Genomic DNA, 57,671 nt, shown 5'->3' on the forward strand with positions numbered 1-57,671 from the left:
ACGAGGTGGATAGGTTCGAGGTGGACGCGCAGCAATGCGTGCAGCTGACGAATACTAATCGGTCGAGGGCTTATCCAACATCCCCACAAAGTGAAGCGAACGCTGACGAAGCGGATTCCTAATACTTTGCGGGGGCCCCGAGAATACTTCGAAGGGCCAAGTACACAATTACAGTTATCGTTTTCGCACCCAGTTTTCAAGGAATAAACCTTGCTTATTTGGAGCCTCAAGCGCATCAAGTTTTGTATTGCGGGGCGCAAAGGTTTTTGCTATAATAACGATTGTCACTACGGGACGTAGCTCAGCTTGGTAGAGCGCTTGGTTCGGGTCCAAGAGGTCGCATGTTCAAATCGTGTCGTCCCGACCACTTATTTTCATAGCCTACATACGTAACAGGAAGCTGATTGCAGCTTCCTGTTTTTTGTCAACGCCGCTTAAATTTTATGGTATGATTAGGGCGATTGTGACATCTTACATATAGAGATTGGTGTGGCCGCCGCAGATGGAGAGAGACTGGATTACATATAAGAAAGAGCAAGAGAAGGCCCGCGTGCTCGTCGATCGAACGCTGAAGCACCACCTGGACACGAAGCTATACCCGTTTCTGTTAACGCTTACCATTAACATTTACCGGATCGCCGAGACCGCCGAACAGGCGAGAGAAGTACAGACCCGGATTCAAACGCTGCACGACGAAGTAGAGACGCTGATGAGCGCAGACGGACACGGAGTGTGGATCGGACGCATTCAGTCCAGCAGCCGCCTGGAGCTGTTCTTCTACGTACCGGAGCCGGACGCGGCCACGGAGGCGGTGAAGCGCTGCTTGGCCGGCTACCCGGAATTCCGAACGACCGTCGCGACCCGGGAGGATGCCGCCTGGCAGCTCTACGAGTATTTGCTCCCGAGCGCGCTGGAGACGCAGCTCGCCTACAACTCGAGCGGGCTCAGCTCGCTTCTGCGGGAGGGCTATCGGATCGGGCGAAAGGACCGGGTACTTTATCATTTGCGCTTCCCGAGCCAGGATGCCCTGAAGTCGCTGTGCCGGCAAGTGGAGCCCCAAGGGTATCGGGTCGAAAATATCGATTATGATCCCAGTGCGGTCCATTACCCGCATGTCCTGCTGCTCAGCATCCAGTGTCCCTTGGATGAGGAAGCATTGGATCGCAACACGACCGTCCTGGTCGAAGCGGCGGCGCGAGCGGGCGGCAAGTATGACTGGTGGAACGTCGTGCCGAAGGCGACGCCCGTGCGCATGTGGAAGGAATGGCTGTCACGGATGAAGCTAGCCGCCTGGTTCGCCGTGTTCCTCATCCTCATCTCGGTCATAAGCCTATTCTTGTTTGATCTGTCCCCCACGAAGAGCGCGGCGGCCGTGGAGAAGCCGCTCGCGGAGAGGAAGCCTGCGCCAGGGTTCAAGCTGCAGGATGAACACGGCACGACGATTGCGTTCGGGAAGACGGGGCGCCCCACGGTAATCAATTTTTGCGATGCGATCTTCCAGCCGTGCCAGCAGGATTACATGCAAATGCAAAGCGTAGCGGCGAAGTACATAGACCGGGTCGATTTTTATACAATCCGTCGGGTTCGTGCGAATGCCCCCCTGTATACGGAGCATCCATCCGTCTACCCGATGCTGATCGACGAGAAGGGGGAGATGTACCGCAAATATCATGCGCGTACGTTCCCCATCACGTATATCGTGGACGCGGAAGGCGTCGTGTTCCGTGTGATCGGGCCGGGCCGGTCGTTGTCCCAGGAGGAGGTGCAGGATTTTCTGGAGCACAGGTTGTAGGTAGAACGGGAGCAAGTGGGCAAGACTAGGAAGGGAATGGGGAGGCCGCGGGGGATGCGGAACAAATGGGTGAATGCACCGGTGATTTACGCGCTCGGCATGTTCGCCATGATGGTGCCGAGTCAGGCGTTCAGTGCCTTTTACAGCTATTATTACGTCGAGAAGCTCGGGCTCGGGGTAGGACTCGCCACGATCGCCCGCACGATTTACTTGATCTGGGATGCGGTCAATCAGCCGCTCTTCGGTTATTTGTCCGATCGGACACGTTCGCGTTACGGAAGACGCAAGCCTTGGCTTTACACCTCAGTCCCCCTGTTCATGCTCACGTTCATCATGGTGTTCAGCGTTCCCGAGGGCTGGAGCGGCGGTATGCTGTTCAGCTGGTTTCTCATCGCACTCATCCTGTTCGAAGCGGTCGCCACCATCATCTGGGTCAATTACGGCGCCTTATTCCCGGAGCTGTTCGCCGGCAACAAACTGCGGGCGAAGGCATCGGCCGTACAGCAAGGGTTTCAGATCGTCGCTATTCTAATCGGCTCTGCGCTGACACCGATATTGTTCGATCTTATGGGCTTCAGCCTCATGTCCGTAACATATGCCTTCGTCTTTGCCCTCTGCATGCTGATCTTCCTCCGGTTCATCCAAGAGAACGAACAAGCGAGCGCGGAGCCGAGGCTCGGTTTCATGGAAGCATTTCGCGCCACGCTGAAGAACAAGTCGTTCTGGATATTCAATATCGCGAATTCATTCGCTCAGACCGTGAACGGGCTGCTCAGCTCGATGATCCCGTTCTACGCGAAGTATGTGCTGCACATTCCGGAGTCTCAGGTATCTCTGTTGTTGGCTTCGATCTTCGTGTCCGTCATTCCGCTCGTGGCGGTCTGGTATGCGATCGTTCGAAACTGGGGCGGGTTTCGCTCATGGCGCCTGTCGCTCGCGGTGTATGGCTTGACGGCAATCCCGTTATGGTTCGGTACGAACTTGGCCGGAGGCATCGTCGCGGGCATCGTCGTCGGCTTCGGATTGGCCGGGTTCCTCGTCACCCCTCCGGTCGTCAGCAGCCGGATCATCGACCGGGATACGGAAACGACCGGGCAGCGACGGGAAGGCGTGTATACGGCGGTGGGCGGGTTCATTACTCGCTCGAGCGGGCTCATCTCAGCGTTGGCCTTCTTCATTGTTGGCCGGCTGTTCGGCTACGTGAGCGGCGACGATCCGGGTCAAAACCCTGAGATGACGTTCAAGGTTTTGATCAGCGTCGTGCCGCTCTGTCTGCTCGCGATCGCGTTCGTGCTCTCGCTGTTCATGAAGAGTCCGTTCCAGAATGGAGATTCCGATGCGTAAAGGGTTAATTCTCAATTGTGACGACTTCGGTCAGAGCGCGCCGGCGAACGCCGCGATCATGCACTTGCTGGAGGAGCGCAAAGTGTCGTCCGCCACGATCATGCCCCCCGCGATCGGGTTCGAAGAAGCGGCGGATTGGTGCCGGAGGAAGCAGGTCGACAATGTCGGCCTGCATCTGACGTTCACAAGCGAGTATGAAGCGGTCCGCTTCTCCAGCCTGACCGGGCATCCGTCCCTCCACGATGCGAGCGGCCGCATGCCCATGACGGTAGAGGCGTTCGAGCGCTCGGCCGAACCGAGAGCGGTGCGCGCGGAGATCGAGGCGCAGTTCGAGGCGGTTCGGAAAGCCGGCATCCGCATCAGCCATGCCGACAACCATATGGGCAGCCTGTACGGGTTGGCGACCGGCCGCAGCTACTTGCCGCAAGCGCTTTGGGCATGCTCCCGGAGAGGGCTGCCGTTCCGCTTGTTCCGCTACATCGACAGCCGCGACCAGTTCCTCGCTTCCATCCCGGGTGCCGAACAGGCGCTCGGCAAAGTCGTGGCCCTGGCCGATACGCTCGGAGTTGCGGTGCCGGACTACCTGCTCTCGCATCCTTATCACGTCCAGGAAGGCGAGACGTACGACAGCTTCAAGCGCATGCTCATTCAGAAGCTGTACGACCTTCCGAAAGGGATATCGGAGACGTATATCCACCCGGCCGTGCCGGACCCGGCTCTGGAGGCGCAGATCCCGTCGTGGGAGAAGCGTGTGTGGGAGTACAAGCTGATGCTGGACGACGATTTTGCCTATGGCCTTAAGGACGCGGGAGTCACGTTAACCGATTATCGATACGTGACGGTTCATCGCAAGCGATCCAGAGTAAGGTCGGCGTTACAGCTCGCCAGAATGCTGTTGAAGTAGCGGCGATATGCACACCCATCCAGATGGAAACAACGAAGAGAGCAGGTCAAATCCATGACGAATTCACAACAGGCAAATCCGAAAGACCAACTGAGAGAAGAAGTGGCAACGTTCGCCGGAGGCTGCTTCTGGTGTATGGTAACTCCGTTCGAGGAGCAACCCGGTATTCTCGGGATCGTGTCAGGCTATATGGGCGGGACCGTGGCGAACCCTACATACGAACAAGTCAAGCAAGGCGCGACCGGGCACGCCGAGGTCGTCCAGATTCGCTTCCAGCCGGATGTTTTCCCGTATGAACGGCTGCTGGAGCTGTTCTGGCAGCAGATCGACCCGACGGATGCGGGCGGGCAGTTCCACGACCGCGGCTCCTCCTATCGGACGGCGATCTTCACGCACAACGAGCGGCAGCGCGAGCTCGCGGAGCAGTCGAAGCGGGAGCTGGTCGCTAGCGGCATGTTCGACAAGCCGATCGTGACGGAGATAACGGAGGCGAGCGCCTTCTATCCGGCGGAGGAGTACCATCAGAACTACCATCGGAAGAACGCCGCCCATTACAAGGAGGACCGGGCCCGGTCGGGTCGGGACGAGTTTATTCGGAAGGTTTGGGGGGAAGCCCGAAATAATAATGGTTAGCGTTCATACAGGAGGAGCGAACGGATTTCCGTTTCGCTCCTGTTGCTTTCCGTCGGCTTGAAAGCGGGGAGCCGGGTAATGCCTGAACTGGGCGACAGTACAATCCACAGTGAAATGGCATTTTACCCGGAGACCATCCTCTCGACAGCAAAAACCTGAACCGGCTCGCTTTTGCCCTTGAGGGGCTCGGTCGGCTTCTCCTCGAGCATGAAGCGATCGTCCAAGAGCCGGGCCACATCTCCGCTGATGAGGATATCCGTCTGATGCTTTCGAGTCAAAGACTCGATGCGAGCGGCCGTATTCACGATGTCGCCGATGACGGTGTATTCCAGCAAGTCCCGACTCCCTATGACTCCGGCGACGACCGGCCCGCGATGGATCCCGATGCCGATCGAGATCGGAGGCAGCCCTTGTTCGTTCAACTGTGCATTCAATTGTCCCAACGCGGCCCTCATGCTGAGAGCCGCCATCACGGCATCCAACGATTGCCATGGATTCGTGTCAGGTGCGCCGAATAACGCCATGATCCCGTCCCCGATGAATTTGCTCACATGGCCTCTGTGGACGGACAAGGTCTCGCTCATTTGACGAAAGTAGACGTTCAACATTTGAACGAGCCGTTCCGGGTCCATCGTCTCGCTGACGGCCGTGAAGTTTCGGATATCGCAAAATAACACCGTGACTTCCCTTCGCTCGGCGCGTGTGGATACACCTCGTTGGATAATGTCCTCGACGACGGTGTGCGGAGCGAACCTCGAGAACGCATTCTGCAGCTGCTCGAGCTGAATCATCGTGCCTTCCAGAGCGCTCTCCAGCTTCCGGGCACGGCGTCGGATCGTGCGAAGCCGGCGGAAGAGCGCCCCACATAGGGCTGCGCAGAGGACAAGTACGATCCAATAGAGGTACATCGGATCAGTCCTCCATCAACACGCTAAGCTTCGATAAGCAGCTGGCCAGACCGATCGTCCCGAGCGTTTCAAGCAAAGTCTCCGGTTCCAGTCCGACGCTGAACTCGCGAGTAAGTGCTTGGGCGCGGATCGGGGGTGCTTTTAGGAGATCGATGGCGAACCGGATCGTACTCAACTCCTCCGCATGGAGTACCGGTGCATGCAGGTAGGTCATCACCGCCTCAATCTGCAGACTATCCATGCCTTCCGCTAGCAGCAGCCGTTTCGCTTCCTGTTCGGTGAGTGGGCATTCCAGCGTCTTGCCCACGACGGCGAACAACAGCGCCTTTGTTCTCTTGGTCAAGTGGGGGGAGTCCCAGCAATTGCGAATCATTTCCTGCAGCATACGCTGCGCGGTGGGCAAGGAAGCGATCCGTTCCGTAAACGGGCTGAAGATCGTAATTTCGGTTGTCGACTCAGGTGACCAGTTACCTTTGCTGACCGATTTCTTGACCAGAAAAGAGATTACCGGGATAAACGGGTTTTTCCAACGGCTCGCATCCATCGTGTCAAAATCCTCGGGCGGTACGGCAAGCGGGATGGTGAATCGTTTGAGGAACGAATTGATCGAGCAGTAGAACACCAACTCCTCGACGGCTGCCTGCGTGAGGCCGGCTGCATAGAGGGCTGAGAGGTCGCTTTTTTTCGGCCGTGGGTTGAGCCGTGTCAGCTTGCGTACGAATAGAAGACCCGCTTTCTCCGGATCGCTTAGATCGACGCTGTACAGACTGTGCTCCAATTTGCGAATCTCCGCTTCCTTGTACCCGAGGAACTTCAAGTAAATGCGCGCCGATCCGTAACAGTAGCGGCACGAGTTCTCTTGTGCAATGACCAGATTCATGAGCGGGCCGAAGTCGCTGGGCCAATGCTGGATGTGGCGGTTCACGAACGCGTAGATGGCCATCACCCCCCGTGCGGTCCATGGAAGCGGATACAGATAAGCAAACATTTTGGGCACGAAGCCTAAACTCCGTTTTACTTCCTCATCCAGGCTCTTGCTCTTCATCGGCTGCAGCAGGCAATGGCTGCTCCACTCGATCGAATTGACTGAATTCATCGGTTTAATCGCTCCCAAACGAATGAATACCATAAGAGTAACACAGAAGACTTGGAAACAGAATCAGAATCAGCATTCGAGCGGAGTCAAACATTCTGCGATCTTGTACCGAACTAGCGCAATCCTAACGACACCCTATTCTGGACCCAGTATGAGATCCGGAATAGGGTGGTTTGTTTTTACTTCAGTTGTGCGACCATGATTCCATTGCCGTCAAGGTCCTTGAACTGGAAGCCCGTAACCCCGTGCCGCGTCTCGATGCCGCTGACGAGCTCCGCGCCTTTGTCGCGAACGTAGGCCATCGCAGCCTCAACATCAGGAGATTCGATGAGGAAGGCCGGGCTCACCCGGAGGTCGAGCTGCAGCCGTTCGAAACGCACGGGCTCGGTCCGGCTCAGCGTACCGGGATCGAACAACAGGTCCGCTCCGCGCTCCATCCGAATGCGGCGAAGCCCTTCCGTTCCGGGATCAGGTTCGGCTGTCGCGTCCAGGAACGTTTCGAACCAGTCGACCGAGATGCCGGCCTGGCCCGTATGGACAAGCACTCGGGCGATGCGCGGCAGCAGCGGGTGGGGCCTATCGGGGACGTAGCTGCGCTCGGCTTGGCATACCATATTGGAGGCCACGCTGAAGTGGGCGACGTTTGGGTACCGGAACAGCTCGGTCACGAAAGGATACTGCTGCTCCCGGCAAAAGGCATAGGCGGCGTCAATATCCGTCGAGTCGAACATCGTCATCGGCGGGAACCCCCACATGTTGCTGTCCAGGATCAGATCCGTGCCTTGCATGCCGAAATAGTAAATGCCTCCGCCATCATGCTTGGGCTGCAAAGGCATGTTCAGCAAGCTGCAATACCATTCGATGGAGCGTTTCAGGTTGCTGACGGGCAAAAATACGGTGGGGATAAAAGGGCGAATCGGATGCGTCATGGCGCATACCTCCTTCAAGTAGGTTCACGTAGTAGACAACCGAAGTGTGCTGAATCTATCAACGTATGAAAATTTTTTGTGTGCCTGTCCTCTGCTACAAATGACTGAGTAACCGGATTGCCTCCTGTTCGGCCTGAAGTGCCTCGGTTAGGGCGGCTGCAACGTTCGTATCCGGACTCCCGGGATGAGCGTCATCGACTCCATAGCCGAACGGGAATGAAGGATAGAGCCGGTACAGCGACCGAAGCGCCTTTTCGTAACAGAGGGAAGCTTCCAGCAATCCTTCGCGTCGCAGGGAAGTTCTGGCCCGCTCGGACAAGAGCCGTAAGTACCCGACCGCTTGCTCTCGCGCCTCGCACACGATCGCCACCTGATACGCATGGCCCAGCGGATCGAGGGTGCCCGACTCGGCGGCGGTCCGCCATAGGGCATACCCTTTCAGCCCGAACTCGAACATCGCCATGGGGGGCTCGTCCCCTCGGGCGTAGTGGCGAATCGCCTCCATGATCGCTCCATCCGTCGCGGGAGGCGACGTACGCCAGCCGATTGCGAGGGCGAACAGCTCCGGTTGCTCGTGATTCCGGCTTAGGTCCCGGTAGTCGAAGACGACCGATTGTTCGCGAAAGCCGCGATACAACAATTGCCGTTCCGCATCGTCATACCCGTAGAGCAGACCGAACTCATTAATGACGAGATTCCATACGACGACCGGCATCCCCTCGTCGATGGATTGATGAACGAGTCGGAGCAGGCGGAGGCTTCTCTCGGGATCATGCGAAGCTGACATTCTGCGTGTACTGCAGATTCGCGGCTCGCGACCTAATCGCTCCATCCCTCTCTGGGCGGTAAACGTCCAATCGAATGTGGAGATTCCGCGCCAATGACAGCCGGTCGTCACACTAAGCCGGAATGGGTCCCCCAGCAAGCCGAGCGTCTCCGTCAGCGATGCTTGGTAATCAGATGCATATTGTAAAGCTGCATGAACCGCGATGCCGAACATGGAGTACGGACGGGACCAAGCGGGGATCGAAAGTCGGCTTATGCGGGGAAGTTTGTGCCTCCGCCGATCTTTCAGATAACCCTCCAGTGCTGCCCGGAATTGCTCCTCGCCCGCCCGCGTACGGGATCGCGATATGATATTGTACAGGTTGGCCCTGCTCACCGCGAAACGTTCCACCAGCTCCTCGGTTCTGGCGTCCCCTGCGACCGCTAACAGGATCGCTCCGTCTCTGGCAGATAATGCCTGCGTAGTTCCGGATAAAAGTTGCTCGACCGTAATTTGGTGCTCTACGATGTCCTGCGGATCGGTTGAAGTCGTCCGTCCGGATGCGTGTTGGGCGGACTCATTCCATTCCGCATCCGCCGACGTTATTTCTCGGCGCTGCCGCTTCACGTGATTGAGCGCTTGTCTCCGAACGGTCATTCTCAGCCATGCGGAGAACTTGGCGGGATCCTCCAACTGGTCGAGCTTGGCTGCGACTTGCATCAGCGCCTCTTGGGCGATGTCCTCCGCAAGGTAGGAATCGCGAGCAATCGTTGAAGCCCATCGTACGGCGAGCGGGCGGTACCGGAGCAGCAGTTCGTGAAGGGCGTGTGAATCGCCCGCTCGTATGGCGGCTATTAATTCAGAATCGGATTGAAGCAATGTATGAACTCCTTATGCAGAGCATGTATAATTAGATTATATTCGGTGCGCGGTACGTTGGACAGATGATCTGCAAGCCGCACAACGATACCATGACTCCGCGTGAGGTCTTAATGGACCCACAATGTGGGACGGTCTACCAGCCCGAGCGTTCGATTAATGCCGTGATTTGGGCCAAGTGATGGCGTCCGTGCCAGGCGAATCGCTGGGTGGCGACATCCAGACTCATGGGGCCGTGTGTGGGACTCGTGAACGTTTTTTGAAATTCGCTTGTGGACAGGGAGCGAAGCAGGGCGGCGAATCGACGGTGCAAAGCATCCAAGAGCACAAGCGACAGCTCGATCGGGGCTTCATAATCGATCTGTTCCGCCCACAGATCCTCCCGATAAGTGCCTGCTAATGGCGCATCCTCTGTGAGCGCACGCCTGAAACGAATATAGGCGTTCATATCATTATCGGCCATGTGATGAATGACTTGCTGAACGGTCCACCCTCCAGGCCGATAGGGCGTAAACAGCTGGTCTCGAGATAACGGCTCTACCATTGAACGCAGGTCGGCTGGGAGCATCAGCATGTCCTCCACCCATCGAGCGCGCTGCACCGGGGTAGGATTCTGAATAGGCTCGAATAGCCCCAACGGGTAACGAATACGATCCATTTTTGCACACCTCGATCCGGTTTCCTACTTATTCTCTAGACCACGGTGGTGATCCTTCATGTTACTGAGCAACGATCTCAGGGTTCGCAAAGAGTTACAAGGTAACCGGCCGGCATGGATGGTCCAACCCCGTTTCCACTTGGCACCCCGCATCTGATATAATAGAAACAATTACGATTAAATGAAGGCGGTGCCAGGATGGACCTGATCCGGCAAGAGACGTGTGACGATACGTGCGTCGGAACCGACGCGAACCTCGAGCAGCTGAAAATGAACATGATGCCGAACGGGGCCGCGAGCGAGATGGCCGACGTCTTCAAAGCGCTGGGAGATCCGACCAGGCTGAAGCTCATCTATGCTTTGCTCGACCGCGAGTTATGTGTGCACGATTTGGCGGAGCTGCTGGAAATGGGCCAATCGGCGGTATCCCATCAGCTGCGGTACCTCCGGAATATGCGGATTGTGAAGCGGCGCAAGTCGGGGAAGACGGTGTATTATTCCTTGGACGACGATCATATCGAGCAGATCTTCAAGCTGACGCTTCAACATATGAAGCACGCGTGAATCCAAGGGCGACCCCCTGAGAAAGCCTCGCGCAAGTCTCGGGAGGAATGCCTTGCATAAACGTCGAGCCGGCCAATAGATGAAATTATTTCCGCTATTCCAGGAATCTTCAGATTTTCCTGTGAATAGAAGCAAAATTTGCAGCTAATCGATAAAACCGGGCAGAAATTCGGTGCTCTGGTATCGATAGAGGAAAATTTTCATCTATTGCCCTTTTGAAGGGCTTTGATTTTCAATCAGAGGAAAAATTTGCAGCTATTTCGATGTATCCTCACCGTAGCCCCAACAAAGTTTATGGAGGAGCGGATTCAGTCCGCAATGTGTTGGATTTCGGTTAAGCAACATTCTGGGGCGCCCCCTGAGACGAGGCGCTTCTTTTTTGTATTTACAAAACGAGGAGTCCGTCGTATATTAAGAATAATCAAATGTTTCCCTTAGGAAACATTTTGTCCTTTGGCTAATATACTTTTTTTCGGACAATATTTTTACCTTAACCAAATTTATTGCGTATGATCAAACCGTGAGCCAATTTTTGTTACGAGGAGGATGGAAAATGTCGCAAATGAGCGAGAACAAAGTATCGCGCCGGAACGTGCTGAAACTTGGAGCGGCGGGCGCCGCCGCTTTCCTGGGCAGCACCCTTCTGAATCCGGGCTCCTGGTTCCAGCGTCCCGCTCTGGCTTTGACGAAGCAGGATGTACACCAAGCGTTGGGTCATCAATTGCACGAAGGCATGAAGCACGGGTACGATCCCGGCACGGTGGTGACGGAAGGACTGAAGCGCGCGAGAGAGGCGCTGACCCAATTCGATTACGGCAAGGTGAGCCGGACAGCCGACGGGAGGACGCTCCGGGAGTACGATATCACGGCCTTCGAAGGGAGTGTGGAGATTGCCAAGGGCATTTCCTTCCCAGGGTGGTTGTACAACGGGACGATCCCCGGCCCGACGCTTCGCTGTACGGAAGGCGATCTGCTGCGGATTCGCTTCCACAATGCTTCCAGCCATCCTCATTCGATCCATTTCCACGGCATTCACCCGACCGATATGGATGGGCTCGAGGCCGTGATGCCCAGCAAATCGTTCACGTACGAGTTCGAAGCGAAGCCGGCCGGCATGCAAGTGTACCATTGCCATGTGGCACCGCTAGCCAGACATATTCATAAAGGGCTGTACGGCAACTTCATCATCGATCCCAAGAAGCCTCGAGCCGCGGCCAAAGAATTCAATATGGTGATGAACGGCTACGATCTCGATTTGGACGGGGAGAATGAAGTGTACACCGTCAACGGCTATGCGTTCGCTTATCAGCAAGAACCGATCAAGGTTAAAGCGGGGGAGCTGGTTCGGATTTATTTGAGCAATTTGACGGAATTCGACCCGATCAATTCGTTCCACCTGCACGCCAACTACTTCAACTATTACGCGACGGGAGCGGACCCGGAGGCCCGGCCTTATTTCACGGATACGATCATGCAGTGCCAAGGCGAGCGCGGCATTCTGGAGATCGTCTTCCCGACGCCGGGACGGTATATGTTCCATGCGCACCAGAGCGAGTTCGCGGAGTTAGGCTGGATGGGGTTTTTCCAAGCGGAATAAGGATCTGAGAAGGGAGGCTATGAAACAATGAGCGATTTGCAAACCCAAATCCCGCGTAACGCCGGGAACGCGCCGAGAAGGAAGCTGCTCGTCTGGGCATTGCTGCCCGCCATCCTGCTGATTGCCCTGCTGACTGCGATCGGCCTGCTGGGCACGGGGATCCGGGATGAGCCGGCCGCGCCTATCGAGATGTTGAATGTAGAGCGGATCAAATTGACCGATGACGGGTTCGAGGTAAAGGTGATGAATTCGGGTCCCCACGATGTGACGATCGCGCAAGTCGTGGTGGACGATTCATTCTGGAACGCCTCGTTCCAGCCTGGCGATACGCTGCAGCGGTTCGGATCGGCTACGATCCATATTCCATATCCTTGGGTGGCGGGCGATCCGCATGAGATCAAGCTGATTACGAGCAACGGGCTCATCTTCACGGGTGACGTCGCGGCAGCCGCCAAAACGCCGGAAGCGGAAACCGGCCGATTCCTCCAATATGCGCTCATCGGCTTCTATGTAGGTGTCATCCCGGTCGGATTAGGGCTTATGTGGTATCCGTTCATCCGGCGCTTCTCGGCGCGGGGCATGCACGCCCTGCTGGCGTTTACGGTCGGGCTGCTGTTCTTCCTGTTCGTGGATACGTTCGAGGAAGGGTTTGAGATGGCGGGCGAGGCGCCTGGAGTATTCCAGGGCACAGGGTTGGTCTGGTTCGGGGCGCTGCTTAGCTTCCTGTTCCTGATCGCGGTGGACCAGATGAATGAACGGAGGCTGCGGCACGGAGCGGACGGCCGACAAGTATCGCTCAAGCTGGCGACCGGGATCGGTCTTCACAATTTCGGAGAAGGGCTGGCGATCGGTGCCGCCTTCGCGGTGGGGGAAGCCGCATTGGGCACGTTCCTCGTCATCGGCTTCACGCTGCACAACATCACGGAAGGCGTCGGTATCGCCGCTCCGCTGGTGAAGGACCGTCCGGGTTGGAGGACGTTCGCGCTGCTCGCGGTTGTGGCGGGAGCGCCGGCGATTCTCGGCACGTGGACCGGCGGCTTCCTGTTCAACCCGGCGTTCGCCGCTTTGTTCTTCGGGGTCGGTGCGGGTGCCATTCTACAGGTCATTGTCGTCATCACCCGGATGATTCTCAAGGACTCGGCGGAAGAAGGGCGGGGGGCGGTCTCCTGGCTGAATTTCAGCGGAGTCGCGATCGGGATTCTCTGCATGTACGCCACGGCGATGCTGGTGAAATTTTGAGTACATTAGAAAGTTTAACAGCAGTGTTTACATTAAAGTCCGCGTATAAATCGCGGCTTTTTGTTTTTATGAAGCCGTACATGATACTTCGTCCGCCATCGAATCATAATTGTGTTATGATTTTCAACAGGCGATACACATCCAAACGCACAGGAGGGGGACAAGATGGAGGCAAAACCGAATCTCGTGGAAGTGGCAGCGCTCGTCGGCGATCCTTCCCGCGTCACGATGCTGCTCGAATTGTTAGGAGGCAAAGCTCTTCCGGCAAGCGTTCTGGCGCGTGCCGCGGGTATAACGCCACAAACGGCAAGCTCGCATCTGGCCAAATTGGTCGAGGGAGGCCTGCTCGTCATGGAGATGAGCGGCCGACACCGCTATTACAGGCTGGCCGGACCTGAAGTCGCATACGCGCTTGAAGCTCTCAATGCCATCGCCAAACAAAAGCCGGTTCGGTCACTCAAGGAGTACGACCAATCCAAGGTGCTGCGCTATGCCCGCACTTGCTACGACCACATCGCGGGCGAAGTCGGCGTGGGGCTGACGGATCGCCTGCTAGCGCTCCGTATGATCGAACGATCCGGTCGAGACTTTGTCGTTAGCCAGGAGGGTTATGAGCGCTTTAAGCGCTTCGGTATAGATGTAGATCAGGTGCAAAAAGGGCGGCGCCATTTTGCCAGGCAATGTCTGGATTGGAGCGAGAGGCGGCACCACATCGCCGGTGGTCTCGGCGCCGCGATTACCAATCGATTGTTTGAACTCGGATGGATTACACGTATTCCTGGCGGTCGTGCCGTACGGGTGACGGAGGCGGGTCTGAAGGGGTTGGCTGACGAGTTCGGCCTGAGATTATGATAAAGGTGTCCTCTCAGCAACGAGCAACGCATTGCATGCATCATTCGATGAAGAGCGAAGGGTTTTCCCGCTATAATGCTCGTTGAGGTGATTACTATCAAGAAGCAAACGAAACCAGTCATTCAAGTCATCCAGCCCAAAATCCTGTACTTTGGCACCCCGGTCGTCTTGCTCTCAACATGGAATGAGGATGGAACGACAAACCTCACCCCGATGTCATCTGCCTGGGCGCTGGGGAATCGCATCGTTCTCGGGCTTGGCGAAGGCGGGAAAGGGTTAGCCAACCTGCGCCGCTGCGGGGAATGCGTCGTCAATCTGCCGGATGCATCGCAATGGAGGCATGTAGAAAAGTTGGCGAGGTTGACGGGTGCGAATCCGGTGCCAAGCTACAAACAAGAGCTGTATCGATTTGAGCGCGACAAATTTTCCGCTGCCGGGTTCACACCGCTCGATTCAGATGTCGTGCAACCGCAGCGAGTGGAAGAGTGCCCTTTGCAAATCGAGGCAAAAGTCGTACATCTCCAGGAGTCGGAGGGGTTTGCCATCGTTGAGGTAGAGGCGAAAAAAGTTCATGCCCACGAAGCGATTGTGTGGAGTGAGCGGCATGTCAACCCTTCCGCGTGGAACCCGTTGATTTACAGCTTTCGCCACTACTTTGGCCTCGATCAGGAATTGGGCAAAACCTTTAAGTCAGAGACTTGAACGGAAAGCTTACTACGAAGTACCGTCCGGGACCGGACGGTCTATTTGTGTTTGGGGTCCAAAATAGCCATATTACGCCCGTTCTGGACATGTTCCATCCCGTTCGGACTCGCAATAATAAAGAGAAACAAATGGAAGGAAGGAGGTGCAGGCAATGAGCATCTATAATCGCATTCTGCTTCTGCTCGTGGCACTGCTCAGTCCGGTGCTGCTCATGAACGGTTATTCGAATCAAGTCAGCGAGGACGTCCTGGATCAGCAAATCCAATCGTCCAACTACAATCAGCTGTCCTACTTCCTGAGCCTGATCGACGCCTCGATCAACCGGTTGAAGCTGAATGCCATCGTGCTGAGCAACGATCCGAGCGTGAAGGAATTCGCAGCCATTCCGTTCCTCCGGGAGCCGCTGGAGAACCAAAAAATCCGCTCACTGCTGCAGGACAAAATTAACCTGCAAGCGCTGTCCTACGATTGGACCGACCGGATCTCCATCTATTCCGTCACGACACAGGAGGTGATCTCGACCGATCCGCAGACGAAATATGACGAAGCCTACTTGCGAAACAACGTGTCCGCGGGCTGGGTGTACAAAGGAGGCCCTCCGTTCAAGCCCGGATTTTACTCCTATGTCACGGGGCCGTTCACATCGCAGGCCGAGTTGGACCGGGCCAATCTCATCGTGGAGGTCAGCTTGTCCGAAGACAAAATCCAGACGATGCTGGACGAATTCAAGGCGAGCGGCCGGGGAGACCCATTCCTGTATTCCGGCAGCTATTCGTACATCGGGAACCGATCAAAGGACGAGACGCTCATCCGGGAGGTGATCGGCCGCCTCCTTAACCGATCAGCGGAAGACCCGCCTACGTTCACATTGCAATTGAACGGGAAGGGGTACCTGGTCAACACGATCCAGTCCAAAACAACCGGCTGGTCCTTAGTCGATTACGTTTCCCTGGAAGACGTGCTGGCTCCGATCAACCACAGCCGGACGTTGTTCCGGATCGGGCTCGCTGTTCTATGCGCGATGGCGTTCCTGACGTCCTACGGCTTGTACCGGCAAGTGCAGAGGCCGATCCGAACTCTGATTATGGCGGTGAAGCGGCTGAAGAGCGGGGATTACTCTTTTCGCTTGAAAGCGCTGCCGCAAAACGAATTCGCCTTCCTCTTCATGCAGTTCAACGAGATGACGGCCACGATCCAGGAGCTGATGGAGAAAGTAGTGGTCGAGAAGCTGCACACCCGCGAGGCGGTGATGAAGCAGCTGCAATCGCAGATCGACCCGCATTTTCTGTACAACTGCCTCGGCTTTATCGCGAATATGACGAAGCTGCGCAACGAAGACGCCGTGCTGGCGATGGCCTACAACTTGTCGGACTACTACCGCTATACGACCCGTCTGGAAAAGAAGGAGGCGACGCTCCGGGAGGAGTTGAAAATGGTGACCCACTACCTGGAAATCCAAAATTTGCGCATGAACCGCATCCGCTATGAGATCGAGATACCGGACGACATGCTGGACATGCGGGTCCCGCTGCTGCTCCTGCAGCCCATCGTCGAGAACTCCATCGTCCACGGGATTCAGAAGAAGATCGGCTCCGGGATGATCCGGATTGCCGGGAAGCAGGAAGGGATGAACGCGATCATTACGGTGGAGGATGACGGGCCGGGGCTGGACGAAGCGGGGCGGAGGCAACTGGAGCGCAAAGTCCGGGAAGCGCTGGACGAGGAGGTAGGGTGCGGCATGTGGAATGTGCACCGCCGGCTCGCTTACTTTTTCGGGGAAGGGGCGGGTTTATATTTTGAACCGTCGCCGCTCGGGGGACTGCGCACATTGCTTCAGTTTGGGAAGGTTCATCTTCATAAGGAGGGAGAGGCGATATGAACCTGCTATTGGTTGACGATGAAGTGCATTGGCTGGAAGGGTTATCGGAGACGATCCCTTGGGAGACGGTCGGCATCGAGCTTGTGTACAAGGCGCAGAACGGGGTAGAAGCGCTTCGCCTGCTGGAGCAGTACCCGATCGAGATCGTGCTGACCGATGTGCTCATGCCGGAGATGTCGGGTATTCAGCTGATAGAGCGCATTCGGCAAACGTGGAGCGGGACGAAATGCATCATCCTCTCCGGGTATGCGGAGTTCGAATACGCCCAACAGGCGCTCGCTCAGCAGGCGACCGATTATTTGCTGAAGCCGGCTCGGGATGAAGTGGTGATCGACGCGGTGAGGCGTGCGGTGAACCAATGGAAGGAGGAGTGGGAGCAAATTGCCTCGACCGAAAGGGCGGTGACGGCGCTTCGGGAGCATTTGCCCTTGCTCAAGGGCCATTTGCTGGAAGGACTTTTGACGGGAGGCGCCATGTCGCCCTCGGAATGGGAGAAGAAGAGGGACTGGTATGGATTGAGGATCGACCGAGGATCTCCCTATTGCCTGATGATGGTGCGGATGGAGGGGAGGCTCGCCGAGGTGGGCGTGAACGACCGAAGCCTCTACGATTATTCGATCTTCAATCTCGCGGATGAGATCTTCGCCCGTCACTTCTCGCTCTGGTGCTGCCGGGACAAGTACGGCTACCTCGTGTTCGTGGCAACCCCCGCGGCGGCGGAAGCAACACAGGGGCAGCCTGGCACGGCGAAGCTGCTGCTTGAGCAGTGCGCCATTCGGCTGCAGCGGAATGTCGGCTACTCGCTGAGGAGTACAATCTCCGTGCTGATGTCCGGCTGGAGCGTATTCCCTTACGGACTGGCGAGCCACTATCAAGCGGTCCTGAACACATTCCGCCAGCAGGTCGGAAGCGAGCAGGAAGCTTTTATGGGGGTGGCGGGCGAGACAGCGGCCCCGGAGGTGAAGCGTCTCATGCGCTTGTACGAGCCGCCCCGTGTCGTGCATTTGTTGGAAGCCGGCCGGTGGACGGAGCTTACGGACAAATTGAACGAAGTGTTCCGGGAGCTCGAGGAGTCGTTCGCGAACTCGCAGGAGCATGTGCTGGAGGCCGGGCACGAAATTGTCGGTGCGCTGCTGGCGTTGGCCCATAAGAACGGGCAGCGTCTCTCCGAATGGGTGAGCCGCGACTACGACAAGCTGGCGGACGGCACCGTCTACCGCTCGATTCGCGAGCTCCGGCAGTGGACCGAGACGGCGGTCGCGGCGATGCGGGCCGACATCGAGGAGGAGCGGCTGCACACGAGGTCTGGCATCGTGCAGAAGCTGCAGCGGTTCATCGAGGCGCATGTGGCGGAGGATTTGTCGCTGCAGGCGATGGCCGACCACGTCTACTTGCACCCGACCCACCTCTCGAAGCTGTATAAGGCTGAGACGGGAGAGATGCTGAGCGCTTTTCTATACCGGTACCGGATGGAGAAGGCCGCCCACTTGCTGAGCGGGAGCGAGGAGAAAATTTACCGGATCGGGGAACAAGTAGGCTATCCGAATGCCGCCTATTTCATCAAGGTGTTCAAGAAAACATTCGGCCTGACGCCTCAGGAGTACCGGGACGCGAATCCGCCAACAAAGTGATATGCGGCCAACAGGTTGCTATATATCCGGGATTGCAGGTGGGGTATAGTAGGTGCGAATCAAGCAAGAGGAACCAATTCAAACCCGTTAAGGGGAGGGGACAGCTATGACCAAAAAGATTTCGAAACCGCTTACCGTACTGATGGCCTCGATGCTGGCGATCACGGCAGCCGCGTGCAGCTCGGAGGAACCGGCTCCGTCGCCGTCCGGCTCGGCCCAGCCGGGAACGACCGACAGCATGGCGGAGGTGTTCCAGAAAGGGAAATACGACCCGCCCATCACGCTGACTACCATTAAAGAAGTGTGCAGCTGCTGGAAGTTCAAGGACGGCGAGACGATCGAGAACAACGTGCATACGCGCATGATCAAGGAGAAGCTCGGGATCGACATCAAATTCGCCTGGACGACGCCGAATACGAACAATGCGTTCTCGAACAAGCTGAGGCTGTCTCTATCCGCGAACGAGGAATTGCCGGACGTCGTCATCCTCCGGGATACGGCCGTGGCCAACCAATTGATCGATACGGGCAAATTCATCCCGGTCGACGAGCTGTTCGACAAATACGCGACCAAAGTGTACAAGGATGCGGTGAACGCCGATCCGGCCGTCTGGTATCCATACATGAGGGATGGAAAGAAATACGGACTGCCGATCTTCGATTACTCCCTGAATACCGAGAACGTGATGTGGATTCGCCAGGACTGGATGGAGAAGTTTAACCTGCAGGCGCCGAAGTCGATCGAGGATTTGGAAAACATTATGCAAGTGTTCAAGACCAAAGATCCGGACGGCAACGGGAAGGACGATACGATCCCGCTTACGCTCGGCCTGAAGCAGAACTTCAACTCCGCGGCGTTCGCCTTCGGCTGGTACGGCTCGATCATCGGCCAGTGGAACAAAAACGCGAGCGGCTCCCTGGAGTACGGCTCCATCCATCCGGGCGCCAAGCAAGGGCTCGCGAAGCTGAAGGACTGGATGGCGAAAGGGTATATCTCGAACGAGGCCGGCACAATGGACGAGACGAAGGCGGCTGAAGTATTCATCGCGGGCAAGGCAGGCATCGTCATAGGCCCGCATTACTATCCGGACTATCCGCTTCGCGACATCTACAAGAACGTGAAGGATGCCCGGTTCAAGGCTTACCAGTTCCCCAAAGGGCCTGACGGCAAAATCGGCATTCGCGGTGTCCAGAAAATCGACAACGGCGTCATGCTGATCAACAAAGCGAATAAGCATCCGGAGTCGATCCTGCTCTACTACAACTATTTCTTCGATAACTATGCAAATCCGAAGACGGGCAGCGAGTACGAGTTCGGGCTGGCCAAGGGCTATGATTGGGACGTCTTCGACGGCAAGCCGAGATCGAACGGCACGGCGCAGGGCGGGACGAACGTCTGGCCGTACACAATCACTTACACCGGTGCGCGCATCCCCGATCTGATGACGAACGCGCTCATTAAGCTGTCAAAGGGCGAAGAGCCGAGCACGCCGTTCGAGCGTACGACCAAGGAGACGCGGACGAAGGAAGAAATGGACGCAACCGTCATCGTGAAGGAGAGCAAGGATAAAGGCTACATCTACGATCAGGCATTCACCGGGGCGCCGACGAAGACGATGGAGTCCAAGTGGGATCTCCTCTCGCAGATGGAGCTGGAGACGTACAACAAGATCGTGCTCGACAAGCTGCCGCTCGATGCGTTCGACACGTATGTCCAGCAATGGAAATCTTCGGGCGGAGATAAAATTACCGAGGAAGTCAACCAGTGGTATAAAGCGTTGAAAAAATAAGCGGCGGCTGCAGCGGGGATGGAACCGGCGGGAAAGGGACCGGTCCGTCTCCCGCTAGGCTGTCGAGGAGTGAGCGCATGCACCTTCAGACGAAACTAACCGAACCTTCCTTAGTGAAGCGCCGAACCCACAAGTGGGCGAGAAGCTGGCCGCTGCATCTGATGCTGTTGCCTGCAGTCGTCCTGACGTTTATTTTCCATTACGTGCCGATGGCCGGCTTAATCATTGCGTTTCAAGACTTCAAGCCGTATTTGGGGTTCACCAAATCGCCTTGGGTCGGGCTGGAGCATTTCCGGTTTCTGTTCGTCTATCCGGATTCCAAGCGGGTCATTCTGAACACTCTCATCATATCTTCCTTTAAGATCGTGTTCCACTTGGCGGTTCCGTTCTTCTTCGCCCTGCTGCTGAACGAAATCCGCAGCTCCTTGTTCAAGCGGTTCGTGCAGACGCTCGTCTATTTGCCCCATTTCCTGTCCTGGGTCGTCTTGGGAGGCATTCTGCTCGACATGCTGTCTCCGCAGGGAGGACTCGTGAACCGGGCGCTTCAGGCGCTGGGCGTACACCCGGTCTTCTTCCTGGGCGACGAGAATTGGTTCCTGGTCACGGTCATTACAAGCGACATTTGGAAGGAATTCGGCTTCTCCACAATCGTCTTCCTCGCCGCTTTGGCCGGGATTAATCCGTCGCTCTACGAAGCGGCCGAGGTGGACGGGGCGAGCCGCTGGCAGCAGACGCTCCATGTGACGATTCCTGCGCTCTTGCCCATTACGATCGTCGTCGGGACGCTCTCGCTCGGAAACATTTTGAACGCGGGCTTCGACCAAATCTTCAATCTGTACAACCCGCTCGTGTACAGCAAGGGCGACATCATCGATACATTCGTGTACCGAATGGGGATCATCAACGGCAAGATGAGCTTTGCCACCGTCGTCAGCCTGTTCAAATCCGTCATCGGCTTCAGCCTAATCGTGCTCGCCTACCGATTGGCTTACCGTCACGCCAACTACCGCATCTTCTGAGCTAGGAGGAGGGAGCATGTACCATAAATCCGCCGCATACCGCGTCTTTTCCCTGATCAATCACGCGATGTTGGCCGTGCTGGCCCTAGTCTGCATCGCGCCGCTCGTCCATATTCTGGCCGTCTCCCTGAGCGGCAAAGCGGCCGCCAGCGCGAATCTGGTCGGCATGTGGCCGATCGATTTCACATGGCAGGCGTACGGGAAGTCCATCGCGAACCCATTCTTCCTCGATTCCTTGTGGATTGCAGTGAAGCGGACCGTGCTAGGCACCGCAGTGGGAATGACGGTCGTGACTTTGGCTGCGTATCCTTTGTCCAAGAGTGAGCTGCATTTCCGGCCGGGCGGGATATACAAATGGTATTTCGTGTTTACGATGCTGTTCAATGGGGGCATGATCGCCAACTACTTGCTGATCATGAAGCTGGGGCTCATTAACTCGCTATGGGCGCTTATCCTGCCGGGGGCCGTCTCCGTCTGGAATATGATCCTGCTGCTGAACTTCTTCCGAACGGTGCCGAAAGAACTGGAGGAGGCGTGCCTGATCGACGGAGCGGGGCATTTCCGCACGCTGTTCTATGTCTATCTGCCCATCTCGCTGCCGGCGCTAGCGACCTTGTCGCTGTTCACGATGGTCAGCCACTGGAACGCCTGGTTCGACGGCTTGATCTATATGACGAAATTCCAGCATTACCCGCTCGCCACTTTCCTGCAGACGATCATCGTTCAGCAGGACTTCGACAAAATGAACGTGAATAAAGAGGATCTCGAGAACATCTCGCAGCGGACGGTGAAGGCGGCGCAAATTTTCATCGGGGCGCTTCCGATTCTGCTCGTCTATCCGTTCCTGCAGAAATTTTTCATTAAAGGCATTGTGCTCGGCGCGATCAAGGAGTAAGGCTTTCCCGGTACTCGAGGTTCAGCCGGGCAATGTTCAGCAAGTCCCGCTTTCGACCACGCTTCGGCTCCCAGAGCCGGAGCGCTTTGTGCTGCCGGGACACTTGCTCCGCCGCGAGCGGAAGGGCACTCGCGGCGTTCGTGATGATCTCGGCCGGGCGCCATTCCGCCCACAGCCGAGCGAGCAGTGCGGCCGCGGCTTCGTCGCGGCCGGCGCCCTCCTGCAGCGGCGCCACGGCGAACCGCTGCCGCAGCGTGCCGTCCTCCAGCTGTGCGAGGAGGACGCCTGTGCGGCCGAACCAGGCGAGCGCCTCGCGCTTGCCGTTCGGCCGGTTCACCGCTTGGCGCTCGTTCATGCGGACGAGCGCCTCGATCTGTTTCTTGACCGCCAGCGCCTGTTCGAAGCGAAGCTCCTCGGCGTAGGCGGTCATCTGCTCGCGCATGTGCGCGAGGAGGGCGTCTCGGTCGGCGAGGAGCGCCTTCGCCGCTTCGAGCGCGAGCGCATGCTCGTCCGCCGTGACCCGCTGCTCGCACAGGCCGGAGCACCAGCCGTGGTAGTAGCGCAGGCAGAGCCGGTCTTCGAGCGGAGCGCAGGTCGGCAGCTTGTAGGCGGCGATGACATGCTCCAGCACGATATTGCGGTATGGGATGTTAGGGAATGGGCCAATCAGCGTCTCGCTCCTGCCGGCGGCAGCCGTTTGGGCTTGTCCTGCCGCGGCTTCGAACCGGGCGTGATCGGCGGCGACGAGACGGGGCACCGCATCACGGGTGACGGCGATATAGGGCAGTACGGAAGGGCCGCGCCGCATCGCACGGTTGTAGGCGGGCCGGTAATGCTTGATGAGCTCGCGCTCTAGCGTCAAGCTCTCGTTCTCGTTCGTGACGATCATGAGGTCGATGTCGTGTATGTACTTCACAAGACGGGCGGTCTTCGAGCGGTCCGGGTGAGGTCGGAAGTAGGAGGCGAGCCGCGCCCGCAGGTTAATCGCTTTGCCTACATACAGAACGTCGCCGTGCTCATCCAGCATGAGATAACACCCCGGCAGTTCCGGATAGCGGTTTGATTGAAAGTGGAACGGCAGCGGGCTCCCCTCCTTCGGAAACTCTTAATCTACTTCCGCTATCATAGCATAGGTGCGGAAAGAGCCGCATCACTCAAATCGCCGTCTGGGCGGTGATTGTGGTATAATGATGCATGTCGCAAAACTATAGTTATTTTGGCACCAATTTTCATTATAGCAACTGTTGAGTCTGTGTTATGTTCGCAATGTGTCGTATATTTAAAGTAAAGGGTGAACCGAATGATTCGAGTGGGAAAGATTAGCTATTGGCATGTGCATGCAGACGATTATACGCGCCAAGTGATCGCCAATCCGGCGACCGAGCTCGCCGCGATTTGGGACGAGGATCCGGAGCGCGGCCGGAAGAAGGCCGAGCAGTACGGAGTTCCCTACTATGAATCGCTGGATGATATGTTGGCGAACGCCGGCATCGACGCCGTAGTGGTGGACGCGCCTACGAACCGGCATCGTGAAGTGATGCTGAAGGCGGCGAATGCCGGCAAACATATTTTCACGGAAAAAGTAGTGGCCGCTACGTTCGCCGAGGTTCGCGACATTCTGGACGCCGTACGCGAGGCAGGGGTGAAGCTGGCCGTTTCGCTGCCACGGCTGTACCATGGCTATACGCAAGCGATCCAGAGCGTGCTGGAGCAAAACTTACTGGGCCGGCTGACGCTAGTTCGCGCGCGGTTGTCGCATGGCGGCGCGGTCGCCAATTGGCTGCCGGCTCATTTCTTCTCGCTGGAGCAATGCCGCGGCGGCGCGCTGATCGACCTCGGCTGCCATCCGATGTACTTGGTACGCCGCTTCCTCGGCGCTCCCGATGCGGTGCACGCCACTTATGGCTACGTGACTGGCCGTGAAGTGGAGGACAATGCGGTAGCGGTCCTGCAATATCCGGAGGGCGCGATCGGGATCGTCGAAGCCGGCTTCGTGAACCCGCATTCGCCATTCTCGATCGAGATTCACGGCACGGAGGGCAGCTTGCTATACGGCTTCCCGGACGCTACGCTTCAAGTGCGAAGCTCTAAGAGCGGTGATGGCTGGTTCACGGTGGACATTCCGGAACAATTGCCGATGGCGTTCGATCAATGGGTCGGTCACGTGACCGATGGGACGGAAGCGACGGATAACGTGAATATGGCGGTCGAGCTGACCCGCTTGATGGAAGCCGCGAACCGCTCGGTTGCGGAAGGCCGTCCGGTGAAGCTGAACGAACTGGCTTAACCCGCTGGCGGACTTGAGTATAGAAGATTGCCGATCATGGGGCCCCGCATAATACCCGGAGTGATCAGCAGAGCGTTGCTTCATTTGGTGGGGAAGTCTAGGCATCAGGAGGGATGAACGGTGGCTGCGGAGAGAGAGCGGACGGGCAGCGATGAGCTGCGGGTCGAGCGCCTGGCTGGAATTGCCGGAGGTGCACGAAGCTCGGGCGGGGCTGGAAGAGCCGAAAAGTCGAGAGAAGTTGGGATAGCGGGCAGCTCGGAAAAGTCGGGTAAGCCTGGCAAGCCGGGTAAGCACGGCAAGTACGGCAAGCCGGGAAAGTCCGCTTCCCAACCGTTTCCGTTCGCTCGCATGCTGACGAATCCGTACGCGCTCGATCGGCTGGACATCCGCTTCCGCTGGGGCGATTACGGCGTTCGCGTTCTTCGCTGCCACTTGGCGGCTTTTTCTCCGGGCCACGTCATCCCGTCCCATAAACATTCGGAATTCGAGTTTCATTTTATCGCCAAGGGCAAAGGGAACGTTACGATGGGCGGCCAGACGTATGAGCTGCTCGAAGGTCAGTTTTACGTCACCGGTCCCGATGTGATCCATGCCCAGGAGTCCGACCCCGACGATCCGATGCACGAGCTGTGCCTTCATATCGAGTTCATCCCTCTGCCGCCTAGGCAGGATGATCCTGAGGCCGATTGGGGACGGCCGTTGGAATGCCGGGAAGCCGCCGCCTGCATCGGCATGCTCCGGCAGTTTCCACTCACGACCGTGTGGGATACGTATCATGCGATGGGGGCGTTCCTCGACGCGTACCGGACTTGGGAGGAGGAGCCCCCGGGGTATCATACGCAGCTCCGGCAGGCTATTATCCAGATCCTGCTTCGATCGACGCGCGTCTTCGCCGACCCGGTCGCCGTCATCCCCGAGCGCGATATGAACGGCCACCGGTATGAGCTCGCGACCCAGTACATCCGGGACAATGAGAGCCGGCCGATTACGCTGTCCGAAGTGGCGGAACGGGTCAATGTCAGCTCCCGCCAGCTCCAGCGGATTTTCCAGAGCGAGGGCGGCATTCCGTTCCGGGACTATGTAGAGCACGTGCGGCTGTCCGCGGTGTGCGCCGATCTGCTGCATACGAACCGCTCGATCGAAGAAATCGCGCTGCTGCACGGCTATGCCACGCCCACCTATTTGTTCCCCGTGTTCAAGCACAAATTCGGCGTGACGCCCGCCGTCTACCGACGAATGAACGTGGGCAGCGGCGTAGTCTCCGATACCTTTTAATAGAAGGAAGGATTGTATCCGTGAGCGAAAAGTTGAAAATCGGCATTATTGGCAGCGGCGGCATCGCCCGTGCGCATGTGGCGGCCTACCGCAAACTCCCTTTCGTGGACATCGTCGCCGTGGCCGATGTGATTCCAGGCCGGGCCCGGCAATTCGTGGAGGATCAAGGGCTGGTTGGAGCCGCAGCGTTCGAGTCCCATGTGGAGCTGCTCCAGGAACAGTTGGACGGGGTTAGCATCTGTACCCCGAACGTATCCCACCATCGGACTACGATCGACTCGCTCCGTGCCGGCAAGCCGGTGCTGCTGGAGAAGCCGATGTCGGTCACGCTGCAGGAAGCGCAGGAGATGGTCGAGGCGGCCCGCGAGTCGGACCGGATGCTTACGATCGGCTTCCAGCCTCGCTATGATCCGAATATGAAACGGCTGCAAAGCATCGTGCAGTCCGGCCGCCTAGGCAACGTGTACTATGTCGAGACGGGCGGCGGACGCCGGCGGGGGATGCCGGGCGGCACGTTCATCAGCAAGGTGTTGGCCGGAGCCGGCGCGATGGCGGATATCGGCTGCTATTCGCTCGATATGGCACTTAACACGCTCGGGTATCCGCGACCGCTCACTGTGTCGGCGTACACGTCCAACCATTTCGGGCGCAATCCGCTGTACCATCCGGAGGCGTCCCGCTTCGAGGTCGAGGACTTCGGCGTAGCGCTCGTCCGGTTCGAGAACGATCTCGTCCTGCAATTCAAAATCTCCTGGGCGATGCATATGGACACGCTCGGCGCGACGATGTTCCTCGGCAGCGAGGCGGGCCTGAAGGTGACTCCGTTCGGTACCGGGCCATGGTCCGGCGTCTGGGACGGCAAGATCGGCGCGATGACGCTGTTCCACGATGAGTTCGGCGGCCATACGCAGACAGAAGTCCCGCTGATCCAGCACTCGCTGAACTTGTTCGACGAGAAGGTGCGCGACTTCGCCGAAGCGGTGCGCGACGGTCGTCCGGCCCCGATCCCGGGCGAGCAGATCTTGATCCAGCAGGCGATCATCGACGGCGTGCTTCGTTCGGCGGAATCCCGGCGCGAGGTGTCGGTGGAGCTGCCGCATACGGTGGCGATTTCTTGAAAATGGATTGGATGAGGGGGGCCTAAGGGTCCTCCTTTTTTGTTGAAGTAGACAGCTATTAAGCGCACTCCGACCTTCCGTCCCCGACAGGGAAATTTAGTGAACACGTCCCTGCATTCTGGTCCCGAGTGTTGCTCCAAAGTCGAAAATCTACTCTCACAGTCCTGCCGACCCGCCCGAGTGCCGCTCCAAATAGGCTTATTTCCGACCACCGTGCCCGATCGGACCAGTAACTACCTGCTAGAGGGAAAAGTGGCCGAAAGAGCGGGAGGATCTCAGATTGTTAAGATAAGCATGCGGGGAGAGCTTCGTGTAGTTCGATTTTGCCGACTTGGGAGACGCAAGCGAAGCGTTCATGGGAAGCAGTTCGATTTTGCCTATTTAGAAAGCATTCTGACGGGGGTAGGGCTCCAATAAGGAGCTCCAATTCGACAAAATCGAATTAAGAACTCGATCAGAGTCAAGCTGCCCTCGTGAAATTAGGCTAAATGGAACTACAGCTCGCCATAAGCCAAAGTTCAACCGGAATTCGAAGATTTACAGCAACCGATGAAACTATACTTTCTCGGGCAGCCTGAGAGGATAGTGCAATTGTGAGGTAGGTTTTCCTTCTCCTCAGGGCCCCCGAGTTCATCAGGCATCCGCCCCTTTACGCCTCCTTAACTTCCGATCCCGGATTCGCCCGTCCGATAGGCGCAGGCCGGAGGTCCTCCCGCGGCGCCGACTCTGAAGCGCTCTTTTTCCGCCATCGTGGCCCGTCTCCTTCCAAATGCATGCCCAAACCGGGACTATCGGACAACTCAGCCGACTGTCATAGATGCTAAAAGCATGAATTTCATATGAAAGCGCTCTCTTGCTGTAGTGCAAGGATACTATCTTGCAATAATTAATGCCTTTGTACTATACCAACGAAAAACTAGGGGCCTTATAGTTAGTGTCATCCGGGTCGAAGCAAATAATTGCAGCGATTTCGAGTTTATCCGACACGGATTTCTTTTCTTGTTCACGACGAATGCCCAGGCATGTACATTATCGATCAGGAAAAGTGAGTGGAACCGATGAAGGTTTTTGCAGAAGAGATCCGGACCCACGAGTTTGTCCGGAAAGTCGGAATTACGTCGCAGGAAGTGCAGAAGTTCCATGAACGCTCGTTCCAAAACGGGGTCCAGCGGGACTCCATGCGGGTCCGGTTCCGGGTTCAGGGGAAAATGATGGAGCGGCTGCTGGCGAAAAACCAGTCCCTGGTCGACGTCATCCAGAAGCAAGGCTTGCTGAAGGCGAATGCGTTCTACTTCCCGAATCTGCTCTTGGTCACCGACAGCAACGGGGTGGTCCTGCATATGAGCGGGGACGAGGATTCGATCCAGAATGCGGCGCGCATTAACAATATCGGGATCGGCTCGGCGATGTCGCTCACGAGCGCGGGGACGAATGCCGTCTCGGCGGCGATCGAGCTGCAGCGTCCGGTCTGGGTCCATGGAGAGGACCACTACCTCGACACCTTGCAGGATTGGGTGACGATGTGCGTGCCGATCCACAATTCGGAGGGCCATCCCGTAGGCTACTTGGCTCTATGCGCTCTCCAGGATGTGTCGGCGCCGTTCCTGTACCCATGCATCGAGTCGATCGCCCTTAGCATGGAGTACGAGCTGCGCAAGACCGAGCTGCAGAGCAAAACGTGGTTCGTCGAGGAAATTCTCGAGGAGCGGCTGAAGACGTTCAAGCTGACCATTCGCGAGAAGGAAATCGCCATGTACTGGCTGCTCGACTACGATTACAAGCAGATCGGCAAAGTGCTCGGGATCAGCGAGAACACAGTACGGGTGTATGTCACGAAGATCAACAGCAAGCTGAAGGTGAATTCCAAGGCGTCCCTCATCCTGCGGGTACTGGGCGCTATCTAGACATTCGATGCGGGGGAGAACGGCCTCATCCGCGCGGCATTTGTGCTGCGGGATGGGGCCGTTTTGTTGTTCGGGCGGGCTTTTCAGGGCTTAGGCCCAGAGTGGTAGGAATGAGCCCCAAAGGCCGCCTATGCAGGAGAAGTACTCCATGTGCATTAGGCGGATAGGAATAATGTGCGTGTATGATTTGCGCTGTAGAATTTTGCGGTTATTCTGGAGGCACCCACCGAGAAAGGCGGGAATATGTCGAGTTTTGAGGGATGGTTAGCGTATGAGACAGAGGCGTAAGAGCGTCATCCTGGGCCCGATCAAATGGATCGTCCTGTTGGGCGCGGTTGGAACGGTTACCGTAACCGGCCTGTCGGCGGCAGGAATGATCGAATGGAAAGCCGACGCGAACTTGGACCGGTTGATGTTTTGGAAGTCCGCATCCCCCAATCAAGCCGCGGCGCCTGTCGGCACTTCGACCAAACCGGCAGCGACCGCTTCTATAGCGCCTACAGCGACGCCTATGCCGCAGACCGCGGCGGCTACGCCTGCTGAGACACCTAAGGCCTCGCCTACGCCGACCCAGTCGGCAGCACCGACGCCCACTCCGGTGAAGCCGGTCACGTCCGCCACCGTGCAAGTCGTATCACAAGCGGCGAGCCTGCTTCCGGTAAACGCGAACGAGAAGGGTTGGTTGGAGCTTGTCGGGCAGGTCAAGCTCGATCCGGGGAAGCTCTTCTCCTTCAACGCATGGCTCGCCGAAGCTTCGAAAGGGAAGACGCTGGAGAAAAAAGCGGACGAGCTGTCCCATGTCGCCTCCTTGCTGTATGAAGCGGCCGTGCGAGCCGGGATGAAGGTAGGCGAACGGAATCCTCACCAGGACCTCCCCGCTTATGCGGCAGCAGGCTTCGATGTGGAGATTGTGCCGGACAAGAAAGATTTGACCCTCTACAATGCCCTGGAGTTTCCGGTAACGGTAGGCGTGATGTATAACGGAGAATCGCCGATCCTCACCATGAATGGGGCGCCGACAGGGAACTGGAAAGCCCCCAAGATTACGGTCAACACGGAGGCATTCGCGCCGGAGCGTGTCATCCTAACCGACTTCACCTTGATTGGCAGAGGGGAAGTCAGACGGAGCGAAGGCTCGCTCGGGACGCTGGCGAAGGTGTACGCGGACTGGAAAAACGATGGGAAGACGGAGCAGTTGTCCAAAGATTTCTACGCACCGCGTCCGGTTGTAGTTGCTCGGGGCCCTAGCGCGGATGAGTTGAAATAAGCAACGAAGCAACGAGAACCAAGTTCGAACTAAACCCACTAACACAAGGAAGGAGGACCTCGTATGCGGATAGGCGAGCTGTTCGTGATGAACGGCCTGATTACGGAGGAGCAGCTGGAGCAGGCGCTCAAGCAGCAGGTGCACACCCGGAAGAAGCTGGGCGAGATTCTGATCGACAAGGGGCTGATCACGGAGAGGCAGCTGGTCGAAGTGCTGGAATTCCAGCTCGGGTTCCCTGTCGTCAACATGTACGAGACGGCGCTTGATATGAACACCGTGCAGCTGATCCCGGAAGCGCTGGCCCGCAAGCATTGCGTCATCCCGATCGAACGGAAGAACGGGAAGATCAAGGTGGCCATGGTCGATCCGCTCAACTACGACGCGATCGAAGAAATCCGGATGGCGACCAACATGAGCGTGCAGCCGGTCATCGCGATCCGCTCCGAAGTCGAGCAGGCGATCACCCGTAACTACGGCTTGAAGGAATCGGTCGAGGAGCTGATGGTCGATCTCGACAAGCTGGAGATCAAGGACGAGGAGCAGGAAGCGAACGACCAAGGCTCTCCGATCGTCAAGCTCGTCAATCAGATCATTCAGTCCGCCGTCCAGCAGAAGGCGTCCGACATCCACGTCGATCCGCAGGAGAAGCAGCTCATCGTCAAGTATCGGATCGACGGCGTGCTGCGTACGGAGAAAGCGCTGCCGAAGCATATGCAGGGCGTGCTCACGGCCAGGCTCAAAATCATCTCCAAGCTGAACATCGCCGAGCGCCGGCTGCCGCAGGACGGTCGCATCCAGATGCAGGTCGACAATCGCCGTATCGACATCCGGGTCTCCACGCTGCCGACCGTGCACGGCGAGAGCATCGTCCTGCGGATTCTCGACCAATCCGCCGGGATCAAGAAGATCGCCGAGCTGGGGCTCAGCGAAGCGAACCTCGTGAAGTTCGATAAAATGATCCAGCGTCCTAACGGCATTATCCTGATCACAGGGCCTACAGGGAGCGGGAAAACGTCGACGCTCTACTCGGCGCTCGGCCAGCTGAACGGCGACGACGTGAAGATTATCACCGTCGAAGACCCGGTCGAGTACCGGATGGCTGGTGTCACGCAGGTACAGGTGAATTCGCAGATCGGACTCACCTTCGCTTCCGGTCTCCGCTCCATCCTGCGGCAAGACCCGAATATCGTCATGGTCGGGGAAGTCCGGGACGCCGAGACGGCGGAAATCGCCGTGCGGGCGTCGCTGACCGGGCACCTGGTGTTCAGCACGATCCATACGAACAGCGCGGTCAGCACGATCAGCCGGCTCGTCGATATGGGGATCGACTCGTACTTGATCGCCTCCTCGGTCTCCTGTATCGTGGCACAGCGGCTCGTACGCCGCGTCTGCCGCGAGTGCGCGCAGCAAGTGCCGGCCCGCGAGGATGAGCTGCAGCTGCTGGAGACGCACGGCCTGGCTGGAGCCGGCGCCGGCGAGTCTTGGCTCGCCCAGACGGGCACCGGCGGCAGCTTCGTTCGGCCGCCGTCCGTGAAACCGGGCGAGGGCACGATCCTGCTGACCCGCGGCAAAGGCTGCGGGACGTGCAACAAGACCGGCTACCGCGGACGGCTCGCGGTGCACGAGGTGCTCGTGGTGGACGAGCCGCTGCGACGGCTCATCGTGCAGAACCGGCCAGTGAACGAGCTCGAGCAGCATCTCGCCCAGCACGGCTTTCGGAATATGCTGCACGACGGGCTGTTGAAGGTGCGGGGCGGCCATACGACCGTCGAGGAAGTGTTGAAGGCGGTCTCGGACGAGTAATCGGCTGTGTTCTCCGACATGCGGTGCAATTGGAACTAAGTAGTGCGGGGGTGAACAAACTTGGCGAATTTTACATACGAAGCCGTGAACGAAAGCGGCAAAAAGCTGAAAGGGATGCTGAAGGCGCAAAACAAGGCGATGGCGATCTCGGAGCTTCGCGGCAGAGGGATGATCATCCGCAGCATTCAGGAGAAGAGCGCGACGGCCATGGACAAGGAAATCCATATCGGGCGCGCGGTGAAGCTGGAAGACTTCGTCATCTTCTGCCGGCAGTTCGCCACCCTGATCCGCTCCGGCATTCAGATCGACCAGTCGGTCTCGATCCTCGAGGATCAGTCGACGGCCAAATATCTGAAGGCGGCGCTTGGCGACATCTCGGAGCAAATCCGCAGCGGGCATTCGCTGTCCAAGGCGATGAGCGATCACCCGAAGGTGTTCCCCGAGATGTTCATTAATATGATCGCCTCGGGCGAGACGGGCGGGAACTTGGACGACGTGCTGGACCGGATGGCCGAGCACTACGAGAAGGAGCACAAGACGATCCAGAAGGTCAAGTCGGCGATGACGTACCCGATCATCGTACTTATCATCGCCATAGTGGTCGTCATTTTTCTACTGATCAAGATTGTGCCGACGTTCGCTGCAATGTTCATAGAGCAGGGCTCGGAATTGCCGATGATAACAAAGTTTGTTATGGGTTCGAGCGATGCGATTGTGAAATATTGGTGGATGTTTCTAGGAGGGTTCGCCGGATTAGTGGTCCTATATCGAATGTTCGCCAGCAACGATGAGGGCAAGTACTTTATCGACAGCATGAAATTCCGCTTTCCGGTGTTCGGCATCATTCTCAAGAAGTCGGCCGTAGCTCGTCTGGCCCGCACGTTGTCCTCACTTTATGTCAGCGCGGTACCGGTTTTGCAGGCGTTGGATGTCACGGAGAAAGTCGTCGGCAATCGCGTCGTCTCGAAGGTGCTGCGGGAGGCCAAGGACAGCCTGCAGCAAGGGAAAATGTTGTCGGAGCCGTTCGAGAAGAGCGGCGTGTTCCCAAGGATGGTCGTGCAGATGCTGATCGTCGGCGAAGAGACCGGACAAGTGGACAATATGCTCGCGAAGATCGCAGACTTCTATGAAGCTGATGTGGATCAAAGCGTCGATAGGCTGAAAGCCGTCATTGAGCCGCTCATGCTGCTCTTCGTCTCCGTCCTCGTCGGCATCATCGTGGCCGCCATGATGAGCCCGATGTTCAAAATGTACGATAACTACTTGTAATTATACAGAGCTATCGGATCTTCGATCTGCGCATGAAGGGGGGTGAAAACGACAAATGTCGCAACTGATATTGGCAGTGGACTCAAAAGGCTTGAACCCTGTGCAAGATCATGTACATACCAAAAATAATCGAAGAGGTGGGACTGAAATGACTGAGATGGTACTGGAAAACAATCAAATTCAAGGATTGCGTGCACGCAAGCTTTCGATTCGCGAAGTAATGAAGAACGAGAAAGGCTTGACCCTGATCGAATTGCTGGCGGTTATCGTCATCATCGCCATTATCGCGGCCATTGCGATTCCGTCGATCGGTTCGATCATGGAAAAAACGAGACTGAATGCTCACAGATCTAATGCGCATATGGTTATTGATGCTGCAAGGCTTTATGTAACAAGCGAAGGCAAGACACTTACTGCGGCTACAACTAGTCTTACTCTCTCATTAACTGATTTGCATTCTAAAGGATATCTTGAAGTGATTCCAAAAGACCCATCGAATAAACCTGAAAATTACGCTGCAGGAGCTGCTGGTGGTACTGATGGTTCCTTCGTAACTGTTGCTAAGGATGGTGAGAATTATAAGTACACAATTACGCTGAAGGGCGCTACAACTACTTATATGACCGCTATCGATGAAGCCAATATCGAGAAATCCGACTCCGTCGTCGAATAATCCAAATACCAGCGCACCACCAAGCGCGCCGCCCCAGGCGGCGCGCCCTAATTACGCTTACCCTGAGAGGAGCCGCCGGCTATGTTCGGGAAGAAAACGAGCAAGTACACATATGGCATGCAAATATCGGATACGACTGCGAAGCTGGTTGAAATTATGACCCTCCCCCAGGAAATCGTCGTGACCCAGCGCCATTCGATCGCGCTGGATAAGGGCAGTATCAAACATGGAAAATTCATGGACGAGGAATCGGTCATCGGCCGGATCGAAGCGATGGTGAAGCAGATCGGACTGCAAGGGGCGAACGTGAACGTCACGGTCCCGCTGTCCAACGTCATTCTCCGCCGATCGGTCTTCTCGTCTTTAAAAGATAAAGCACTGCGCAACCTGATCGACGTGGAGCTGCACGGCGGCCAGCAGCTGCCGTTCAAGAACCCGGTGTTCGACTTCGTCCGGATCGGCGCGCCGAAGGAACAAGCCGCCGCCGCGGCCGCCGAAGGCGTGAAAAAAGCGGCAAAGCCGTCGGCGCAGGAGGAAGTGCTCATCTTCGCCACCCCGGCGGAGGTCGTGGAGAGCTACGCGCACGTCGTGAAGAAGGCCGGGCTCACCCCGGTATCGGTCGACCTGGCGCCGCTCGCGCTGCATCGGCTGCTCGTGAGACACTCGCGGCTCACCGGTACCACCATGAAGGAACGTTTCATGCTGCTGCATGTGGAGCCGGATCACGCGGACGTCAGTATTTTCGTGAACGGGATTCCGGTCTTCTTCCGGTCCATCCAGATCAACACGAGCTTCTTCCTGGATACGGGCACCGACCAGATGGCCGCTTATGGGCGCAACCTGTCGATGGAGCTGGGACGTGTCATGAACTACTTCCAATACTCGGTCTCCACGGAGCAAGAAGACGTCCAGCTCATCTACCTCGTCGGCGATCAGGAGTGGATCGAGGCGCTGCCCGAACATCTGGAAGGCTCGTTCTCCGGCGAGATTGCCGCCTTCCCGCTGCCGGCGATCCTGCAAAATGAAGATTCCGCCTGCCACACGTTCGCCGTCCCGGTCGGGCTGGCGATGAAAGGAGCCTGATGAGCGATGAGCGCCCCCACACAGCGGCTGCTTAGCTTAGAGATCAACCTGCTGCAAATGCGGCAAGAGGAGCAAACCGCCGGCAGCCCGCTGCTGCGCAACCTGGCGATCGTCGCGCTTGTCGTGATCGTCGCCGGGATGGGCTGGATGTACTTCGACGCCAAGGCGGAGATCAAGAAGACGAATGCCGCGCTCGACAAGGTGAATGCGCAAATCAAGGAAGGCCAGGCGAAGCTCGCCAGCTCGCCGACCGCCGGCGGCGCCGCCGACTTCGCGCAGCTGCCGCAGAGCCTTAGCGCATCGCGGCCGAATCCGTCCGAGGTATTGGATAAGCTGACGGCACTCATGCCGCTCGCTTCGAACTTGACTACGCTTTCGTTCGGAGACGGCAACGCGCTGAAGGTTACTGGCAACTTCGCTTCGACGGAGGACGTCGTGTCGTTCATGCAGGCGGCCAAGTCGTCCGCCAGCTTCACATTCGTCTCCTCGAGCGGGATGACGAAGCTGCCGGCTCAGCCGGAAGACAAAAATGCCGTCGCCGGAGCCGATACACCGTTGCCGGTCATCCAAGCGACGTTCGATCTGACTTACAATGCGGATTCGGGCAAGAAAGGTTGAGGACGCGACATGAGTATTTTGAGCAGCAAACGAAATCAAATCATAGCCGCCGTCGTACTCGCGTTAGTACTCGTCTTGGCGTATCTCAACTTCGTCGCTCCGCTCAAGACTGAGCAGGCGGATAAGGAACGGCTGCTTGTACAGAAGCAGAAGGAGCTGGAAGCGCTCAAGAAGCGTACCGATGGCGGAGGCACACTCGGGGCGGAGGAGCAAGTGAGCTTGTCCCGGACGCGCAGCCGGATCCCGGAGGTGCCGGATGTGGAGGGACTGCTCCGCGACGTGCGTATGCTCGAGGTCGTGAGCAAAATGCCGCTCGCGAGTTACAACTTCGAGATCGGCAAAGCGCAGGAGCAGAGCGGCCAGGGCGGCGCACAGGCGAACGCAGCCAAGACGGGTGAGGCAGGGACCGCGACGCTGGCGGCACAGTCGCTCGTCATTCCGATCAAGCTGAATACGACTGCGAAAGGGGACTACGGGCAAATTCACCGGTTCCTGGAGGAACTGCAGAGTTCGCAGCGGCTGATGCAAGTGGAGAAGCTGAGCTTCACGGCCAAAGCGACCGCGCCGGTAAAAGTCAACGCGCCCAAGAAGGAAATTACGGTCAACGTAACGCTCGTGTCGTACTATGCGCCGGGGCTGCAAAAGTTTTTCAAAACGCCGGTTCCGGTCAACTACAGCAAGCCGGAGGGCAAGCTGAACCCGATCTACTGATGCTAATCCAGAGCTATCCATGCTGAGAATCCGAGGAGAGATGATGATGTCCACTGCGGTGCAGAACGAATCCGGAGCTTTGACCCTGAAGGATCTGCTGCGGATCTCCCACGAATCGCGCGCCTCCGACCTGCACATCAATACCGGCACGGAACCGCTCATGCGGCTGCACGGCAAGCTGATGAAGGTGATCGACTCGGTGCTCCGCCCGGAGGATACGCTCCGGATGGCGAAGGAGATTCTCACGAACGAGCAGTACGATCAGCTGATCAAGAAAGGGGAGGTCGACTTCTCCTTCGAGATCCCGGGGCTGTCCCGGTACCGGGGCAACGTGTTCAAACAGAAGCGGGCGATCAACATGGTGTTCCGCGTGCTGTCCACGACAGTGCCTTCGCTTATGACGCTCAACCTGCCCGACCTGGTCCGGGAATTCGCCTACAAGCAGCAAGGGCTCGTCCTTGTGACTGGGCCGACCGGCAGCGGGAAGTCGACGACGCTTGCCTCGATTATCGATTTCATCAACGAGACGCAGAAGAAACATATCATTACGCTGGAAGACCCGATCGAGTACATCCACCCGAGCAAAAATTGTTTGGTTGCCCAAAGAGAGATCGGCATCGATACGCTGTCGTTCTCGAATGGATTGCGGGCCGCACTGCGACAAGATCCGGACGTAATCCTGGTCGGCGAGATGCGCGACCTGGAGACGATCCGGACCGCCATCACAGCCGCCGAGACGGGCCATCTCGTCTTCGCTACATTGCACACTCCGGATGCTCCGCAGACCGTGGACAGGATTATCGACGTGTTCCCGACCGAACAGCAGCGTCAAATCCGCATCCAGCTCGCATCCGTCCTCATAAGCGTGCTCTCCCAGCGACTCGTGCCGCGGCTGGACGGCCGCGGGCGCGTCATGGCGCTGGAGATTCTCATCAATACGCCGGCCGTTGCCAACCTGATTCGCCAGGAGAAAATTTATCAGATCAAATCGGTCATCCAGACGAGCCGCCAGATCGGCATGCAGACGATGTTGTCGAGCCTGAAGCAGCTCGTGGAAGAAGGACTGATCCATCGCGACACGATCAAGGAATACGAAATGTCGATAGGAGAGGAATAACATGAGACGCAATCTGAAACGACTCGCCCTAGCTTCCGTGATGTCACTGACGATGCTGGCCCAGCCTGCGCTCGCCGCGACCGGCACCGAGACGCCATCTGCGACCAGCTCATCCGGCGTACCCAGTCCAACGAGCGGCACCAGCCTGTTCGCTTCTGTAAAGGGGCTCGATTACGAGGCACGCAACCTGCAATATGAAGCGATGAAACTATCGCCGACCGGATGGCAAGTCGGCATGGTGATCTCCAAGGAGCCATATGCGGTCGTAACGAAAGTGGACACCGAAGGCGCCAATGTGCGCATTTGGACCGGCGTTCTGGCCCGCGATTATGATGATCTGCTCGTGCTCTGGGACGATCTGCGGGTGCTGGCGTCCGGGAAGCTGGGTTACCACGCCACCGATGTAGAAGAGACGATGCGCTCGTATTTCGCTAGCCCGTCGCAAGAACCGTACCGGACAAAAGCTTACCTAGGCAAAGTGCCGTGGGCGAACATCCCGACCGATCCCGAATCAGCCCAGAAGGGTACGCCCAAGGTAACGGCCGATGGAGTGCTGAACGTATACGGCATTGCCTTCGATAATCCGGATCGCGCGGTAGCGCCTTCGACAGGTTCCGTCACGAAGTCGGCGGACATTCCCGACGTCGTACCGACGCTTAAGAAGTTCAAGGAAACTTCCGTGGCCGCTGTGCCATGGGACGCAGCTTCACACTGGGCCAAGGACGAAATTCTCGACCTGATGCGGAAATCGATCATCGAAGGCTACGAGGATCAGACGATTCGTCCGGATCGTACGCTGTCAAAAGCCGAATTCGTTACGTTGCTCGTGAAGTCGCTCGGTCTGGAGCCTTCCAAGGCTCCGGCAGCGGAGTACGCCGATCTGGGACAGCATTGGTCCCAGCCGATGATCGCAGCCGCCCAGCAGTTCGGGTTGCTGGATAAGAAGCCGGTGGAGCTGAATTTCTCCCCGGACACACCGATTACCCGCATCGAGATGGTTGTGCTTGCCAGCCGGGTGCTGAAGCAATACAACGTCGCGCTTCAGGGCTCCTCGATCACGTTTAACGACACTTCCGCCCTTACGGCAACGAACACGGCTTCGCTGCAAACGGTCATTCAATCCGGACTCGTGGGCGGCTACGAAGACGGGAGCTTCCGGCCCCAAGGCTCTTTAACCCGGGCCGAAGCGTTCAAAGTCATTTCCAGATTGATTCAGCTACTATAACGAGTGAAGGAGTGTGGGAGGATGAGCTGGTTCGACAAGCTCAAGAAACCGGGCGCGATCTTGATGGCCGGCCTGCTGGCCGCCGGATTGCTGCTGCCCGCGGGGGGGACGGGATCGATCGCCTATGCCGAGGACAACGGCTGTCTCGCCATGGTAGGGACGGGTAACATCCCGGTTACGAGCATCGAGCGCAATCAGATGGTTACGGTCAACTATACCCTGGACCCTAGCGGCACGCATACGGTTACGCAATCGCGGGATGCGATCGACGTCGCCTTCGTCACCGACGTCTCGGGCAGTATGGACTATAACATGGACAAGGGTAACAGCCGGACGCCCATTAGGATCGATATCCTAAAGGAAGCATCCAAGACGCTGACGGATAAGTTCAAGACGGTCAACATGAAAGATCGGCTCGGCCTCGTCAAGTTCAGCACCGAGGCGACGATGGTCCGGGATCTGACGACGGAATACAGTAAAATACAGAGCGACATCGATAAGCTGAAGGCCGGAGGAAGCACAAACATCGACGACGGGTTGATGAGAGCGAAGGCGATGCTGACCGCACCGGATACGAAGCCCGTCAAGATGATCATCCTGCTGACGGACGGCAAGGCGACGGCCTGGACCGACGAGAAGGACGGCAACAAAATCAAGAGCGGAGACGCAAGCTCAGCGAAGGCTGCACATGACGATGCGGATATTCTGGCTGCCGGCGGCATCGTCGTGCATACGATTGCTCTCGCGACCCCGGGCTCCGATGAAATCGATCTCGATCTGCTGAACTACATCGCCACGAAGACAGGCGGAATGGCCTATCAGGCGAGTTCCACGGCCGAGCTGGCTAAGATCTTCGACAATATCACGAAGACGATCGAAGCGCCGGCCAAGCTGTCAAACGTCGTGCTGCGGCAGCCGATTCCGGAAGGGTTCATCCTCGCGCCGGAAGGAAATGCGTCGAATGTCTCCTTCGACAGTACGAAGCGCGAAGTCGTAGTGAATATCGGGGATATTCCGTTCCCGTTCTTGTCAGACAAGATCGATCTGGCAATCAACCTTATTCCTGAGACGGCGGCAGGCGATTACCCGATGCAGGACGCCAAGGTCACCTTCAAGGACGCCTGCAGTGCGAATCAAACGTTCAACATCGACTTCGACACGACGTTGTCGGTCAGCATCCGGGTCATCGACAAGTACGGAAATGTGTATCTCGGCAACAGCAAAGGGGAAATCCAGCGGCTCCGAGCCAGCGATAAGGAAAGACAGTGGACGATCGACGAGAAGGACGCTGCGGCGACGGACATTAAATTCGAAGACCCCGACCATTCCATCGTCCAAGTGTCTTACCGCGATGGCACGAAGTCGCGATGGGATCTGAAGCCGAGCGCCCCGACCGGGTTTGTGCTCTTGGACGGCAGCGGCAACGTCATCTCCGATACCGGCTGGCATAAGGGAGCGGGCCTAATCAGCTCTTTCTCGGGCTCCGGCAACCAGCTGCCGGCCGTGACTCAATATGGCAACGAAGATTTCCGCAATAACTATCTCGCAGGCTATCAATATCAGGTCGGCGCGATGAATTGGACCGACTTCAACAGCTCGACGGGCGTAGTGCTACAGGACGGCAAGGACATTCAACTGCAGGCGCGAGCGTACACGAACTCGATCAGCGGTACACCGAGCATCCCGCTCTACAGCGCGCCTGGGCTTAGTCAAGTGTCCCTCGACAGCACCGGTCCGGTCATCAGCTGGATGAAGACGAGCAGCGATCCTTCGAAGGATGCAGACTTGACGATCACGGCCTCCGAGACGCTAAGTCCGGTTACGAGCATCCGCGTCTGGTTCGACGGCAATCCGTCGGCCGGGCTCACGGTGGATGCGTCCCGCTTGACACAAAGCGGGAATACGTACACTTATTCGTTCAAGCTCAGCCAAGTACCGGGATTCGGTACGGAAGAGTCGCGGATCGGCTGGCATCAGATCATGTACGAGGCGACTTCGGCCGGCGGCACGACCACATCGGCTCCGGATACGTTCGTCGTGAACCCCGGACCGACCGGGGAAATGACGCCTGTCGACTATACGCAATATAAAGACATCGCCGACCGTCCGGTCACTGTTAACGTCACAACGAGTCACCCGGTTACGGCCCGGTTCTCCAAGCCTGCGTTCACAGTGAAGGATAAGTATTATTTGATCTCGACGGATTCGGCCGTTCCGCCCGAGTATGCGGCATGGAAGAAGCTGCCCTCTACTCGGCTGACGGTAACGACGGAGACGGACGTCACGAAAGGCACGTATTACGTATTCCTGAAGCTGGTGGACGATCAGGGTATTGCCTCAATTAGCCCTACTCCGGTGGCCATCCAGTTCGACATGGAGCAAAATCGCTATTAGAAGAGGGATTGCCGTGAGCCGAACGCTCTCATGGAAACGTTTGAAAGCATGCTTGAACCGAATCAAAAGGCGGTCCCCGGATGAACGGGGGGTCTCGCTGGTGGAGATTCTCATCGGAGTTACAATTATGGCGATCATCAGCGTGACACTGATGGGGCATTTCACATCGGCGATGGACAAATCGGCCGAGGAGAGCCGCCGCATCATCGCAGCTAACTTAGCCCGGCTGAAGGCGGCGGAGCTCCGGGATCACTTCAAAGACGGATATGAGGCTTCCGTGAAGGCTGTGTTAGCCGACTCGCCCAAATATTCCGGCGACCTGGGCGAGCCTGCCGGCTCGCTGTTGATGCGAAATCTTCTCAACTCTACCGTAATCAACGGTACGACTTACCGGTACATGGTGCAGCTGAGTGACAGCGCCCCGCGTTGGTCCAGTACGGACCCATTCCAGATGGACTCGGACCAATATCTAGCCCAGATGCTCGTGACGGTGTATTGGATCGGGGAAGATTCCCTGGATGCGCCTCCGCCGAAATCGTCGACGACGCTGGATACTTATATCGTAAAAGGATGGTAACGCCCATGCAGCCCAACGAAAAGGGGATGACCTTGATCGAGCTGCTCGCGGCTCTGTTAATTTTCGGGATGGTCGCCTCGATTCTGTACTCCTTCATGCTGATGGGCGTCTCGATGTACAAGCGGGTGACGGTAGAAACCCAGATGCGCAACCAAGGCGATGCGTTGTACAGCCAGATCATCTCCGAGCTGAAGGACGCGATCTACGTCCAGCAGGCCGGGTCGGACAAGGTGATCCGCTACGCTAAGACGAACCCGACCACATATATCGACCTGTTCGAGATGGAGTTGGTTCCGAACGAGACCTCAGGCGGGAAGATTGAAGTGCGCAAGGCCGGCAGCGCGTCTGCCGAGAAAGTATTCGAGCTGGGCAGCCGATTCACGATTAGCGGCGGCAGCCTGAACGAAGTCAGCGACCGGCATGACCGGATCCAAGTAAGACTGACGTATACGAGGAACAATGCTTCCGAGCTCCGGGCTGTAGATAGTCCGAAGCTTGAGATTAACTCGCAAATCCCGTTGTTCCGTCACGATTAAGGAAAGAAGGAGCCCGTATGACGCCACAGGACGACTTGACTCTGCATCAGGAATCGACTGGAGAAGAAGGGTCCGCCCTTGTCATCGCGCTGCTCGCCGTTGTCATGATGACCATCCTCGGCATGGTGCTGCTGGATGTGCTGCGCGGAGGAGCGGTGCAGGCCATTTCTACGGAAGCCGGCATCCAGGCCGAGGCGATCGCGCAGAAGGGGCTCGACGACACGGTCGCGCAGATCCGCCGGGCGGTCGCCATCGGGGAAAGTCTCGGCGACGGTATAACCGGCAACGGCAAGACGAAATACCGCAATCGCATGATTCAAGTGGAACAACAGCTGTCCTCCATCCTGCCTTATCTTGACCGGCACGTCGGCACGGGCGAGTCGGATTGGAACGATGAGAACGGTGAGGTGGTGACAGCGAACCGCGGGTCGTACCGAATCGATCTGCTCGCCTATCCGGCGAATAATCCTGAAGCGCTCGGCAAGCCCGTCACGTACCCCGATTACCCGTACGTCCGCAAGTTCGACATCCGGTCACGCGGTACGATCGACGGGAATCCGGGCAAGGTCGTAACGAAGCAGATGACCGTCTATGTCAGCACGATCAATCCGGTGTTCCGCTATCCGGTTTCCTCAGGTGGTAATTTGCTGCTGAACGGCACGCCGTACATCTTGGGCGACCTTCTCGTCCGCGGTAAAAGCTTGCATGTGAGGGACGAGGCGCAATTCATCGGAAGCTCGGGCAGCCTGTTCGGCGTAGAGACCGGACTGCCTGCGCTCCGCGGGTTTATTCGGGTCCTAGGCAACGGCGATTCTCAGATCAACACGAAACGCTATAACAAGACGTCCGTTAACGGAGGCACAGAGACGAGCGAACTGCCGCTCCCGACGTTTTTCACCGAGCAATATTTCCCGTTGGAAGACCCTACCTTGGATGTGGATACAGAGATCGACGTGGACAATTACGTGCTAGACAAGCTCGACGCGGCCAAGCTGCAAGCGCGGCTGGATGCGGGCTTTGGGGAGCAAAACGTGGACCTGCCCGATCCGGAGCTGTACAATACGACGAAGACGAAGAGTATTTTGTATGACAACATGTGGGTGACTTACCAAGGCCAGGTGACGGTAAACCCTGGCGCAGGCGAACCGAACGGCGATGTGTTCATTAACAACGGCACTTTGACGCTGTACGACCCGACCCCCCGAGAGGACGACAATCCATATTTGACGCTGAAGCGAGGTTCGCTGTACGTCCGGTCGCAGGACCGCAACCTAGTAGCCGCGGACCTGAGGGGAACGCTCGAGATCGACGACGACCGGTTTGTGGCGGTGAAGGGCAACGTGACGCTAAACAACGGCTTTAAGTTCCCGCGCGGGACGATGTACATCGACGGCGATCTGAAGATCATCGGGGATATTGCGCTGCAAGGTACGGTTTACGTGAAAGGCAACGTGGAGCTGAAGGAAATGACGTCGATCAACCGGGATGAAGGAAGAACCGAACTCGTTCCGCTCATTATCGTTGCTTCCGGGGGAATCGTGCTCGGAAATAACACGAACGTAGACAGCACGAACGGCAGCAGCGATCAGGTACGGGCGTTCCTGTATTCGCAGAAGGGACTGAAGCTGTACGGCGTCATTTCCAAGCTTAATTTGCTGGGCGGCGTTCACGGTGAAACGGAGGTCGAGCTGAATGCGGTACGCGGGGAACTGGCCGCCACCGGCAGCGATATCAACGAGTACGCCGGCAGATGGACAGGGCCTGTCCCGGAAACCCAGTCGGGCTTGTCGTTCGACAAGGCGCGGCTTCAGATTTTGTACGACAAGAAGCTGTTCGATCAGCCGCCCGCCGGCATCCCGACTACGCAGCAGTTCCATGTGTTCGGGAAGGACGTCTTGTACTTGCGATAACGGTTTCATGAGGAAAATGCGTACAATCAAGCGAGGCCGGCCAGGCCAACCATTCCAGGAAGGAGGCGTCCCCCCAATGTCATTCAACATATTAGTGGTAGACGACACCAAGTTTATGCGGAAAATGCTGACCGATATATTGAAACAGTACGGGTATCAAGTGGTCGGGGAAGCGGAGAACGGTCGTCAAGCGGTGCAGCGCTATGAGGAGCTTCGTCCGGACGTGGTGCTGATGGATATTACGATGCCGGAGATGGACGGAATCGATGCGATGAAGGAAATTCGCCGCATCGACTCCGATGCGGTCGTTCTCATCTGCTCGGCGATGAGCCAGCAGGATCTGATCTCGGATGCGCTCAAGGCGGGCGCGAACGGCTATGTCATGAAGCCGTTCAAGCCCAACCGCGTGAATGAGATCATCCGCAAATACGGGTTCCGACGGCCGAACCACGATCCGACGCCCAAAGCGACAGAGGCGCCCGTGGAGGAGCGTCCGGGGCAGCCGGTGGCCGTGCCCGCGCCGGAGCCGGAGCTGGAAGCGACGGTTGCGACGGAAAGCCCGGAGCCAACGGCTGCGGCATCGGATGCGGAACCGCGGGTGGTTTCGGAGCTGGGGCAAGTGCCGGAAGAAGCGGTGGCGGAGGAGAGCGTGGAACTGCCGGCTGTAGCGCTGGAGCCGGAGTCGGAGCCGGTGCTGGAGCCGGAGGAGCATCGGCTGGAACTGTCGGAGCTGGAGTCGGAGTCGGAGGAGCAACGGCTGGAACAGTCGGTGCGGGAGGCGATGCCAGAGTCAGTAGAAGAGGCAGAGGCGGATCCGGTGGCGGAGGCAGAGGAAGTTGCTGCAGAGGAGAGTGCGGAACTCCCGGCCGTCTCGCCGGAGCTGGAGCTTGCGGCCGGGACCGATGCCGAGGAGGAGAGTCTGGAGCTGGCGGCTGTCAAGCCGGAACCAGAGTCACAGGCTGCTCTGATCGAGGAAATGTCGGTACTGGCAGCTGTTGAGACGCCGGTTGCCTTGGAACCCGAGTCGACGCAGGAGGAAGAGCTGCAAGAGCCGGCGAGCCTTGCGAGCTCGGACGAGGCGGCTGAGGCTGGCGATCTCGTCTTGCCACTATCCATCCTCGAGCAGCCGAGCGTAGCGGAGCTGAGCCTGGCTGAGCTGAACGAGCTGACGCTCGAGCTGGCGGCGGCCGAGCCGGACGAATCGGAAGCGCTTCAAGCCGATTCCGTGCCGGCCCTGGAGACGGATGCCGACCTGGATCCGGAGCCCGAGCCGGAGCTTGAGCAAGTAGCTGAGCCGGCGCTCGAACAAGCGGCTGAGCCAGTTCTCGAGCCGGAGCTTGTCGAAACGGAGCCGCAGCCGGAAAGTGCGGCGAACGAACCCAAGCCGGTTCAAGATTGGATGGAAGCCGGCAAGCGGGCTTTCAAGACGGTGGAAGGCGGCAAAATCATTAACTTATTCAGGGGGAATGGACCGATGAAGAACTTCACCAGCAGCTACATGTGCAATTGGAATGAAGAGGTTAACGGAGAAATGTCGCAATTCCTGGTCATCGCCACGGAAGCCGAGAACAAAATTTCCATCGAAGTGCTTACCAACGGCAATGAGCGGCAAACGATTCATTTGTCGATCGACGGGTTCAACCAGCTGGGCGCCTGGCTGCAGGACAAGCTCAGTAACGGCGCGCCGAGTGTGCGAGAGCTGTCGAAGCGGGAGAACTATTAATAGGTAAGGTCAAGGGGAGGCAATCGGAATGGATTGGGAAAACGGGACTTGGATCTTCACGATCCCGCTGTTCATCATCGGAGCCGTGTTCGGGTCGTTCTTCAACGTAGTCGGCCTTCGCGTACCGAAGGGCGAATCGATCGTCGCCCCTCGGTCCAGCTGCGGCAGCTGCAAGAAGCAGCTGAGCGCCGTCGATCTGCTGCCGATCCTAGGCTGGTTCATCCGGCGTGGCCGATGCCATTACTGCGGCGTCTCGCTCTCCCCGGTCTATCTGCTCGGCGAGCTGGCGGGAGGGCTGCTGTTCGCGGCGCTGCCGTTCCTGGTCTCCCCCCGGGAGCTGTGGATCGCCTACCCGCTCGTGTCCGTGCTGCTCATCTTGACGGTCAGCGACCTGAAATACATGCTGCTGCCGAACAAGATCATCTATCCGGCGATGCTGCTGTTCGTCGCACTGCGGCTCATCCTCCACCCGCTCCCGCTATGGCAATATGCCGCGGGCTTTGTGATCGGAGGCGGCGCGCTGCTGAGCGTATCGGTAGTGGCCGTTTGGATGGGGAAGCCGGCGATGGGGTTCGGCGACATCCGGCTAATGGCCCTCGTAGGCCTCGTGATGGGGCTCAAGCTGGTGCTCCTATGCGTCTTCCTGTCCGCCCTGCTCGGCAGCGTCATTGGGCTCGCCCTTATCGCCTCGGGCCGACTGGACCGGAAGTCCCCGATGCCGTACGGACCGTTTATTGCGTTCGGCTGCCTGGTCTGCTTCTTTTTCGGAGATCGATTATTGAATTGGTACGTCGACCTCATCGTTTGGTAAGTTTAAATTCAACCCCACATTATGCATCATAAGTAAAGCGAGGTCGAAGAACGATGAATTGGTTCCGTTCCCTATCGTTTAGAGCGAAACTGCAGATTGGGTCCTATGTGGTCATTACCTTTTATACGGCTGTGCTGTTGATTCTGATGCTCACCGGCGACGTGAATTTGATCTTCGGCATCAGCGCCTGTGTGGTGCTCTTCGTGGGCAGCTTCCCCTACGTAGGTTGGCTGGAGCGTATGCTGACCGAGCCGATCGACAACGTCTCCCGCATCGCCATGAACATCGCCAAGGGCGATTTCACCCAGACGGTCGAAGCTCATTCCAAGGACGCGCTCGGCGATATGGGCCGCTCGTTCAACGCGATGATCGTCAAGCTGAAGGAGCTGCTGAACGAGACGGCTTCCATCTCCAAGCATGTAGCCGACTCGAGCCGGGATATTTATTACAAAAACGAAGGCATCAATACGATGCTGGTGGAATCGACGAGCTCCGTTACGAATCTCGCTCAGGGTGCGAACGAAATATCGACCGGCGTCTTCAAAAGCTTTTCCGTGGTGAAGGACATCGAGACGAAGGTAACGGATTATGTAGGCTCGACGAAAGAAATGAACCGCCGCTGCGAGCAGACCCTGGTGTTGGTGGAGAAAGGGATGCAGGCGGTGGAGAGCCAGGCGGAGAGCGTCAAACATAACGTGATCGCGACGAGCAATGTCTCCGGGACGATCGACGAGCTAGTGAAGGAAGCGGCAGGCATCAGCCAAATCACGAGAGCGATCTCCGAGATCGCCGAACAAACGAACCTGCTGTCGCTGAACGCCTCTATCGAGGCGGCACGAGCGGGCGAGCATGGCCGCGGGTTCTCCGTCGTCGCCCAAGAGGTGCGCAAGCTGGCGGAGGAATCGTCCCGCAAGGCGAAGGAAGTGTTCCATCTCGTGCGCAACATTGAGAACGGGATCCGCCAAGCGCTGCAGAACATCCAGATTAATGAAGACATCGCCAAGCGGCAGAGCCAGTCCATCGAAGAGACAGAGAAGGTGTTCGGCGAAATGGTGGAAGCGATCCAATTCATCACGGCGCGCATGCATGAGTTTACCGGCGAGAGCCAGAAGATGCTGGAATCGGCCAAAGTGATCACCGGCACGATGGAGAACATCTCGGCGATTACCCAGCAGTCGGCGGCGGGCACGGAGCAAGTGTCGTCGTCCATGATGGAACAGACGCGATCGGTCAAAGCGGTAGTTACGCAATCCGAACAGATGCTGCGCATGGTCACTCAGCTGCAGCGGACGATTCAGATTTTCAAGCTGTGAGCTGAAGGGCCGACGAGATCCAATAGTAATGCAGGAGCAACACGCAGCCGTAGACGACGACGGACAATTGGAACAAGCGGCGGATGTAGAGCCGCCCGCCTGCTCTCGCGACAAGGAAGAAAAGCGACAAGGGGAGCACAATTTTGCAGCCATAGAAGAGCAGCATGCTGTTATCGTACACTAGACGCATCAGGGGGTTGGCCTCGTTGATGAGCTGAAGCCGCAGCCCGACATCGGTCAGGAAGGCGTCGAGCAGGCTCGCGAGGCAGACGAAGGCGATCAGCCATCGATTCATGAATAACCTCCTTCATGGGATCGGCGTGTATCTACTATTTTAGTCGATTTCTTCCTCTCTATTCAATAACATCCCTATGGGCCTTGATTCCTAAAAAAACGACACCGCTTTCCCGCTGGGAGGCGGTTAATCGGCGTGCTGCAATGCTGCGAAGTTTTCCATTGATAAATGATGTCGAAAAAGATAAAATACTAACTATCTTACATGAGGTGTTAGATGAGATTAAGATAAAGAGAAGGAGAATCGGTGGATGAATGCAGCAAGGAAGTATGTAGCGGAAGTGTTTGAGACAGTCAAGCTTCGCAATCCTGGGGAACTGGAGTTTCATCAGGCGGTACAGGAAATTCTGGAATCGCTTGTGCCGGTATTCGAGAAGCATCCGCATTACCGCGAGGCGGGGATCCTCGAGCGGATCGTGGAGCCTGAGCGCGTCATTTCGTTTCGCGTGCCGTGGGTCGACGACAACGGCAAGGTTCGCGTCAACCGTGGGTTCCGGGTGCAATTCAACAGTGCGATCGGCCCTTATAAGGGAGGACTGCGGTTTCACCCTTCGGTGAGCGCCAGCATCATCAAGTTCCTCGGCTTCGAGCAGACGTTCAAGAACTCGTTGACCGGGCAAGCGATCGGCGGAGGCAAGGGCGGTTCGGACTTCGATCCGAAGGGCAAATCCGACGGTGAAGTGATGCGCTTCACGCAAAGCTTCATGACGGAGCTGTATAAATATTTGGGGCAGGACACCGACGTGCCGGCCGGCGACATCGGGGTAGGCGGCCGCGAAATCGGCTATATGTACGGACAGTACAAACGGATCCGCGGGGCTTTCGAAGCCGGCGTGCTGACCGGCAAAGGGCTGCTGTACGGCGGCAGCTTGGCCCGGACCGAAGCGACGGGGTATGGCGTCGTGTACTTCGTGGACGAGATGCTTCGCTCGAGCGGGTTGCATATGGAAGGCAGCACGGTGATAGTCTCCGGGTCGGGCAACGTGTCGATCTACGCGATTGAGAAAGCGTCCCGCTTGGGCGCGAAGGTCGTCGCTTGCAGCGATTCCAACGGGTACGTGTACGATGCGGACGGCATCAACCTGGACACGTTGAAGCGAATCAAGGAAGTCGAGCGCGGCCGCTTGAGCGAATACGTCAGCTTCCATCCGAACGCGCAGTATAAGGAAGGCTGCTCCGGCATCTGGTCGATTCCGTGCGATATCGCGCTGCCTTGTGCCACGCAGAACGAGATCGACGAGCAGGCGGCGCGAGAGCTGGTGGCGAACGGCGTGAAGGCTGTCGCCGAGGGGGCGAACATGCCTTCGACCTTGGAAGCGATCGACGTCTTCCATCAGAACCAGGTGCTGTTCGGTCCGGCGAAGGCGGCGAACGCAGGGGGCGTGGCCGTTTCCGCGCTGGAGATGTCTCAGAACAGCATGCGGCAGTCCTGGACGTTCCACGAGGTGGACGCCAAGCTGCACGAGATCATGAAGACGATTTACCAGAACAGCATGGAGGCGGCGGCCGAATATGGCCACGAGGGCAACCTGGTGGTCGGCGCGAACATCGCCGGCTTCCTGAAAGTCGCCAACGCCATGATCGCGCAAGGCGTGGTGTAAGGAGTTTATTGCAGCCTGACCAAGAGGGGTACTTGGTCAGGCTGTTTTTTGTTGGGGGCGGCAGATAGACGGACCGATGATGGCTCGATGTGGTTCGGTGCCGTGCCCCAATCAATGGATTTAATGCTATCGCCGGTCTCGCCGACTGCAACCTCTATGCTCCATAGTAGATTGTCTACTTTCAGCCCACCGGCACTCAACCTATACGCTCAAAGATTATGTACCCTGCTGGCCAATCGCGCTCGATTCCCCCTCCAGTAACACGATTATTCCGGCTTATTCCCTTCTGTGCTCCAAAGTAGGTTTATTACTCTACAGTCCCGCCGAAGCCCGACTTCAATGCTCCAAAGTAAATTTATTACTCTACAGTCCCGCCGAAGCCCGACTTCAATGCTTCAAAGTAAATTTATTACTCTACAGTCCCGCCGAGGCCCGATTTCAGTGCTCCAAAGTAGATTTATTACTCTACAGTCCCGCTGAGGCCCGACTTCAGTGCTCCAAAGTACATTTTTTACTCTACAGCCCCCGAGGCCCGACTTCAGTGCTCCAAAGTAGATTTATTACTCTACAGTCCCGCCGAAGCCCGACTTCAGTGCTCCAAAGTAGATTTTTTACTCTACAGTCCCGCCGAAGCCCGACTTCAGTGCTCCAAAGTAGATTTTTTACTCTACAGTCCCGCCACCCACTTTTGCATAAGACCACGCCACTAGTACATTTTCCCATTCTCCCACACTTCATGCACTCGTTTGCATGAAATTGCAAAACACCTGTGACAATCGGTTCGGATAGGAGTATAGTTTAGTAGTAAAGCTTCATGAGGAGGGTCGGGGATGGGGTTTTTAAGGACATATGCCAAGAGGCATGGCAAGTTTTTCCTGGTAGCGGTCTTATTCGTCACATTCGAATCGATCTGCGATCTGATGCAGCCGACGATCATGGCGAAAATCATCGACGTGGGCGTTGCGAACAGTGACTTGAACTACGTCTTGCGCATGGGCGGGCTTATGCTGCTCGTGACCGCATTCGGGGCAATCGCCGCTTCCACCCGCAACATCGTGGCGAGCCACGTCTCGCAAAAATTCGGAACCGAGCTGCGCAGCGACTTGTTCCGCAAAATTCAAACGCTGTCTTTCGAAAACATCGACCGTTTTGAAAGGGCTTCCTTGGTCACCCGGTTGACGAACGACGTGACGCAAGTGCAGAACTTCATCAACGGGCTGATGCGCATCTTTGTCAAGGCGCCGATCTTGTGCATCGGCAGTCTGATCATGGCCGCCCGGCTGAATCCGAAGCTGGCTCTCGTGCTGGCGGTCGTGGTGCCGATCGTCGGCTTGCTCGTGGCGCTGAACATGAAGATCGGGTTCCCCCGGTTCATGCGGGTGCAGAAGTCGCTCGACCGCGTCAACAGCGTGATGCGGGAATACTTGTCCGGCGTCCGCGTCGTCAAAGCGTTCAACCGCTTCGACAACGAGGTGGAGAAGTTCAAGAAAGCGAATGTCGAGTATAAAGACCGCTCGGTCACGGTTATGCGGGCGATGTCAGTGTTCAACCCGGCGATCATGTTGACGGTAAACTTCGGGATCGTGGCTGTCATCTGGATGGGCGGCTACGGCGTGAACGATGGCACGATCCAGGTCGGGCACATCATCGCCTTCATCAACTACATGACCATGATTCTCTTCGGCCTCATGACGATCTCGATGGTGTTCAACATGTTCGTTCGCGCGCGCGCTTCGGCTTCCCGGATCGGGGAAGTGTTCTCACAGGTGAATACGATGACTTGGGAGGAGCAGACCCCGCCGGCTTCCCCAGCGACAGAGTCGGCCCGGGGCCGCATCGACTTCGAGGACGTCAGCTTCTCCTACGAAGGCGCGTCCGGCGAGCCGGTGATCAAGCGGATCTCGCTCACGGTGCTTCCGGGCCAGACGGTCGGCATCATCGGCTCTACCGGGTCGGGTAAAAGCTCGCTTGTGCACCTGATTCCGCGGTTCTATGATGCGGACTCCGGGACGGTTAGGGTGAACGGTATCGATGTGAAACGCGTCGACCCGGCCATCCTGCGCGAGACGATCGCGATCGTGCCGCAAAAGTCGATCCTGTTCACCGGCACGATCATGGACAATATCCGGTGGGGCAAGGACGGGGCTACGGAGGAAGAGGTTCGCAGCGCAGCGCGCATGGCGGAGGCCGATCCTTTCATCCGCGAGCTGCCCGAAGGTTATGAGAGCGTGCTGGGGCAGCGTGGGGTCAACTTGTCCGGTGGGCAAAAGCAGCGGGTCTCCATCGCCAGGGCGCTCGTCCGCGAGCCGGACATTTTGATCCTCGACGACTGCACGAGCGCCGTCGACGTCGCCACGGAGGCGAAGATCAAGGCGCATCTGAAGACGTTCGCCGCGAACCTGACGTGCCTGATCATCGCCCAGCGCATCACGTCGGTGATGGATGCAGACCAAATCGTCGTCCTCGATCTCGGCGAGATCGTAGACATCGGTACGCACGACGAGTTGATGCGCCGTTGTCTCGTGTATCAGGAAATTTACCAATCGCAAGTCGGTAAGGAGGCGCAGGCGAATGTCCAAGCCCAATGAACCGAACCGCGAGCAGTCCTCGCAACCTGACGTCCCGATGATAGTCGGACCTGGACGGCCGGGAGGTCCCGGAGGCCCCGGACCCGGAGGCCCGATGATGCGGGGACGGCCGATCGTCAAGCCCAAAAATTTCAAAGGCACGCTGAAAAAGCTGTGGACGTATCTCGGACAAGAGCGCAAATGGCTCACCGTGTTGTTCGTACTTCTTCTTGGAGGAGCGGGCATCGGGTTGATCGGACCCTTCCTCATCGGCGAAGCGATCGACGCCATGTCGGCTTCCTCTACGGGCGGAGTCGATTTCGGCTTGCTGGAGACGATTCTCCTCGTGCTCGTGGTCGCGTATATCGCGGACGGGACGTTCGCCCTGCTGCAAGGCTGGCTGATGGCCGGCATGTCGCAGCGGGTCGTCATGAACTTGCGGCGCACGTTGTTCGAGAAGCTGCAGAAGCTGCCGCTGTCGTACTTCGATTCGCGTCCGCACGGCGAAGTCATGAGCCGGCTCTCGAACGACATCGACAACGTGAGCAACACGATTTCCCAGTCGACGACGCAGCTCATGTCCGGCTCGATCGCGATCGTAGGCTCGCTCATCATGATGATCGTGTTAAGCCCGCTGCTCACGCTGGCAAGCCTGATCACGGTGCCGCTGGTGTATTTCCTGGCCCGAACGATCACGAAACGCACGAGTAAGCTGTTCAAAAACCAACAGATCCAACTGGGCAAGCTGAACGGGCATATCGAGGAGACGATCTCCGGGATCGCCGTCGTAAAGGCGTTCAACCGCGAGGAGAAGTCGATCGAGGAATTCGAAGGCGTGAACAAGCAGCTCTACGAGGTCGGCCTGAAAGCGCAAATTTGGTCGGGCTTCCTCATGCCGCTGCTCGGCGTTATCAACAACATCGGGTTCGCCGCTATCGCGATCGTCGGCGGGATCATGGCCGTGAAGGGTCATCTGACCGTCGGGGTTATCGCGAGCTTCCTGAGCTACTCCCGCCAGTTCGTACGGCCGCTGAACGATATGGCGAACACGTTCAATATTCTGCAATCGGGCGTGGCTGGAGCAGAGCGGGCGTTCGAGGTGCTCGAGGAGCAGGAGGAGCCGGAGGACGCGCCGGGTGCTAAAGTGCTGAGCAACCCGAGAGGGCGCGTAGAGTTCGAGAACGTCAGCTTCGGCTATCGGCCGGACGTGCCGATCCTGAAGAACATCAGCTTCGTCTCGCCCGAAGGCAGCAGCCTGGCGCTAGTCGGCCCGACCGGGGCGGGCAAGACGACGATCGTCAATCTGGTCACCCGATTCTATGATGTGACGAGCGGGCGAATTACGATTGACGGCACCGACATTCAGCAGTACACGCGGGACAGCTTGCGGCGCAGTTTTGGCGTCGTGCTGCAGGATACGTACTTGTTCTCCGGGACGATCGAGGAAAACATCAAGTATGGGAAGCCCGACGCGACGGAGATGGAGATGCGGCGGGCGGCCAAGCTGGCGAATGCCGACGCCTTCATCCAGCGGCTGCCGAACCGCTACCAGACGATGCTGACTGAGAACGGCTCGAACTTGAGCCAAGGCCAGCGCCAATTGCTCGCGATCGCGAGGGTGATACTAGCCGATCCGTCGATCCTCATCCTCGACGAAGCGACGAGCAGCATCGACACCCGGACGGAGCTGCACATCCAGGATGCGCTGCTCTCTCTCATGCAAGGGCGCACGAGCTTCGTCATTGCGCACCGGCTTAACACGATCCGCGACGCGGATACGATCATGGTCATCGACCATGGCGAGATCGTCGAGCAGGGCAGCCACCAGGAGCTGCTGCAGGAGCAAGGCACGTACAGCCGCATGGTGTACAATCAGTTCAAAAATTTGGCCCAACCGTAAAGTCGGGGGGCGGGGGCTATGGAGGACGCGAGAAGTCTAAAATTTGGGCGTCTTGGAAAGTCACCGAGCGGGAGTACTGGTTGTGGAAGGATAGGAGGGGGAATTGCTCCCTCATTTTCGGAGTGGAAAACCTCCTTCATTTTTTCGTCGAAAACCCGTATAGGGCAATTTCTAACGAAAGTGAGGGAGGTTTTCCCTTTTGAAATGATGGGGAGGTTTCCCTCTCGCCGAGTGGACTCGGTTAGGCGCTTTATTTACGTTGCCGAACGCCGGTACACGGCTGGCGTCTGGCCGACCATCCGCTTGAACATCCGGTGAAAATGCGGCAAGCTGTCGAATCCGCAACGCTCCGCAATCGCGCTCACATTGTCGTCCGTGGCACGGAGCAGCTCCTTAGCTTTGACGATCCGCTTAGTCGCGATATAGTCCGATACGTTCATGCCGATCCGCTGCTTGAACACCCGGCTGTAGTGAGCGGGCGTGACGGAGACGAGCCGGGCCAGGGCCGACAGTCCGAGATCCTCGTTCCAATGCGCTTCTATATAGTGCAGCGTCTCGGTCATCCAGACCGGTCCGTATTGGGGAGCATCCGCATGTCTGCCCGTGTCCGGACCAAGCTCACGGATGTGATCGAGCAGCAGCCGCTGTAGCAGGAGGAGCACGGAATGACGATAGCCGACGCGCTCTTCCCGCAGCTCGGCATGCATCAGATCGATTCCCGCTGCCAGCACCTCCCGGTCTTCCGCCCCAGCATGCGGGAACTTATAGCTCTTGCGCTCGCGGCAATGCTCGAAGCCTTGCAGGAATGAGAATGCGTCTCCGAGCGCAGGAGGCTGGACGAGCAGCGGGCTGAAGAAGATGGCCGTCGAGGTGACGGGATCGTCCTTGTCCGGGAACGCACGGTGAATCGTGTTGCCCGGAATGGCGAACAGATCGCCTTCCCCCATGTCGTAGAACGTCTGGTCGATGAAAAAAGTCCCTTTGCCGCGATACACATACACAAGCTCATACCAGTCGTGCACGTGATCGGGAAGCTCGCTTTGGGAGCTTTTCGTGTCTTTGTAAACAAGGGAAAACGGAAAGGCGCTCGATTCGAATCGTTTGCGGACAAAATTCATGGCAGCCGACGCTCCTTGAAGTAATTCCCCCACAAAGTGAAGCAAGCCTCCGGAGCAACTAGCCCCCCAAAAGTGACGTTATCGAATGTAGCTTATTCCGATTACTTTTGGGGGAGCCCCCGAGACATCTGGTACTTTGCGGGGACCCCGGGATTTAACTAATAGATCAAAAAAGAGTACAAATATGCGAAAATGCGTTCTTTTTTATTTTATCAGTGCTGATAGAATATAGATAGAGGATTGTTGAAATCGATTACTAGGCAGGGGGAGTTCCGATGCGCATTGACGCCCATCAGCATTATTGGAAGCTGGACCGAGACGATTACGGCTGGTTGACGCCGGCGATGCCGGTGTTGTACCGGGACTACTTGCCGGAACACTTGCGGCCGCATCTCGAGAAGCATCGCATCGACGCGACCATCGTCGTCCAGGCGGCGCAGACGCTGGAGGAGACCGACTATTTGCTGGATTTGGCCGAGCAGTCGCATACGATCGCCGGTGTGGTCGGCTGGCTGGATTTGTTCGATCCGGCGTATCGAGAACAATACGAGCGTTTCGCGAAGCATCCGAAATTCGTTGGGTTTCGGGTCATGATTCAAGAAATGCCGGATGCGAGAGCGGTGCTGGAGCCGGCGTTTGTGGAGGCGCTTCGCTACTTCGCCGATCGGGACGTGCCGGTGGATCTGCTCGTCGTTTCGCACCAACTGGAGCCGGTCGTAGAGCTGCTGGACCGGGTGCCGGGGTTGCGCGGGGTCATCGACCATATCGCAAAGCCGCGCATCGCAGACGGGTCGCTCGAGCCGTGGAAATCCCAAATGGAGTCGATCGCACGGCATCCGAACATGTATTGCAAGCTGTCCGGCATGGTGACGGAAGCCGATCACGCGAATTGGCATGTGGAAGAATTCACCGCCTACATCGAGCATGCGGTTCGGATATTCGGCTACGACCGAATTATGTTCGGCAGCGACTGGCCGGTTTGCCTGCTCGCCGGCAGCTATGATCAGGTCATCGGGCTGCTCCCGCAATGCATGCCGGAGCTAACGCAAGAGCCGGTGCAGGCGAAGCTGTTCGGACTGAATGCGAAGGAGTTCTATAAGCTATGAATATTCTGAACAATCATATACTCTCGCGGGAGGACCGGGAGCGGTACGATGCGATGATGGCGAGCCCAGTGAAGGTGCTGCAGATCGGGGAAGGCAATTTCCTGCGAGGCTTCGTCGACTGGATGCTCCATGTATGCCGGGAGCAAGGCCTGTATGCGGGGAGCGTCGCGGTCACGCAGCCGCGTCCTTCCGGCAAGGCGAAGATCGAGACGCTCGCCCGCCAGGACGGGCTGTACACATTGGTAACGCGTGGCATCGAGAACGGGGAGCGGGTGGAGCGCAAGGAGCTGATCACCATTGTGGCCCAAGCGTTCGACCCATACTCGGACTGGCAGGCGTTCCTCGCACTTGCGGACAGCCACGAGTTGGAGGTCGTCGTCTCCAATACGACGGAAGCCGGACTCGTATACCGGCCCGAGCCTTACGTAGAAGGTGAACCGATCCAATCCTTCCCGGGCAAAGTCGCCGCGTTGCTATACCGCCGCTATCGGACGTTCCGGGGAGCGGCCGGCCGAGGGCTTGTGTTCCTGCCATGCGAGCTGCTGGAGCGCAATGGCGACGAATTGAAAGCGTGCGTGCTGCGCTACCTTGAAGACTGGGCGTTGCCGGACGGAGCTGCTTGCCGCGAGTGGGTGCTGCGGGAGAACCGGTTCCTCAATTCGCTCGTCGACCGCATCGTGACGGGACATCCCGGCGAGGAGCAGGCGAATGCCTGGTTCGCCGAGTGGGGCTACACGGACGCGATGGTGAACACGGCGGAGCCTTACCACTTCTGGGCGATCGAAGGCGAGCCCGAGCTGGAGGCGCTGCTGCCGCTTCGCCAAGCGGGGTTGAACGTCGTATGGACGGACGACCTGAAGCCGTTCCAGCTGCGCAAGGTGCGCATCCTGAACGGAGCGCACACGCTCATGACGCCGCTGGGCCTGCTGTACGGGCTGGAGCATGTCGGGGACTTAATCGAGCACCCCGAATTCGGCCCATTCGTGGAAGCGGCAGTGGGGGAAGAGATCATCCCTGCCGTGCCGATGCCGGAGGCGGAGCTGAGAGCGTTCGCGGCCGCAGCGTTCGAGCGGTTCCGCAATCCGTATATCCGGCACAGGCTCGCCGACATCGCCATGAACAGCGTCAGCAAGTTCAAGACCAGGCTGCTGCCGGTGCTGGTACAAGCCGCGGACAGCGGACAGCCGCTGCCGCGCAGGCTCGTGCTGGCGTTCGCCGCGCTGCTGCGCTACTATCGGGTATCTCGAACGGCGAGTGGCGAGTACACGGGCGAGACGCTTACCGGAGCGCCGTACGGGGTGCGGGACGACGCGGGTTCGCTCGCGGCGTTTGCGGCGGTTTGGGCCGAGGCGTCGGCGAGTCATGAGCCGCTCGCGGCTACGATCGCGAAGC

The 57,671-nt window shown here is 57.6% G+C and carries 46 protein-coding genes, 1 tRNA gene and 1 pseudogene (1 of these 48 running past the window's edge); 40 read left to right on the forward strand and 8 right to left on the reverse strand.

The features are described 5' to 3' along the window. Nucleotides 1-290 precede the first annotated feature (290 nt). The 5 genes from ACI5FR_RS24675 to msrA all read left to right on the forward strand — a co-directional run bounded on the left by ACI5FR_RS24675 (nt 291) and on the right by msrA (nt 4,673). A tRNA-Pro gene (locus ACI5FR_RS24675) sits at nt 291-367 on the forward strand. Between the two features lie 135 nt (nt 368-502). After that, on the forward strand, nt 503-1,792 hold the full coding sequence (locus ACI5FR_RS24680) for a DUF695 domain-containing protein (RefSeq protein ID WP_405459342.1): 1,290 nt from the start codon (nt 503-505) through the stop codon (nt 1,790-1,792). Nucleotides 1,793-1,846: 54 nt separating this feature from the next. Further along, nucleotides 1,847-3,136 (forward strand): MFS transporter, encoded by a 1,290-nt coding sequence (locus ACI5FR_RS24685; RefSeq protein ID WP_405459344.1) that lies wholly within the window; start codon nt 1,847-1,849, stop codon nt 3,134-3,136. After that, nucleotides 3,129-4,040, forward strand: a complete 912-nt coding sequence (locus tag ACI5FR_RS24690; RefSeq protein WP_405459345.1) for a polysaccharide deacetylase family protein — start codon at nt 3,129-3,131, stop codon at nt 4,038-4,040. The genes ACI5FR_RS24685 and ACI5FR_RS24690 overlap by 8 nt, the downstream gene beginning before the upstream one ends. A gap of 54 nt (nt 4,041-4,094) precedes the next feature. After that, entirely contained in the window at nt 4,095-4,673 is a 579-nt protein-coding gene (gene msrA / locus ACI5FR_RS24695) for a peptide-methionine (S)-S-oxide reductase MsrA (protein ID WP_405459348.1), read from the forward strand. Nucleotides 4,674-4,795: 122 nt separating this feature from the next. On the opposite strand, the gene ACI5FR_RS24700 is transcribed toward msrA, so the two are convergent. From ACI5FR_RS24700 to ACI5FR_RS24720, 5 genes are all read right to left on the reverse strand, one after another. Next, nucleotides 4,796-5,581, reverse strand: a complete 786-nt coding sequence (locus ACI5FR_RS24700; RefSeq protein ID WP_405459351.1) for an adenylate/guanylate cyclase domain-containing protein — start codon at nt 5,579-5,581, stop codon at nt 4,796-4,798. 4 nt (nt 5,582-5,585) lie between these two features. Next, nucleotides 5,586-6,677 (reverse strand): carboxymuconolactone decarboxylase family protein, encoded by a 1,092-nt coding sequence (locus ACI5FR_RS24705; RefSeq protein ID WP_405459353.1) that lies wholly within the window; start codon nt 6,675-6,677, stop codon nt 5,586-5,588. A 179-nt stretch (nt 6,678-6,856) separates the two neighbouring features. Beyond that, complete coding sequence (locus tag ACI5FR_RS24710) at nt 6,857-7,606, reverse strand: VOC family protein (protein WP_405459355.1); 750 nt, start codon at nt 7,604-7,606, stop codon at nt 6,857-6,859. Between the two features lie 94 nt (nt 7,607-7,700). After that, a complete protein-coding gene (locus ACI5FR_RS24715; protein ID WP_405459357.1) occupies nt 7,701-9,251 on the reverse strand; it encodes an RNA polymerase sigma factor in 1,551 nt (516 codons plus the stop codon). Nucleotides 9,252-9,387: 136 nt separating this feature from the next. Then, entirely contained in the window at nt 9,388-9,909 is a 522-nt protein-coding gene (locus tag ACI5FR_RS24720; protein WP_405459359.1) for a YfiT family bacillithiol transferase, read from the reverse strand. Nucleotides 9,910-10,107: 198 nt separating this feature from the next. Between ACI5FR_RS24720 and ACI5FR_RS24725 the strand changes: the two genes are divergently transcribed. The 10 genes from ACI5FR_RS24725 to ACI5FR_RS24770 all read left to right on the forward strand — a co-directional run bounded on the left by ACI5FR_RS24725 (nt 10,108) and on the right by ACI5FR_RS24770 (nt 22,079). Next, on the forward strand, nt 10,108-10,473 hold the full coding sequence (locus ACI5FR_RS24725; protein ID WP_405459362.1) for an ArsR/SmtB family transcription factor: 366 nt from the start codon (nt 10,108-10,110) through the stop codon (nt 10,471-10,473). 562 nt (nt 10,474-11,035) lie between these two features. Beyond that, nucleotides 11,036-12,070: a multicopper oxidase domain-containing protein gene (locus ACI5FR_RS24730; RefSeq protein WP_405459509.1), complete on the forward strand. Its 1,035-nt coding sequence runs from the start codon at nt 11,036-11,038 to the stop codon at nt 12,068-12,070. Nucleotides 12,071-12,097: 27 nt separating this feature from the next. Further along, a complete protein-coding gene (locus tag ACI5FR_RS24735) occupies nt 12,098-13,309 on the forward strand; it encodes a ZIP family metal transporter (RefSeq protein WP_405459364.1) in 1,212 nt (403 codons plus the stop codon). 165 nt (nt 13,310-13,474) lie between these two features. Then, nucleotides 13,475-14,161 carry an ArsR/SmtB family transcription factor gene (locus tag ACI5FR_RS24740; protein ID WP_405459366.1) on the forward strand — a complete coding sequence of 229 codons (687 nt, stop codon included), beginning with the start codon at nt 13,475-13,477 and terminating at the stop codon, nt 14,159-14,161. 75 nt (nt 14,162-14,236) lie between these two features. Further along, nucleotides 14,237-14,863: a flavin reductase family protein gene (locus tag ACI5FR_RS24745; RefSeq protein WP_405459368.1), complete on the forward strand. Its 627-nt coding sequence runs from the start codon at nt 14,237-14,239 to the stop codon at nt 14,861-14,863. 154 nt (nt 14,864-15,017) lie between these two features. Then, nucleotides 15,018-16,745: a sensor histidine kinase gene (locus tag ACI5FR_RS24750; RefSeq protein ID WP_405459370.1), complete on the forward strand. Its 1,728-nt coding sequence runs from the start codon at nt 15,018-15,020 to the stop codon at nt 16,743-16,745. Then, a complete protein-coding gene (locus tag ACI5FR_RS24755; protein WP_405459372.1) occupies nt 16,742-18,376 on the forward strand; it encodes a response regulator transcription factor in 1,635 nt (544 codons plus the stop codon). Before ACI5FR_RS24750 ends, ACI5FR_RS24755 begins: the two co-directional genes overlap by 4 nt. Before the next feature lie 106 nt (nt 18,377-18,482). Then, nucleotides 18,483-20,165: an extracellular solute-binding protein gene (locus ACI5FR_RS24760; protein WP_405459374.1), complete on the forward strand. Its 1,683-nt coding sequence runs from the start codon at nt 18,483-18,485 to the stop codon at nt 20,163-20,165. A 77-nt stretch (nt 20,166-20,242) separates the two neighbouring features. Continuing rightward, entirely contained in the window at nt 20,243-21,184 is a 942-nt protein-coding gene (locus tag ACI5FR_RS24765) for an ABC transporter permease (protein ID WP_405459376.1), read from the forward strand. Between the two features lie 16 nt (nt 21,185-21,200). Next, nucleotides 21,201-22,079, forward strand: coding sequence for a carbohydrate ABC transporter permease (locus ACI5FR_RS24770; RefSeq protein ID WP_405459378.1), 879 nt, complete (start codon nt 21,201-21,203; stop codon nt 22,077-22,079). Here ACI5FR_RS24770 and ACI5FR_RS24775 read toward each other — a convergent pair. Then, nucleotides 22,069-23,106 (reverse strand): GIY-YIG nuclease family protein, encoded by a 1,038-nt coding sequence (locus ACI5FR_RS24775; RefSeq protein ID WP_405459380.1) that lies wholly within the window; start codon nt 23,104-23,106, stop codon nt 22,069-22,071. The genes ACI5FR_RS24770 and ACI5FR_RS24775 overlap by 11 nt on opposite strands. A gap of 273 nt (nt 23,107-23,379) precedes the next feature. Between ACI5FR_RS24775 and ACI5FR_RS24780 the strand changes: the two genes are divergently transcribed. From ACI5FR_RS24780 to ACI5FR_RS24875, 20 genes and pseudogenes are all read left to right on the forward strand, one after another. Then, a complete protein-coding gene (locus ACI5FR_RS24780) occupies nt 23,380-24,366 on the forward strand; it encodes a Gfo/Idh/MocA family protein (RefSeq protein ID WP_405459382.1) in 987 nt (328 codons plus the stop codon). A gap of 120 nt (nt 24,367-24,486) precedes the next feature. Beyond that, nucleotides 24,487-25,641, forward strand: coding sequence for an AraC family transcriptional regulator (locus tag ACI5FR_RS24785; protein WP_405459384.1), 1,155 nt, complete (start codon nt 24,487-24,489; stop codon nt 25,639-25,641). A 20-nt stretch (nt 25,642-25,661) separates the two neighbouring features. Next, nucleotides 25,662-26,759 (forward strand): Gfo/Idh/MocA family protein, encoded by a 1,098-nt coding sequence (locus ACI5FR_RS24790; RefSeq protein WP_405459386.1) that lies wholly within the window; start codon nt 25,662-25,664, stop codon nt 26,757-26,759. Nucleotides 26,760-27,817: 1,058 nt separating this feature from the next. Then, the gene (locus ACI5FR_RS24795) at nt 27,818-28,663 is read left to right on the forward strand and encodes a LuxR C-terminal-related transcriptional regulator (RefSeq protein WP_405459387.1); all 846 of its coding nucleotides are present in this window, start codon (nt 27,818-27,820) and stop codon (nt 28,661-28,663) included. Between the two features lie 271 nt (nt 28,664-28,934). Beyond that, nucleotides 28,935-29,930, forward strand: a complete 996-nt coding sequence (locus tag ACI5FR_RS24800) for a VanW family protein (RefSeq protein ID WP_405459388.1) — start codon at nt 28,935-28,937, stop codon at nt 29,928-29,930. A gap of 63 nt (nt 29,931-29,993) precedes the next feature. After that, a complete protein-coding gene (locus tag ACI5FR_RS24805; RefSeq protein ID WP_405459389.1) occupies nt 29,994-31,733 on the forward strand; it encodes a GspE/PulE family protein in 1,740 nt (579 codons plus the stop codon). A 60-nt stretch (nt 31,734-31,793) separates the two neighbouring features. Beyond that, on the forward strand, nt 31,794-33,002 hold the full coding sequence (locus ACI5FR_RS24810) for a type II secretion system F family protein (RefSeq protein ID WP_405459391.1): 1,209 nt from the start codon (nt 31,794-31,796) through the stop codon (nt 33,000-33,002). A 148-nt stretch (nt 33,003-33,150) separates the two neighbouring features. Further along, a complete protein-coding gene (locus ACI5FR_RS24815; protein WP_405459394.1) occupies nt 33,151-33,675 on the forward strand; it encodes a prepilin-type N-terminal cleavage/methylation domain-containing protein in 525 nt (174 codons plus the stop codon). A gap of 81 nt (nt 33,676-33,756) precedes the next feature. After that, on the forward strand, nt 33,757-34,758 hold the full coding sequence (gene pilM / locus ACI5FR_RS24820; protein WP_405459396.1) for a type IV pilus biogenesis protein PilM: 1,002 nt from the start codon (nt 33,757-33,759) through the stop codon (nt 34,756-34,758). A gap of 6 nt (nt 34,759-34,764) precedes the next feature. Further along, a complete protein-coding gene (locus ACI5FR_RS24825; RefSeq protein WP_405459399.1) occupies nt 34,765-35,376 on the forward strand; it encodes a PilN domain-containing protein in 612 nt (203 codons plus the stop codon). A gap of 9 nt (nt 35,377-35,385) precedes the next feature. After that, nucleotides 35,386-36,087 (forward strand): hypothetical protein, encoded by a 702-nt coding sequence (locus ACI5FR_RS24830; protein ID WP_405459401.1) that lies wholly within the window; start codon nt 35,386-35,388, stop codon nt 36,085-36,087. A 46-nt stretch (nt 36,088-36,133) separates the two neighbouring features. Further along, nucleotides 36,134-37,204: a type IV pilus twitching motility protein PilT gene (locus tag ACI5FR_RS24835; RefSeq protein WP_405459403.1), complete on the forward strand. Its 1,071-nt coding sequence runs from the start codon at nt 36,134-36,136 to the stop codon at nt 37,202-37,204. A gap of 1 nt (nt 37,205) precedes the next feature. Beyond that, nucleotides 37,206-38,429: an S-layer homology domain-containing protein gene (locus ACI5FR_RS24840; protein ID WP_405459405.1), complete on the forward strand. Its 1,224-nt coding sequence runs from the start codon at nt 37,206-37,208 to the stop codon at nt 38,427-38,429. 21 nt (nt 38,430-38,450) lie between these two features. Then, a complete protein-coding gene (locus ACI5FR_RS24845) occupies nt 38,451-40,823 on the forward strand; it encodes a vWA domain-containing protein (RefSeq protein WP_405459406.1) in 2,373 nt (790 codons plus the stop codon). Between the two features lie 13 nt (nt 40,824-40,836). Continuing rightward, nucleotides 40,837-41,400, forward strand: a complete 564-nt coding sequence (locus ACI5FR_RS24850; protein WP_405459408.1) for a type IV pilus modification PilV family protein — start codon at nt 40,837-40,839, stop codon at nt 41,398-41,400. 5 nt (nt 41,401-41,405) lie between these two features. Then, on the forward strand, nt 41,406-41,936 hold the full coding sequence (locus tag ACI5FR_RS24855) for a prepilin-type N-terminal cleavage/methylation domain-containing protein (RefSeq protein ID WP_405459409.1): 531 nt from the start codon (nt 41,406-41,408) through the stop codon (nt 41,934-41,936). Nucleotides 41,937-41,953: 17 nt separating this feature from the next. Then, nucleotides 41,954-43,846: a hypothetical protein gene (locus ACI5FR_RS24860; RefSeq protein ID WP_405459410.1), complete on the forward strand. Its 1,893-nt coding sequence runs from the start codon at nt 41,954-41,956 to the stop codon at nt 43,844-43,846. A 76-nt stretch (nt 43,847-43,922) separates the two neighbouring features. Next, nucleotides 43,923-44,273 (forward strand): annotated as a pseudogene (locus tag ACI5FR_RS24865) (response regulator); the annotation flags it as partial. A 1,324-nt stretch (nt 44,274-45,597) separates the two neighbouring features. Further along, the gene (locus ACI5FR_RS24870; protein ID WP_405459412.1) at nt 45,598-46,380 is read left to right on the forward strand and encodes a prepilin peptidase; all 783 of its coding nucleotides are present in this window, start codon (nt 45,598-45,600) and stop codon (nt 46,378-46,380) included. 53 nt (nt 46,381-46,433) lie between these two features. Further along, complete coding sequence (locus ACI5FR_RS24875) at nt 46,434-47,693, forward strand: methyl-accepting chemotaxis protein (protein WP_405459413.1); 1,260 nt, start codon at nt 46,434-46,436, stop codon at nt 47,691-47,693. Here the strand turns inward: ACI5FR_RS24875 and ACI5FR_RS24880 are convergent. Beyond that, entirely contained in the window at nt 47,683-47,988 is a 306-nt protein-coding gene (locus ACI5FR_RS24880; protein WP_405459415.1) for a DUF5658 family protein, read from the reverse strand. The genes ACI5FR_RS24875 and ACI5FR_RS24880 overlap by 11 nt on opposite strands. Nucleotides 47,989-48,238: 250 nt before the next feature. Here ACI5FR_RS24880 and gdhA point away from each other — a divergent pair, with 250 nt between their 5' ends. The 3 genes from gdhA to ACI5FR_RS24895 all read left to right on the forward strand — a co-directional run bounded on the left by gdhA (nt 48,239) and on the right by ACI5FR_RS24895 (nt 54,055). Next, nucleotides 48,239-49,588: an NADP-specific glutamate dehydrogenase gene (gdhA, locus tag ACI5FR_RS24885; RefSeq protein ID WP_405459418.1), complete on the forward strand. Its 1,350-nt coding sequence runs from the start codon at nt 48,239-48,241 to the stop codon at nt 49,586-49,588. A gap of 830 nt (nt 49,589-50,418) precedes the next feature. Continuing rightward, nucleotides 50,419-52,176: an ABC transporter ATP-binding protein gene (locus ACI5FR_RS24890; RefSeq protein WP_405459420.1), complete on the forward strand. Its 1,758-nt coding sequence runs from the start codon at nt 50,419-50,421 to the stop codon at nt 52,174-52,176. A gap of 37 nt (nt 52,177-52,213) precedes the next feature. After that, nucleotides 52,214-54,055: an ABC transporter ATP-binding protein gene (locus ACI5FR_RS24895; protein ID WP_405459511.1), complete on the forward strand. Its 1,842-nt coding sequence runs from the start codon at nt 52,214-52,216 to the stop codon at nt 54,053-54,055. Nucleotides 54,056-54,309: 254 nt separating this feature from the next. Here the strand turns inward: ACI5FR_RS24895 and ACI5FR_RS24900 are convergent, their stop codons facing one another. Next, nucleotides 54,310-55,173, reverse strand: a complete 864-nt coding sequence (locus tag ACI5FR_RS24900; protein WP_405459423.1) for a helix-turn-helix domain-containing protein — start codon at nt 55,171-55,173, stop codon at nt 54,310-54,312. 275 nt (nt 55,174-55,448) lie between these two features. On the opposite strand from ACI5FR_RS24900, the gene ACI5FR_RS24905 reads away from it, so the two are divergent. Next, the gene (locus tag ACI5FR_RS24905; protein WP_405459425.1) at nt 55,449-56,279 is read left to right on the forward strand and encodes an amidohydrolase family protein; all 831 of its coding nucleotides are present in this window, start codon (nt 55,449-55,451) and stop codon (nt 56,277-56,279) included. Continuing rightward, nucleotides 56,276-57,671 carry the 5' portion of a tagaturonate reductase gene (locus ACI5FR_RS24910; RefSeq protein ID WP_405459426.1) on the forward strand. 116 nt of this gene lie beyond the right edge of the window, so the window shows 1,396 of its 1,512 coding nt (coding positions 1-1,396); its start codon is at nt 56,276-56,278; its stop codon lies beyond the right edge, outside the window. The genes ACI5FR_RS24905 and ACI5FR_RS24910 overlap by 4 nt, the downstream gene beginning before the upstream one ends.

The sequence above is a fragment of the Paenibacillus sp. HJGM_3 genome (genome assembly GCF_045062745.1).
Lineage (GTDB): Bacteria > Bacillota > Bacilli > Paenibacillales > NBRC-103111 > Paenibacillus_AA.

What these genes read in the sequence shown, in the direction of transcription:
- ACI5FR_RS24735 (WP_405459364.1), top strand. Translation starts at nt 12,098, where the DNA reads ATGAGCGATTTGCAAACCCAAATCCCGCGTAACGCCGGGAACGCGCCG.
- ACI5FR_RS24705 (WP_405459353.1), bottom strand. Translation starts at nt 6,677, where the DNA reads ATGAATTCAGTCAATTCGATCGAGTGGAGCAGCCATTGCCTGCTGCAG.
- ACI5FR_RS24700 (WP_405459351.1), bottom strand. Translation starts at nt 5,581, where the DNA reads ATGTACCTCTATTGGATCGTACTTGTCCTCTGCGCAGCCCTATGTGGG.
- ACI5FR_RS24880 (WP_405459415.1), bottom strand. Translation starts at nt 47,988, where the DNA reads ATGAATCGATGGCTGATCGCCTTCGTCTGCCTCGCGAGCCTGCTCGAC.
- ACI5FR_RS24900 (WP_405459423.1), bottom strand. Translation starts at nt 55,173, where the DNA reads ATGAATTTTGTCCGCAAACGATTCGAATCGAGCGCCTTTCCGTTTTCC.
- ACI5FR_RS24725 (WP_405459362.1), top strand. Translation starts at nt 10,108, where the DNA reads ATGGACCTGATCCGGCAAGAGACGTGTGACGATACGTGCGTCGGAACC.
- ACI5FR_RS24890 (WP_405459420.1), top strand. Translation starts at nt 50,419, where the DNA reads ATGGGGTTTTTAAGGACATATGCCAAGAGGCATGGCAAGTTTTTCCTG.
- ACI5FR_RS24750 (WP_405459370.1), top strand. Translation starts at nt 15,018, where the DNA reads ATGAGCATCTATAATCGCATTCTGCTTCTGCTCGTGGCACTGCTCAGT.
- ACI5FR_RS24895 (WP_405459511.1), top strand. Translation starts at nt 52,214, where the DNA reads ATGATAGTCGGACCTGGACGGCCGGGAGGTCCCGGAGGCCCCGGACCC.
- ACI5FR_RS24680 (WP_405459342.1), top strand. Translation starts at nt 503, where the DNA reads ATGGAGAGAGACTGGATTACATATAAGAAAGAGCAAGAGAAGGCCCGC.
- ACI5FR_RS24805 (WP_405459389.1), top strand. Translation starts at nt 29,994, where the DNA reads ATGCGGATAGGCGAGCTGTTCGTGATGAACGGCCTGATTACGGAGGAG.
- gdhA (WP_405459418.1), top strand. Translation starts at nt 48,239, where the DNA reads ATGAATGCAGCAAGGAAGTATGTAGCGGAAGTGTTTGAGACAGTCAAG.
- ACI5FR_RS24835 (WP_405459403.1), top strand. Translation starts at nt 36,134, where the DNA reads ATGTCCACTGCGGTGCAGAACGAATCCGGAGCTTTGACCCTGAAGGAT.
- ACI5FR_RS24855 (WP_405459409.1), top strand. Translation starts at nt 41,406, where the DNA reads ATGCAGCCCAACGAAAAGGGGATGACCTTGATCGAGCTGCTCGCGGCT.
- ACI5FR_RS24690 (WP_405459345.1), top strand. Translation starts at nt 3,129, where the DNA reads ATGCGTAAAGGGTTAATTCTCAATTGTGACGACTTCGGTCAGAGCGCG.
- ACI5FR_RS24845 (WP_405459406.1), top strand. Translation starts at nt 38,451, where the DNA reads ATGAGCTGGTTCGACAAGCTCAAGAAACCGGGCGCGATCTTGATGGCC.
- ACI5FR_RS24860 (WP_405459410.1), top strand. Translation starts at nt 41,954, where the DNA reads ATGACGCCACAGGACGACTTGACTCTGCATCAGGAATCGACTGGAGAA.
- ACI5FR_RS24770 (WP_405459378.1), top strand. Translation starts at nt 21,201, where the DNA reads ATGTACCATAAATCCGCCGCATACCGCGTCTTTTCCCTGATCAATCAC.
- ACI5FR_RS24765 (WP_405459376.1), top strand. Translation starts at nt 20,243, where the DNA reads ATGCACCTTCAGACGAAACTAACCGAACCTTCCTTAGTGAAGCGCCGA.
- ACI5FR_RS24745 (WP_405459368.1), top strand. Translation starts at nt 14,237, where the DNA reads ATGCTCGTTGAGGTGATTACTATCAAGAAGCAAACGAAACCAGTCATT.
- ACI5FR_RS24720 (WP_405459359.1), bottom strand. Translation starts at nt 9,909, where the DNA reads ATGGATCGTATTCGTTACCCGTTGGGGCTATTCGAGCCTATTCAGAAT.
- ACI5FR_RS24830 (WP_405459401.1), top strand. Translation starts at nt 35,386, where the DNA reads ATGAGTATTTTGAGCAGCAAACGAAATCAAATCATAGCCGCCGTCGTA.
- ACI5FR_RS24800 (WP_405459388.1), top strand. Translation starts at nt 28,935, where the DNA reads ATGAGACAGAGGCGTAAGAGCGTCATCCTGGGCCCGATCAAATGGATC.
- msrA (WP_405459348.1), top strand. Translation starts at nt 4,095, where the DNA reads ATGACGAATTCACAACAGGCAAATCCGAAAGACCAACTGAGAGAAGAA.
- ACI5FR_RS24740 (WP_405459366.1), top strand. Translation starts at nt 13,475, where the DNA reads ATGGAGGCAAAACCGAATCTCGTGGAAGTGGCAGCGCTCGTCGGCGAT.
- ACI5FR_RS24775 (WP_405459380.1), bottom strand. Translation starts at nt 23,106, where the DNA reads ATGCTGGATGAGCACGGCGACGTTCTGTATGTAGGCAAAGCGATTAAC.
- ACI5FR_RS24780 (WP_405459382.1), top strand. Translation starts at nt 23,380, where the DNA reads ATGATTCGAGTGGGAAAGATTAGCTATTGGCATGTGCATGCAGACGAT.
- ACI5FR_RS24840 (WP_405459405.1), top strand. Translation starts at nt 37,206, where the DNA reads ATGAGACGCAATCTGAAACGACTCGCCCTAGCTTCCGTGATGTCACTG.
- ACI5FR_RS24730 (WP_405459509.1), top strand. Translation starts at nt 11,036, where the DNA reads ATGAGCGAGAACAAAGTATCGCGCCGGAACGTGCTGAAACTTGGAGCG.
- pilM (WP_405459396.1), top strand. Translation starts at nt 33,757, where the DNA reads ATGTTCGGGAAGAAAACGAGCAAGTACACATATGGCATGCAAATATCG.
- ACI5FR_RS24760 (WP_405459374.1), top strand. Translation starts at nt 18,483, where the DNA reads ATGACCAAAAAGATTTCGAAACCGCTTACCGTACTGATGGCCTCGATG.
- ACI5FR_RS24905 (WP_405459425.1), top strand. Translation starts at nt 55,449, where the DNA reads ATGCGCATTGACGCCCATCAGCATTATTGGAAGCTGGACCGAGACGAT.
- ACI5FR_RS24755 (WP_405459372.1), top strand. Translation starts at nt 16,742, where the DNA reads ATGAACCTGCTATTGGTTGACGATGAAGTGCATTGGCTGGAAGGGTTA.
- ACI5FR_RS24710 (WP_405459355.1), bottom strand. Translation starts at nt 7,606, where the DNA reads ATGACGCATCCGATTCGCCCTTTTATCCCCACCGTATTTTTGCCCGTC.
- ACI5FR_RS24870 (WP_405459412.1), top strand. Translation starts at nt 45,598, where the DNA reads ATGGATTGGGAAAACGGGACTTGGATCTTCACGATCCCGCTGTTCATC.
- ACI5FR_RS24825 (WP_405459399.1), top strand. Translation starts at nt 34,765, where the DNA reads ATGAGCGCCCCCACACAGCGGCTGCTTAGCTTAGAGATCAACCTGCTG.
- ACI5FR_RS24795 (WP_405459387.1), top strand. Translation starts at nt 27,818, where the DNA reads ATGAAGGTTTTTGCAGAAGAGATCCGGACCCACGAGTTTGTCCGGAAA.
- ACI5FR_RS24815 (WP_405459394.1), top strand. Translation starts at nt 33,151, where the DNA reads ATGACTGAGATGGTACTGGAAAACAATCAAATTCAAGGATTGCGTGCA.
- ACI5FR_RS24875 (WP_405459413.1), top strand. Translation starts at nt 46,434, where the DNA reads ATGAATTGGTTCCGTTCCCTATCGTTTAGAGCGAAACTGCAGATTGGG.
- ACI5FR_RS24685 (WP_405459344.1), top strand. Translation starts at nt 1,847, where the DNA reads ATGCGGAACAAATGGGTGAATGCACCGGTGATTTACGCGCTCGGCATG.